Raw genomic sequence first — 57671 nt, 5'->3', positions numbered from 1 at the left:
AAATTTCGTACACGGTTTTGCAACCATTGCAACAAAAGTTCTTGCCGTCAAACAAAATTTCTTCTTCTTTTATAATATCTAACCCACAATGGAAACAGTTTTGTGTGTCCATATACTTTACTCATTTTACCTATAACAAAGGTCATGTAGTATATGTATTTAAAATATGATATTTGTCATATAAATTTGTAAATTTGTAAAACAATTAAATGTTAATTCGATGAGTAAATGTGAGCAATGCATTGTTAGACAGTTTAGTTCTCTAAAAACACTTAATAAAGCAGAACTTTTGCGTATGGCAGATAGTAAGACTTCCTATGTGATAAAAAAAGGAGCGCCTGTTTTTGAAGAGGGAGAAACTGTAAATGGGATTTTTTGCATTAAAGACGGTGTTTGCAAGCTTTCTAAATTAAGTTCTAATGGGAAAGACCAAATTGTAAAATTGGTAAAACCAGGCGAATTACTCGGGCAACGATCTATGATTAGCGATGAGGTTGCAAATTTAAGTGCTGTAGCCCTAGAGGATATGGAGGTTTGTTTTATTCCGAAAGCTGAAATACTTGGGTTTTTTAATCACAATAATGATTTCTCTATGGATGTCATGAAAAATATTTGTACAGATCTAAAAGATGCCGATGAGCACATGGTTTCTATGGCTCAAAAAACAGTAAAAGAGCGCTTGGCAGAAATACTATTATATCTAGAGGATACTTTTGGGAAAAACGAAGACCAAAGTTTGCGCATTCAGCTATCGAGGGAAGAACTTGCTGGTATGGTAGGAACTGCCACAGAGAGTTGTATAAGATTATTGTCTGAATTTAATAAAGATAATTTGATTCATATTATAGGTAAAAAGATTACAATTTTGCAAAGAAGCGCTTTGGTAAAATTGGCACAATAAAAAATGCTGTTATAAAACAGCATTTTTTAGTTAATCAAATTTATTTTTTATATAATATTTGCCATCTAAGTCATCATCAAACTCATCGATTTTAATTTGTTTTGGCTTTGGTTTGCCTGCATTGGCTTTCTTTTTCCAAATTTCAAATTTGTCTGCTGGCAACTTTTTTTTCATAATTTCAAGAACTTGTTTTTCTTCTATGCCAAGTTCTTTCTTGATGATTTCGAAAGGATTTCTTTCCTCATTTGCCAATGTAATTAATTTTTGAGTTTCTTCCCAACTCAATTCTATGCTTTTACCTTTTTTCATTATTTTAAAAACAATTCAGTTTATTTTTTTAAATGGTTACAAATTCTATTCCAATATTAATCAAAAAAAATTAAGATTCGAAAATTATTTTTACTTTTTTAATTTCGAATCAAATTTTTAACTTGATTTGAAAGGATTTTTCTATAATTAGAGGGTTTTTTGTGCTCCTTTGTGCTCCTTTGTGCTTATGTTTGTTTCTGTTTTGTAAGCGATTTTGTTTGTTTAATAGTTGAAAAAATCATGCGTTAAAATTTTAATCGACAGACAATCTGGTCATTATTGGAAGATGGTCTGAGTTTACAAAATCAGGAAAATTAGTAAAGTTTTTTACACGCATTTTACTGTTGGCAAAAATATAATCTATTCGTGCAGGGTAGTATTTAAAACTATAGGTTTGTCCGAAGCCTTTTCCTGCCTGTTCAAAACAGTCTTGCATATTTCCTTTTATGCTTCGGTACACGTAAGAAAATGCGCTGTTATTCATGTCGCCACAAATTATGATTGGATATTTGCATGACTTTTTGTGGTTCATAATTATTTCTCCTTGTTGCTGTTGTTTTTTGAAAGCTTCACTAATTCTATTAAAAATAATTTGAGATTTTTGCTTGTTAATTCCTTCTACATTTTCATTAATTTCTTTAACATCGGGCGAAATTTTTATCGATTGCAAATGAATATTGTAAACTCTCACTAGGTCTTTTCCTATTTTTATATCGGCAAAAATAGCATTGTTATTAGATTCTGGAAAAGCCAATTCTCCTTCGTTTACGATAGGGAATTTAGAGAATATAGCCTGTCCTGTTCTAATTTTTTTACCTTTCATAACAATAGAACTATAAGGATATATCTTTAAATCGATCTTTGCAGAAGTCGAATATTCCTGAATGCAAAGCAAATCTGGGTTATTTTCATTTACAAAATGTAAAATATCTTGTGCTACATTATCTCGGGGGATCCAATTAAAGAGATTGAGCAATCGAACGTTGTAGCTCATGACTACAAAATCTTTGTCTGAAGCTTCTAAGTCCTTTGCTGAAAATTTATAAAATTTATTAATAAAGGTGATTCCTAAAATAAGAACCAATCCAGACAATATCATTTGCCTTTTGAATTGTATAAACCAATACAAAAAAAACAAACCGTTAAGTATTAAAAATAAAGGCAGTATAAGTGTGAGTACAGATAGAAACGGAAACCAATTGGGGGCTAAAAATGGTAAAAAATAAGCAAGAAATGTTAGTATAGTTAAAACTATATTACAAAAAAAAGCCAATTTATTAAACCAGGAGAGGTTTTTCATTTTCTTGTTTTATTGAATTTCAGTACAAATAAACGATTTATATCTTTAATTGTCAAAAGTCTTAAAGTCAAATCTTAAAGTTAGAATTGTTATCACTTTTTATTTTATGCCTTTTTACTATTGCGATTTACCTACTTTAAACAAAAATTCTTTTTCATCGGCGGTTAAACTATCATAACCTGATTTGCTAATTTTGTCTAGGATTTCGTCTATTTGTTGTTGTGTTTTGTCTTTAGTTACAATTTTACTAGCTGTTTTTACGGTGCTTATAGGTTTTGGGTTGCGGTGTATTTTCTTAAATGGTGTTTCTTTTTTTGGTGAAAATAAATTGGCAAAACCATCAATAATTGCATTAAATTTGCTGGTTAAATCGGTACCGTTTTGCAAAAATTTTACCCAAATAAACCCAAAAAAAGCGCCACCAAGATGTGCAAGATGTCCACCAGTATTTTCTAAAGGCAACTGAATTAAATCGATAGCCAAATATAATATTGCAATATGCCACAATTTAATCGAACCAAATAACGCCAGTCGAATATTCATAAAAGGTTGGTAAGTCATTGTAGCAAAAAGAATTGCCATTATTGATGCTGAAGCACCTACTAATAGGGTGTTTTGATTAGATAATGATGGCAAGAAAGTATAACAAACTAAGTATATAATTCCCGCAAATATACCACCCAGAACATATAGTCCGAATAATTGTTTTTGTGTAAAAAATGTAATGAACAATCTACTCGCAAAATGTAGCATTATCATGTTGAAAAGCAGATGAAAAAAGCCGCTATGAAAAAACGAATACGAAACAATGGTCCAGGGTTGCCCTGCTAAATTACCAAAATGATTAGAGAGTGCCACATAATTAAAATAATTGATATTAATATGAAACAATTGCAGAACAGCAAATACAATTTCTGGAATAGTAAATAGCAATAGGTTCCAAAAAATTAATTTGGTCGCCATATCTCCATTTTTGTATTGTAGTTTTAAATCGTCTAAAATATTCATTTTACTTTTTTTCTGTTGATATTGCTTTTTAAAATTGTCATTGCGATTTTTAGTTCCAGCGTTTGTTATTGAAAGCGTTTTTCTTCCAATACCACATAATAATAAAACCTATTAATGCACCACCAACATGGGCAAAATGTGCCACGCCTCCGCCAAAAATCGAATACCCTGTTAAACCTGAAAACAAATCTATACCCACTAAAACGGGTACAAAATATTTAGCTTTTACAGGAACTGGGATAAACATTAATGCTAATTCTGCATTAGGAAACATAAAAGCAAAAGCAATTAACAAGCCATAAATAGCACCCGAAGCTCCAACTGCTGGTACTGAAAAGGAAGACATTAAATTGTCGAATTGTGAGGTAGATAATACTTCCTGCCACGAAGTGTTGTATTTTCCGTCGGCTAAAATTTTTAAAACATCTTGAGTCGTATTTCCATGTGCTGTTAAAATATTTAAACTATCATGAAAATAATAATAATTCATCCCCGAGTGTACTAAAGCAGCTCCTAATCCGCATGAAAAATAAAAAAACAAGAATTTTTTACCTCCCCAAATATTTTCTAGTAAACTCCCAAAAGAGACTAAGGCAAACATATTGAAGGCTATATGCATTAATCCGCCATGCATAAACATGTGGGTGACTAGTTGCCAAATCTTAAAGCTTGGGTTTTCAAAATAATATAATGCTAAAAGATGTTCGGCATTGGGTACAACGATACTTCCAAGAAAAAAGATAATATTAATTATCAGTAACTGCTTTACAGTTGGTGTCATATTGTTCATCATATACTAAATTTTTTGTCTAAATCTTCTACACTAAGTGTGATGAAGGTTGTTTTGTTAAAAGGCGAAACTGTTGCTTCTTTGCAAGCAAATAAGTTATTTACTAGGTTTACTTGTGCTTCTTCGGTAAGGTAAGTTCCTGTTTTTACAGCTAAACTTTTTGCCATACTTTTTGCCATGCTATCCATTTGGCTAAAACTACTATCAGGAACTTCTTGTTGTAAATCGCTTACTAATTGTTCTAAAACTATCGAAGCTTCACTTTCAGAAACCGTGACTGGTAATCCAGAAATAACAATCGAATCTTTATTTAGGGCTTCAAAAACAAATCCTGTACTTTCTAACGATTGCTTAATTTCTTGAATTAGTGCCATTTCATTACCTGAAAAATATAAAGTTACAGGAAATAGTAATTGCTGGCTATTGGCTTGGTGAATCGTGATATTGGTTAAAAATTGTTCATACAAAATGCGTTGGTGTGCTCTTTGCTGATCAATGATTAGCATGCCTGATTTTATAGGATTTACAATGTATTTTTTGTGAATTTGATACGTTGTTGTTGGTGCTTTTTCTACTTCGGAATCAGAAAATAAAGAGCTTGTAACCGTTTCCGATTCGAAACTCATTTCGTCAAGATCTATCGATTTTGTATCTAAGCCAACATATAAACTTTCCCAATGTGGTTGTTTTTCTGTTTTTGGTTTATAACTAAAATTAGATTGTTTTTTTTCTTCTTGAAATGGATTAAAATTGCTATCTACCTGAATTGTTGGTGTTTCTGCTTCTTTGTTTTGATAACTATAAGGCGTATCTAGATTAAAATCTCTTTCGAAATCTAAAACTGGCGCGACGTTAAATTGTCCCAAACTGTGTTTTGTTGCCGAGCGCAAAATGGCGTATAAAGCCTGCTCATCATCAAACTTAATTTCCGTTTTTGTGGGGTGAATATTAATATCAATAGTATGTGGTGGCACATCTAAATACAAAAAGTAACTTGGTTGCGCTCCGTCGCGAAGTAAGCCTTCGTATGCATTCATAATCGCATGATGCAAATAACCACTTTTTATAAATCGATCATTTACAAAAAAGAATTGTTCTCCTTTGCTTTTCTTTGCAAATTCTGGTTTCCCTATAAATCCTTGTATCGATAAAATATCGGTATTTTCCTGAATTGGAACCAGTTTTTCATTGGTTTTTCCTGAAAAAATATTAACAATTCGTTGTCTTACATTTGATTGTGGCAAATTAAATAATTCGCTTCCGTTATGATAAAAAGTAAAATGTATGTTATGATGTGCTAATGCTACCCGTTGAAACTCATCAATAATATGGCGCAACTCAACAATATCCGATTTTAAGAAATTACGTCTTGCTGGAATATTAAAAAATAAGTTTTTGACTAAAAACGAAGTTCCTTTAGGCAAAACAGCTACGTCTTGCGACACAAATTTACTACCTTCTATAATAATATGTGTGCCTAATTCTTCTTGGTCTTGTTTGGTTTTCATTTCTACATGCGCAATGGCAGCAATAGATGCTAAGGCTTCACCACGAAAACCTTTGGTGTGCAAATCGAATAAATCTTCTGCTTGGCGAATTTTTGAAGTGGCATGGCGCTCGAAACACAAGCGAGCATCTGTAACAGACATTCCTTTGCCGTTGTCTATTACTTGTATTAATACTTTTCCTGCTTCTTTGCAAATGAGCTTAATATCGGAAGCACCAGCATCGATAGCATTTTCTAGCAATTCTTTGACTACTGATGCTGGTCGCTGAACGACTTCGCCAGCGGCAATCTGGTTGGCAACATGATCAGGAAGTAATTGAATTATGCTTGACACTATTAGGGTTTAGGTTTTAGGTATTAGGATAAAAACTATCGCTTACAAATTTAAGAAAAAGGTTTCAGGTTTTGATATTAAAGGTTTCTTAAAAAAAGGAAAAACCTACTAACAATCTAGCAGGTTTTTCCTTTTTTATATGATTGTATAAATTATTTAGCAATATTTACGGCTCTAGTTTCTCTAATTACGGTAACTTTTACTTGACCAGGGTAAGTCATTTCTGTTTGAATTTTTTGCGAAATTTCGAATGATAAGTTAGAAGCATTATCGTCGCTTACTTTCTCGCTCTCTACTATAACACGTAGTTCACGACCTGCTTGTATGGCATAGGCACTTTTTACGCCATTAAATCCATAGGCAACTTCTTCTAAATCTTTTAGACGTTGTATGTATGAGTCTAAAACCTGACGACGCGCACCTGGTCTTGCTCCGGAAATAGCATCGCAAACCTGAACAATTGGAGATAATAGAGATTTCATTTCTATTTCGTCATGATGGGCACCAATGGCGTTACAAACTTCTTCTTTTTCTCCGTATTTTTCTGCCCATTGCATTCCTAAAAGTGCGTGAGGCAAATCGCTTTCTGCATCTGGAACTTTACCAATATCATGAAGTAATCCGGCTCTTTTGGCTAGTTTTACATTTAGACCTAATTCTGCTGCCATGATGCCACACAGTTTAGAAACCTCGCGCGAGTGTTGTAGTAAATTTTGTCCGTAAGAAGAACGGTATTTCATGCGTCCTACTACTTTTATTAATTCTGGGTGCAAACCGTGAATTCCTAAATCGATAACTGTACGTTTTCCAACTTCTATAATTTCGTCATCAATTTGCTTGGTTGTTTTTGCGACTACTTCTTCGATGCGTGCTGGGTGAATACGACCATCGGTTACTAATTTGTGTAATGCTAAACGGGCAATTTCTCTACGAACTGGATCAAAACAAGAAAGGATAATAGCCTCTGGTGTGTCGTCTACAATAATTTCTACGCCAGTTGCGGCTTCGATTGCACGAATGTTACGACCTTCTCGACCAATAATTCTACCTTTTACATCATCGGATTCGATATTAAAAACAGAGACACAATTTTCTACCGCTTCTTCAGTTCCTACACGTTGTATGGTGCTAATAATTATTTTTTTAGCTTCTTGTTGTGCAGTGAGTTTTGCTTCTTCAATAGTTTCTTGAATGTGAGCCATCGCTTGTGTTTTAGCTTCACTTTTCAAACCTTCAATTAATTGATTTTTTGCTTCTTCTGTAGATAAGCCTGAGATGACCTCTAGTTGTTGTAACTGGCTTTTGTGCATTTTTTCTACTTCAACTTGCTTTTTTTCTAGATTTTCAAGTTTAGTATTGTATTCGTTTGTTTTTGCTTCAAAATCGTCGTTTATCTTTTTTGCTTTAGATAATTCTCCTGAAACCTGCGATTCTTTATCACGTACTCTTTTTTCTACTTCTGCAACCTTGCGATCGCGAGTTAGAATTACTTGTTCGTGTTCAGATTTCAGTTCGATAAATTTCTCTTTTGCTTGTAGTATTTTATCTTTTTTTATGTTTTCTCCTTCTAAATTTGCATCTTTTAAGATAGAAGAAGCTTCTTTTTTTGCGTTTTTTATTAAATTAGAAACGCCACTTTTTTCTAAAAATTTTGAAATTCCAAATCCGCCGCCTATTCCAGCAATTACTGCTATTATTATTGTTATAATGTCCATATTTGTTTTTAAGTTATATATAAAAAAAACCTACATCAGCGGGTATTGTATAAACTCGGATTGACAAGTTTTGAGTTAACTCGTTGTTCAAGCTTCCAAACTAAATTGGCTTGCTATAGTAACGATGATTTGCTCATTTTAATTTGTTAGTGTTGAGTTTATCAAATAGGTACTAATGTAGGTAGTATTTAGTGTATGTAAAGAACGTGTTATTTATCTAAATATTTGCCTAATAATTCATTTAGTTTGCTAAGCTTTAGTATAGTATTTTGTTCTGTTGCTGACTTGTCAATTTGTTTTTGTTCTACTTGCGAAGCAAATTGTAAGGCACACATGGCTAAAACATCTTGTTTGTCACGTACTTCATAATTTTGTTCGAACTGTTTCATCATAGCATCAATTTTTTTAGAAGCACTACGCAGTCCTTCTTCCTGACTTACATCTACCGTTAGTGGGTAAATCCTGTCTGCAATCGATATTTTTATTTTTAGTTTTTCACTCATTATGCTTTCTAATCAGAAAGTTGTGCAATACAATAATCTATTTCCCTAATTAATGAATTTATCTTAAGCTTTGTATCTCTTTTGTATTCGTCACTACCAAGTAATGAATTTGTAATTTTTATCGAGTCGAAATTTGCTTTTATAGTTTTAATTTCTTGGTTTTGATTTAATATAAATCGCTCAGATTCGTCTAGTTTCATTGATAAAATTCGATTTGCATCTTCCAAATCTTCCATTTTTTTTAAAAACTTTTCAAACCTAATTTCAAGAGAATCAATAATTTCTCTAATATCACTCATTGCAATAAAAATTCATTACATAACTTGACAAAGTTAGTATTCCTAATCAATTATAACAATAGCTTTTATAAAAAAAATCATTTTTTATTGGTTTAATTTATAAAAGCTTTAAGATGTTGGTGTTATCAATATGTTTTTTGTGCAATTTTTATAAGATTATTTTGTTATATTAGCAAAAAAGTTTTTTTATGAGGATTATAGTTGTTTTTTTATTTGCTTTTAATGTTGTTTTTGCCCAGAATAATTATCCTAAAGATTATTTCAGATCTCCTTTAGATATCCCTCTTGCTATTGCTGGTTCTTTTGGAGAGTTAAGACCCAATCATTTTCATTCTGGTATCGATTTTAGAACCCAAAAAAAAGAAGGTTTCCCTGTTTATGCTACTGCCGATGGTTTTATTTCACGTATTAAAATTTCTACTGGCGGTTACGGGAAATCTATTTATATAGACCATCCTAATGGTTATACTACTGTTTACGGGCATTTGCAGAGCGCTGCACCAGCAATTCAGGGAATTTTAAATGCAGTGCATTATTCTAAAAAAAGCTACGAAATAGAAATTTTTCCCAAACCAAATGAAATTATTGTAAAGAAAGGAGATTTAATTGCTTATTCTGGAAATACAGGAAGTTCTGGAGGGCCACATTTGCATTTTGAAATTAGAGATACAAAAACCGAAAAAATTATAAATCCTTTATTTTTTGGTTTCGATTCTGGTTTTTTAGATACAAAATCGCCCCAAATTTCAGAACTTTTGGTCTATCCATTATCTGAAACATCACAAATAAATGGCTCTGAAAATCCAGTGGCCATTAGTCTTTCTCTGCAAAAAGACGGTTCTTATTTAGCCAGTAAAATTATTGCCAATGGCAAAATAGGATTTGGTATAAACGCATACGATATTTCAGAGGATAATTACGGCAAAAATGGCATTTACAAATTAGATACATATCTAAACGGAATACCTAATTTTGGTTATGAATTTGATTCTTTTTCTTTTGAAGAAACCAAGCATATTAACACATTTATAGATTTTTTTAGATATAAAACCCAGAAGCAACGCTTTCAGAAACTATTTGTAGGTTATATATATCCCAAAAATATTATAAAAATGATTAAAGATGACGGACTTGTAAATGTATCTTCAAATTTTACCATGAATTTTAAAATCGTTTTGCAAGATTTTCATAGCAATAAAACTATTGTAAATGTTCCTATTTCTTACGGAATTTTACCTATTACGCAGCAAAAAATAACCAAGGCAACACCATATTTGCTAAAATCACGTAATGATAATAATTATGTAAAAGATCAAATTTCAGTATTTATTCCAGCCAATACTTTTTATGATGATTTTTATTTGAAATTTGATGTAAAAAATAACGAACTCTTTCTTCATGACGATTCTGTTGCTGTGGCCGAAAATATGACGATTTCTTTCGATGCTACAAAAAATACAGTTTTAGAGCGAGAAAAGATGTTTATAGCCAATTTAAACGGAACCAGGACAGAGTATAACACAACATCAAAAAACGATAGTTTGTTTGTTATTAAAACTAAAAAATTAGGAAAATTCTTTTTATCGAAAGATACAATTGCACCACAAATTTATAATCCAAATTTTTCTGATGGTGCAAATTTAGACAAACAGCAAACATTAAAAATTTCTATTTCCGATGATTTGTCAGGAATTGCTTCCTACGATGCTTACCTAAACGGAGAATGGATTCTTATGGAATATGAAAATAAAATAAACCGACTCACACATAATTTATCCAATAATAAATATATAAACGGAAATAATAAATTTAAAATTATCGTAAAAGATAATGTAGGAAACGCTACTACTTTTGAGTCTAATTTTAATAAAACAAAATAAATAATTTTGAAGACTAAATTTACACTACTTCTATTCATTTTTACGCTGTATTCTTTTGCGCAAACAGCAAGAGTAAAAGGAATTGTTCTTGACGAAAATAACCAACCTATAGCGGGTGTAAATGTTATTTTTCAAGAAAATAGAACCACTACAAATACAAATGGATTTTATAGTTTGACTATGCCGTGCAATATAAAATCTAATTTAAAATTCTCTCATATCTCGCTAAAAGCGGCTGTAGTCTCATTGCAATTAAAAGCGAATGAAGATTACGAGTTTAATATCATTTTAAAAAATAATGTAGAACAAATAGGCGAAGTAATTATTACAAATACCAACCGAAAAAGGGTAGAAGGGATTACTACAATTTCGCCCAAAGCAGTGCGATTAATTCCTGGCGCAAATGCAGGTGTCGAAAATATTCTGAAGACATTGCCAGGCGTTTATTCTAACAACGAGTTAAGTACACAATATGTTGTTCGTGGTGGGAATTATGATGAAAATCTAGTTTATGTAAATGAAATAGAAGTATATCGTCCGTTTTTAGTTCGATCAGGTCAGCAAGAAGGTTTGAGTTTTACCAATGCCGATTTGATTCAGAATATCGATTTCTCCGCTGGAGGTTTTCAGGCAAAATATGGCGATAAACTATCATCTGTTTTAGATATAACCTATCGCACGCCTAAAAAATTTGGTGCATCACTCGAAGCTAGTTTTCTTGGCGGAAGTATTGCTGTAGAAACGGCTTCTAAAAATCAAAAATGGACAACCATAACTGGTGTTAGATACCGTGATAATGCTCTTTTAGTTAAAAGTCAGGAAACACAAACTAATTTTAGACCACGTTTTTTAGATGTACAATCGTATATCACATTTACCCCCAATGCAAAATGGCAATTTAGTTTTTTAGGCAATATTGCCCAAAATAAATACGATTACATTCCACTAACACGACAAACAAATTTTGGTTCAATTAGTGATCCAATTGCGCTTTTGGTTACTTATGAAGGTCAGGAGAAAGACAGGTATAATACACTTTTTGGTGCTTTTAAAACCAGTTATAAGGTAAACGAAAATTTTAATTTAAAGTTAATAACATCAGTATATCATACAACCGAACAGGAATATTTCGATATTTTGGCCCAATATCGTTTAGGCGAAATAGATTCTAATTTAGGATCTGAAACTTTTGGAAACGTTAATTTTTCCCGAGCAGTTGGTTCGCAGCTAACGCACGCTCGAAATGATTTAGATGCTTTAATTGTAAATACTGAGGTTAAGGGGTTTCATAAAAAAAACGAAGACCAAATAGAATGGGGGATTAAATACACCCGAGAAAGTATTCGTGACCGACTAATAGAATGGGAAGTAATAGATTCAGCAGGTTTTTCTATAAATCCGCCGAAAATAAATCCTAGAAATGAGCAACCATACAATCCTTATTACGGTCCCCTCTTGCCTTATCATAATGTGAGAGCCACAAATTATGCAAATATTTCTAGATTTTCAGGTTATGCACAATGGAACCGACGCACTAAATGGAAAAATAACGATGTTTTTACCAATATAGGCATTCGTGGCCAGGAGTGGCAGGTAAGTGGCGAAAATATTTCAGGCAAGAGCCAAATTACCCTTAGCCCGAGAGCGCAATTTGCTATAAAACCAGATTGGGATAAGGATATGTTATTCAGAATTTCGGGCGGATTGTATCATCAACCACCATTTTATAGAGAATTGCGAAACCAAGACGGGCAGGTTGTTCCTAATGTAAAAGCACAACAATCGGTGCATATTGTATTGGGAAATGATTATAGTTTTAAACTCTGGAATCGCCCCTTTAAGCTAGTCACCGAAGCATATTACAAATCATTAACCAATGTAAACCCCTATACATTAGACAATGTACGAATAAGATATGAAGCAAATAATAATGCGGTAGCTTATGCACAAGGGTTAGATTTAAGATTAAATGGAGAGTTTGTGCACGGCACAGAATCTTGGTTGAGTTTTGGATATTTAAAAACGGAAGAAAACAGTAACAATAAAGGTTATATAGCAAGACCAACAGACCAACGATTGAAGTTTGCAATCCTATTTCAGGATTATATACCTAATATTCCTACCTTCAAAATGTATCTGAATTTAGTTTATAATACAGGTTTGCCAGGTGGTTCGCCATCGTATGCAGACCCTTACAATTATCAGTTGCGTTTGCGTGATTATCGTCGTGCCGATTTAGGTTTCTCGTATGTATTTACAGATAGAGCTAGAGCCAAAGAAGAAGGACATTGGCTCAAAAAATTTAAAGATTTGTCTGTAGGATTAGAGGTTTTTAATCTTTTTAATAATCAAAATGCCATTACAAATACTTGGGTGCGAGATGTAGTTTCTAAAGATCAAAAAGGAGTGCCCAATTATTTAACAACTCGTGTGTTTAGTTTAAAACTGAATGTGAAGTTGTAATAAAAGGTAGAAAGTAGAATGTCATAAAGTNNNNACTTTATGACATTCTACTTTTCTAATTATAAATAATCTTATCTTTGATATAAAATTTTAAAATATGAAAAAGCTCTCAATATATATTCTTCCAATACTAATCCTGTTGGTAAGCTGCAAACAAGAATCTAAAAAACCAAAAGTAATTTATGAAGACGCAAAAGCCGTTGTAGCACCCGTAAAAAAGGACTCGACACAAATAAAAATTGCAGATTTACCCATTCAGATAGAAGGAACTAATTTCTTAATTCATCCTATGGGCGAATATAGTGTGACCGATGGAGTCTCTAAAGTTAATTCAGGTTCCGCATCATCATCTTATGACAAAGACGAAAGTTTTAAAGTGTCTAATTATAGTGAATACGAAATAACAGGTTATATAAGCAATTTTAAATTTCAGAAAACAGGTTCAGATTCACTACATTTATTAACAGAAAAACCAGTTCTAATAGAAACAGTAACTTACTTGAAAACCGTTTCAGATAAAGAAAAGCAACAAGTATTGGTTTATACATTAGCCGATATGGATACCAATAACGACGGCAAAATAAATTCTAGCGATATAAAAACTATTTATTTAAGTGACATTAGTGGAAGCAAATTTACCAAAATTGCTGCTGATTTTGAAGAGCTTATAGACTGGAATTTAATTGAATCTAACAGTCGTTTATATTTTAGAACTATAGAAGATATAAATAAAAACGGCGCTTTCGATAAGACTGATAAAGTACATTATCATTTTGTAAACTTTCAAAATAAAGATTGGAAAGTAGAAGAATATTCGGCAATACACTAAATCAAAATATCACTTTCTAAGTCTGATTTTTCAATTTCAAAATCGAAACCCAATTGAGTTACTAATTCGATGACTAACTTTTTGTACCAGTTTTCAGATTTAGGATGAATATATATTTTTTCGATTAACGCATTAATATTTACATTAATCTTAAGCCCGTCATTTATCGAAATATTTTGTTCTGTAACATCGGTAATAATCCTAACTTCACGTTCGTACTGAAAACTTTTTCGTTTAAATAAGAACGGAAAAAAATTATCATCAAACGGAATATATTCTTTTTTGTAATCGATATAATTTACTTCGCCTATATATTGTTTGCTTTTTTTTTCGAGTTGCAGCGCTTCTTTTAATCTCCCAATTGTCGATTGTATGGCTAAACCTTCTTGGTTTTTGGTAAAAATTTGCCACATTGCAAAACTTTCATATTCATTTGTGTGCCAACTGCTAATGGCAACTTTCTCGCGATGTGATTTGTAATAATATAAAAACTCAGGATTATTGGCTGCAATTTTTTTAATTTCTTCAAAAGTAGGTTCGCTAAATGTGCCCTCATATTGGTCTTCAAACTTATCCGAACGAGACATAAACATTTTTTGCGACAACAATAAATCTAAAAATTTAGACAAGTCTAAGTATTTCCAAACGATAGTATCTGGATTTTCTGGAAGACTAATATTGTGATGGTTTATGTACATTTTTTAATAGAAATATTTTAACGCAAATTTGGTTTTTTTAGCCCAAATTACACAAATTTTACTTTAAAGGGTTAAGAAATTCGTGTTATACCATTTAGTACTTGAATTTACTAGGATAAAAGAACACGCAGTTTGTCATTCTGACGAAGGAAGAATCTCATCAGAGACTATTATTTTGAGATTCTTCCTTCGTCAGAATGACAATATAGTCCATAAATATTCCAGTATTTTTAAAGATTAAGTGGTATTAAACTTTTTCAATTGTTTATGTTTACGAATTTTATTTTTTTTAATCTAAAAATCTAAGGCGTCTAACAATCTATTCGAAACTTTGCATGGTTACCAAGTTCGAATAAGTTCCGTTTAGCGCTAAAAGCTCTGTATGTGTTCCTTGTTCTACAATTTCTCCTTTTTTCATGACAATAATATTATCTGCTTTTTGAATAGTAGATAATCTATGGGCAATTACAATCGAAGTTCTGTTTTGCATCATGTTTTCTAATGCAATTTGAACAAATTTTTCGCTTTCGGTATCTAATGCTGACGTAGCTTCGTCTAAAATCATGATTGGAGGATTTTTGAGAACTGCACGAGCAATAGACAAACGTTGTTTTTGTCCGCCAGAGAGTTTGTTTCCGGCATCGCCAATATTGGTTTCAATTCCGTTTGGCAAATTCATGACAAACTCATAAGCATTTGCTATTTTTAGTGCTTCAATAACTTCTTCGTCAGTTGCATTTTCTTTGCCTAAAAGAATATTATTTTTTATAGTATCATTAAAAAGGATAGAATCTTGCGTAACTAATCCCATCAAACCACGAAGTGATTCGAGTTTCATGTCTTTTATATCAATACCATCAATAGTTATATTTCCTTCATTTACATCGTAAAAACGAGTTAATAAATTAGCAATGGTACTTTTTCCTGAACCCGATTGTCCAACCAAAGCGATAGTTTTCCCTTTAGGAACTGTAATGGTAAAGTTCTTCAATACATTTTCTTCCTCATAACGAAAATTAATGTTTTTGATTTCAATTTTGTCTTCAAAAGTATTTTTTTCAATAGCATTTTCTTTTGATTTGATTGGATTTTCGTGTTCTAAGATAACTAAAACTCTTTCGGCTGCAGCCATACCAGCTTTTACCGAATAAGAAGCTTTTGAAATTGCTTTTGCAGGAGTTAATATGTTGTATGCTAATGCCATATATACTATAAAAACCGCACCTTCTAAAGTGTGATCAACCAAAACCATTTTACCTCCATACCATAATAAAATGGCAATGGTTACAATTCCTAAAAATTCGCTTAATGGTGATGCTAAGTTGTTTTTATTTCCAATACTGGTAGATAATTTTATCATTCTCATTATCGAATCTGTAAATTTTTTGGTAAACGTATTTTCGGCATTATAGCTTTTTACGACTTTCATTCCGCCCAAAGTTTCTTCAAGAATAGATATAAAAAAACCTGATTCTGCCTGTGCTTTATTAGATTTGCTTTTTAAGTTTTTTCCTAATCTGGATATGATAAATCCTGAAATTGGGATAAAAAGAAAAACAAACAATGTCAATTTTACACTAATGTTAAACATGGCAATGATGGTAAACAATATAGTTAGAGGTTCTCTTACTATGAGTTCTAAAACCACAAAAAAAGTATTCTGAAACTGACCTACATCTCCTAACATTCTAGACATGACATCTCCTTTTCGTTGTTCGGAATAAAAGCCTATTGGTAAAGAAATAATTTTTTCAAAAAGCTGAATTCTCAAATCTTTCAACACATTGTTTTGCAAATGCATCATGTGGTAGGAGGCCAAATAATTAAAAATATTTTTAAAGAAAAAAGTAAAAATAATTAGAATGATAACTAAAATTAAAGCGTCTTTTTTGTCTAAAAGCGTAATATTATAGTACAATAATTCTTTGCCGTATTTTGTAATATCCCAAATATCAGTCCAGATTGGTTTTTTGTTTACTGCTTTTGTAGTTTCAAAAAGCACCTGCATCATTGGCATTAGTGCAATAAATGAAAGTGTACTAAATAAAGCGTAAAGAATATTATAGAAGATATTCCAAACAACATGATTTTTGTATGGCTTTACAAAAGGAAATATTTTTTTTATATTGTTATCCATTAGTTTAAGTTCATTGAAACAATGATGTTTTTTATTTTGTTATCTAAATAATTTTCAGCTTCGGTAACTTCCGAAATATTTTCTACGGTGCAATTTACGCTAAAATAAAATTTAATTTTAGGCTCGGTACCACTTGGGCGGGCACAAATTTTACTTCCGTCTTCAAGATAGTAAATTAATACATTTGATTTCGGAATGTTTAGCGTTTCTATCTCATTGGTAAATATATTTTTGGCGGTCAAATTCTGGTAATCTTCGATAAATACGACACGTTCGCCGTTTATTTCTTTCAAAGGATTTTCACGCAAATTTACCATCATTTGTTTAATTTCGTTGGCACCTTCAATTCCTTTTTTGGTAATAGAAATTAAATGTTCTTTATAAAAACCAAAATCTACATATAATTTTAGTAATTCTTCATATAGCGAACTACCGTTTTCTTTGGCTTGAGCCGCCATTTCGCAAACCAAAAGTGTGGCAGCCACAGCATCTTTGTCACGAACCGCATCGCCCACCATAAAGCCGAAACTTTCCTCGCCACCACCAATAAATTTCTGATTCGGAAAATCTTTAATAAACTTGGCAATCCATTTAAAACCAGTCAATCCCACTTTACATTCAATCCCGTAAGCCGATGCTAATTCGAGCATCATAGGGGTAGAAACTATCGTAGATCCTATAAATTCATTTCCAGTAATTTTGCCTTGTTTTTTCCATTGCTCTAGCAGGAAGTTTGTCATCACGACCATACTTTGGTTGCCGTTTAGCAAAACCATTTTACCTTGGGTATTTCTAACCGCAACCCCTACACGATCGGAATCAGGATCTGTGCCTATCACAATATCGGCATTGGTTTTATCAGCCAGAGCCATTGCCATTGTCAAAGCTTCAGGTTCTTCAGGATTAGGCGATTTTACCGTTGGGAAATTCCCGTCTGGAATCGCTTGTTCAGCAACAATTTCTACATTTTTGTATCCAGCTTTTTCTAAAACATCAGGAATTAGTTTTATCGAAGTTCCGTGCAAAGAGGTAAAAACAATTTTTAATTTTTCTTTGGCTCTTGCCAATGTTTTAAAACTTGCATTTTCAATAGTCGAATTTATAAAAGCATCATCCACTTTTACATCAATATATTCGATTAAGTTTTCGTTGGCATCAAACTTTATTTGATCATAATTTAGCGCATCAATCACCTGAATAATTTCCTTATCCTGTGGCGGAACCAGTTGTCCTCCGTCCTCCCAATACACTTTATAACCATTATATTCTGGCGGATTATGAGAAGCGGTGAGTACAATTCCGGCTTGGCACCCCAAATATTTTACCGCAAAAGACAATTCGGGCGTAGGTCGCATATCCGAAAACAAGAAAACCTTAATCCCATTTGCCGAAAAAACATCAGCAACCACTTTTGCCAACGAATCACTATTATGACGACAATCGTAAGCAATGGCCACTTTTATTTCCTGGTTTGGGAACGATTTGTGCAAATAATCAGACAAACCTTGCGTATTTTTGCCTAGCGTATATTTGTTAATTCTATTGGAGCCAACCCCCATAATGCCACGCATTCCGCCAGTACCAAATTCGAGATTTTTATAAAAACAATCTTCAAGTTCTTTAGGCGATGAGGTCATTATTTCCTTAATTTCGTCTTGCGTTTTACTATCAAACGTTGGCGTAAGCCAAACATTTACGGCATCTAATATATTTTGTGGTATATTCATTTTTTATTTTTTTTAGGAGCTATTTCCCGCTTTTCGTTACAAGTTTTTTCCTCTCGGTTACTTTTTTCTAAGCAAAAAAAGGAGCTCCTACCGTCGCTCTTTTTTAGCAAGAAAAAATGTAACGAGATTTCAAAAAGCTTTCCACTGCAATCGGGGCTAATAGTCGTATAATTAAACCTAAGTTTTTTTATTCTTGAATTTATTTTCAAGAATGTTCTTATAAGCTAAAAAATAATGTTTTGAATTGACTTCAAATCATTTCAAATTTTATTAATTCTCTTCCAAATATTTTTTTAAAACGTAGCCTTCTCTATTTTTATATTCAATTCTTGCCCAATTCTTATTCTCAAAATTATCGCCCCTACTTTTTAGTAAGTCAATCTCTGTGTTTTTTGGAATTGAAATTAATAAAGTTGAATATTTAGTAGGATGTGCTCTCATGTTCAATCCATTCGTAGTGTGTGCCGTGTTTATTTTATCATCTTGAAAGTCATCCTTTCTTAATTTTGTACTTATTAAATTTGTAACTAAGGGGAATAATCGTATTGCTATTATCACTAATATAACCAATATTATGATATTATTACGTCTGTTTTTATCATGCTCTCTTTTATCTATTTCCCAAGCGCAAGTTTCACAAACTAATCTTTTTCCGTAATATTTAGTAGAACCTTTCGATGCGTAACCGGTCATTACAGTCCTCCATACATTTGCGCCAGCTTTATTACACTCTATACAAACCGCCATATGTTATCCTTTATTAGTTAAATTAATTACTATGTTATAATCACTCTGATCTTGTATTGATTTATGATGAAAATATAAGTTTAAAGTTATTCGATATTTACAAATTTATCTCTTTCGAAACCTTATATCTTTCTTCATTATTCTTAGTTCTCAAAATAATTTCCCCCAGAAAACCTGCAAGAAAAAATTGCGTTCCAATAATCATCGTAGTTAGGGCAATATAAAACCAAGGATTATTGGTTACTAAAATAGTATCTTCATGTAAATAAAACAACTTGATTAGTTTAGAAATTCCAATATAACCTGCGCTCAAAAAACCAATTAGAAACATAATTGTGCCCAAAGCACCAAAAAGATGCATTGGTCTTTTGCCAAATTTAGACAAAAACCAAATGGTAATTAAATCCAGAAAACCATTTACAAAACGACTCATACCAAATTTAGATTCCCCATATTTTCTAGCTTGGTGAATTACGATTTTTTCGCCAATTTTACTAAAACCAGCATTTTTTGCCAAAACAGGAATGTAACGGTGCATTTCGCCCGAAACTTCTATGTTCTTTATAACAACATTCTTGTAAGCTTTCAAGCCGCAATTAAAATCATTAAGACGCACGCCCGAAGTTTTTCTAGCCGCAGCATTAAACAATTTTGACGGTAAATTTTTAGTAACCGCATTATCGTAACGCTTCTTTTTCCAACCAGAAACCAAGTCGTAATTGTCGCTAACAATCATATTGTACAATCCAGGAATTTCGTCAGGACTGTCTTGCAAATCGGCATCCATAGTGATAATAACATCGCCCTGAGCTTTTGCAAAACCAGCATGCAAAGCCTGAGATTTTCCGTAATTTCTAAAAAAACGGATACCTTTTATATTCGAATTTTTGCTAGATAATTGGCTTATAGTTTCCCAAGAAGCATCAGTACTACCATCATCTATAAAAATAACTTCGTATGCGAAATTATTTTCAAGCATGACTTTTTCAATCCATGAAGTTAATTCTGGCAACGATTCTTGCTCGTTTAGTAAAGGGATTATGATAGATATATTCACTATTTTGGGAATGATGATTTAGTTTTGAAAAAAGCAGCAAGAACAAGACCGAATAAAGCACTAAAAATAATACTAAATACAGATCCTTGTAATAATTTTAATGGAGCAAATTGGTCGTTTTCTTCTAATGATTTAATAGTTTCATTGATGACTTTTGCTGGCGTATCAAATTTCTGGAGCATTTCTACAGTATATTTCATTGTTAGCTCCTTAATGGTAGCCTTTGCAGAAGGATCAATATAATTAAATAAAATAATATTAAAAACAACCGAAATAAGAATTCCAATTACTGCCGAAACAAAATACGTAGTAAAAGCATCTTTAAAAGCCAAGCTTCCTTTAAAATCTTTTCTAGTTTTAGAAAGCAAAACAACACCAATAATGATATAAATAGCAATGCTTAAAAAACCGAGCCATGTTGAAGTAAATAATTTTAAATCAATAACATATATTAATGTTGTAGTAAGTACAGAAAGTACACCAGTTATTATTCCGTAATTTATTCCGTTCTTTTTGACTATTTCATTCATAGTAGTTTGAGTTTAAATTAATGTACAAATATAAGAATTATACAATACATTCAATCTTGAAAGTTATAAAGTCATAAGATCAAAAGCCATAAAGAGGCAAACTCACAAGATAATATGATTATTGGGAGTAAAAACCAAGTATAGTCAGGACTTTAGGATATTCTATTTTGTGACTTTTAAAAAAAAAGGTATATGATTGTTTGATTTTTTAAAAATTAGTTGTACATTTGCAACCTGAAATAAAAAAAAATATCAACAAAAAGTTGTGTTGTATTTATACCTTTTTTGTAAAAGCAGCAAAATAACACACAGCCATCAATAAAAAGAGTACCATGAAAAAAGGAGTTCACCCAGAAAATTACAGATTAGTTGCATTTAAAGACATGTCTAACGAAGACGTTTTTATCTCAAAATCTACAGTAGAAACTAAAGAAACAATTACACACGAAGGTGTTGAATATCCAGTATTTAAAATGGAGATTTCTAGAACTTCTCACCCTTTTTATACAGGTAAATCTAAACTTATTGATACTGCAGGACGTATCGACAAATTTAAAACTAAATACGCTAAACACGCTAAATAATAGCTTGTTTATTATTATACAAAAAAAACCTTCCACTTCGGAAGGTTTTTTTATTTTCATTCCTATTCAAATCTTTGTAACTTTGACAAAATATAATAAATGGTTTTAAGTTTTATTTTGGCTTGAAATCTGAAATCTGAAATCTGAAATGAACTACATACTTTTTGACGGAACCGTTCGCAATGCTTTATTACCATTTACTTTTACACGACCAGTTGCCGATATTCGTGTCGGAATTTTGACCATTCGAGAAAAATGGGAAAAATATTTAGGATCTACCACAACAACTTTAACCGAAGAATATTTGTCGGAAAAATTTCCAATGGTAGAATTAGAAGAAAACGTAATGATAAATGCTTCTTTTTTACCAAACGAAATCTTATCTGAAATGGTTTCTAATCTAGAGGCCAATCAAGCCATTTTTAGAGGAGAAGAAGTTATCGCTTTTTTTACAGAAGATAGTCAAGAAGAGATTGATTTTGATACTTATCAAATCATAGAATACCACGATGATTGTCTTACAATAGAGCATACTTGGGATATTTTTCAGAAAAACGATCTCGCTATTCGTGAAGATTTCGAATTAATTACCCAAGGAAGAATCTCACAACGAATTCCTAAAAGTGTCAATGTAATTTCGCCCGAAAACATATTTATAGAAGAAGGCGCAAAACTAGAATTTGTAACTCTAAACGCATCAACAGGACCAATTTATATAGGAAAAAATGCCGAAATCATGGAGGGTTCCGTAATTCGTGGACCATTTGCTTTGTGTGAAGAAGCACAAGTAAAATTAGCTACAAAAGTGTACGGTGCAACCACCGTTGGACCACATTGTCGTATTGGTGGCGAAGTAAATAATTCGGTATTGTTTGGTTATTCTAACAAAGGACACGACGGGTTTTTAGGAAACTCAGTGCTTGGAGAATGGTGTAACATTGGTGCAGACAGTAATAATTCTAACCTAAAAAACAACTACGAAGAAGTAAAATTGTGGAGTTACGAAACCGAAGGTTTTGCAAAGACGGGATTGCAGTTTTGCGGGCTGATGATGGGTGATCACAGCAAATGTGGTATAAACACGATGTTTAATACAGGAACGGTAGTTGGAGTTTCTGCAAATATTTTTGGTTCAGGATTTCCTCGCAATTTTGTACCCAGTTTTTCTTGGGGAGGCGCTTCAGGGTTTGCCACTTATATTACTAAAAAAGCTTTCGAAGTAGCTAAAGTAGTCATGTCACGCCGTCATGTAGATTTTACAGAAGAAGACGCAAGGATTTTAGAGTGCGTTTTTGAGCAAACAAAAAAATGGCGAAAAGAATAACTTAAAAATATTATTTTACCGAAAATTGGCAGATTGATATTAAATCTTCGCCTCTGCGGTTTATTTTTTCTAATATTTTTATTATCACAAAATTTGTGATTAAATTTGCATTCTCAATTTTTTGACAACGATTTCATTCATTGAGCTATCTTATGGAAAACAGAAAAAAAGTAGCCTTTTACACTTTAGGTTGTAAATTAAATTTCTCAGAAACATCAACCATTGCAAGAAATTTTCAAGACGAAGGTTTCGATCGTGTCGATTTTGAAGAAATTGCCGATATGTATGTCATTAATACCTGCTCGGTAACAGAAAATGCCGACAAACAATTTAAACAAATTGTAAAAAAAGCAATGAAGCTCAACGACAAAGCATTTGTTGCTGCCGTGGGTTGTTATGCTCAGTTGAAACCAGAAGAACTCGCCGCTGTTGATGGTGTAGATTTAGTTCTAGGTGCTACCGAAAAATTTAAAATCACCGATTATATAAACGATTTATCTAAAAACGATAGGAGCGAAGTGCATTCTTGCGAGATTGAAGAAGCTGATTTCTACGTAGGAAGTTACTCGATTGGCGACAGAACTCGTGCTTTCCTAAAAGTACAAGACGGTTGCGATTACAAATGTACCTATTGTACAATTCCTTTGGCTAGAGGAATTTCACGCAGTGATGCTTTAGAAAATGTTCTAAAAAATGCTTCCGATATTTCTAAGCAAGGCATTAAAGAAATTGTGCTAACAGGCGTAAATATTGGCGATTACGGAAAAGGCGAGTTTGGTAACAAAAAACACGAACACACTTTTCTAGATCTGGTACAAGCATTAGATAAGGTAAAAGGAATCGAAAGATTAAGAATTTCATCAATAGAACCCAATTTGCTAAAAAACGAAACTATCGATTTTGTTTCTAAAAGCAGAACATTTGTACCACATTTTCATATTCCGTTGCAATCAGGAAGTAACGAAATTCTAGGAAAAATGAAACGCCGTTACCAGCGAGAAGTATATACAGATAGGGTTGCTAATATTCGCCAAGTCATGCCACACGCTTGTATTGGTGTAGATATTATTGTTGGGTTTCCAGGCGAAACCGAGGCGCATTTTCTAGAAAGCTACAATTTCTTAAACGAAATGGATATTTCTTATTTGCACGTTTTTACCTATTCAGAAAGGGATAATACCGAAGCAGCTACTATGGATGGCGTTGTGCCAATGAATGTTAGAAACAAAAGAAGTAAAATGTTGCGAGGACTTTCAGTTAAGAAACGTCGTGCTTTTTACGAAAGCCAATTAGGGACTAACAGAACTGTTCTTTTTGAAAGTGAAAATAAAGAAGGCTACATTCACGGATTTACAGAAAATTACATTAAGGTAAAAGCCCCTTGGAATCCGGAATTGGTAAATACACTACAAGAAATAAATCTAACAAAAATAGATGAGGACGGAAGTGTTCGTGTCGAGTTTTTAGCTATAAGTGTTTAGGTAGTTTAGTATGTCGCTAATTTTAGGTAGTTGAAAAAAATGTTGTTTAATTTTCCAATAGTTGGTTGTTAGTACAAGAGATGAGATTTTTTTGTAAACGAATTTTACCAGATTTTAATTTACAATAAAACCAAGTGAACTATCTCTAACGCATAAAAAGGAGGTAATTAATAGAATTTAGCTCTTTTTAGAGTGTGTTTTTTACAAGAAAAATCCGTTAGATGTAGCTTAATTTATTTGTTTTTTGATAACATATTACCACATGTTTTATTGTGTTTGATCAAGATTTTTTACTTTCTTACAGTAAATATAGCTTTGTGAGCAAGAATTGGTTTGTCTAACTCTTTTTTTCTATGTATTTATCTGGTTTGTAATTTAAAACAATGGGTTCTTTATTAATTAGGCCCAACGGATAATAATAAAGAAGCTAGAATAAAAAACTTCAAAACAGAGCAGAAAGCAAAAAAACTACAGTTTTAATAATAAGATAGTCTGTTTTCTAAATTCCTTTCCAATTAAAAAGAGATAGGATAAAAAAACAAAGTTTAAATCATATTAAAAACAGTGTGATTTTTACTATTGCTATGCGTGCATAATAAATATTTTTACTACATTTGAAAATCAAAATAAAAAACTATGAATTTTTCAGAAAAAATGCTCCGTGATAATGCGCTTTCAGACAAAGTAATTGTAGTAACAGGTGGCGGAAGTGGTTTAGGCAAAGCCATGACAAAATATTTTCTAGAGTTAGGGGCAAAAGTAGCCATTACTTCTCGTGATTTAGAAAAACTGCAAAATACAGCCAAAGAATTAGAAACTGAAACAGGTGGAAAATGCTTGCCTTTGCAATGTGATGTGCGTCATTATGACCAAGTAGAAGCAATGTTGGCGGCAGTTTTAAAGGCTTTTGGTCGTGTAGATGTGTTGCTAAACAATGCTGCAGGAAACTTTATTTCTCCTACAGAAAGATTATCGGCAAATGCTTTCGATACTGTAATAGATATCGTTCTAAAAGGTTCAAAAAACTGTACATTGGCTTTCGGAAAACACTGGATAGAAGCAAAACAAACCAATTGTAATGTGCTAAACATTGTTACTACTTATGCTTGGACAGGTTCTGCTTATGTGGTGCCAAGTGCTACTGCAAAAGCAGGTGTTCTTGCCATGACTAGAAGTTTGGCCGTAGAATGGGCAAAATACGGAATCCGTATGAATGCTATTGCGCCAGGGCCTTTTCCTACAAAAGGCGCTTGGGATAGATTGTTGCCTGGTGATCTTGCCGAAAAATTTGATACTTCGAAGAGAGTTCCGTTGCGACGAAATGGCGAGCATCAAGAATTAGCTAATTTAGCGGCTTATTTAGTTTCTGATTTTTCGGCATACATTAATGGTGAAGTTGTAACGATAGATGGTGGCGAGTGGTTGCAAGGTGCTGGACAATTTAACGATTTGTCTGCAATACCAAAAGAAATGTGGGATATGTTAGAGATGATGATTAAAGCAAAAAAGAATAAATAAGATTAATATATTGGGTGTAATTCGTAAAAAAAAAACACATTGATTTGAAATACAATAGATGATTAGATGTTGTTAAAAACAGATAACTTGAATTATCTTTCAATGGGTTAAAATTACTGAAAAAGCATAGCGAGAATTAGAAAGAGATCATAAAAACGGTCTCTTTTTTTTAGCCCAGATAGTAATGAAAAGCCTTTTGAATTTTGTTGTATTTTTTTCTGGCAGAAAAAAGCGACTGAAAGAAGCTCTTTTTGTGGCTTGAAAAAAAACAACAGAAGAAAAAAGCTTGTAATGAATAGCTGGATTAGCTCCTGAAACAAGCAAACTTCAAAATTTTGAATTTTGTTAACAAATAACATTTCTTATACTCATAAAAAATTGTATTTTTACGATTCAAAATTTCAAAAATAAAATGGGTAAAATCATTGCAATTGCTAATCAAAAAGGTGGAGTAGGTAAAACCACAACCTCTATAAATTTAGCAGCATCTCTAGGTGTTTTAGAACAAAAAGTCTTATTAATTGATGCTGATCCGCAGGCAAACGCCAGTTCTGGGTTAGGAATTGATGTAGAAAATGTCGAGATTGGTACATACCAAATACTAGAACATAGTAATACGCCCGAAGAAGCTATTATAAAAAGTTCGTCGCCAAATGTAGATGTTATTCCTGCTCATATCGACTTGGTAGCTATTGAAATCGAGCTGGTAGATAAAGAAAATCGAGAATATATGCTTAAACAAGCATTGGCTTCTGTGAAAGATAAATATGATTATATCATTATAGATTGCGCACCATCATTGGGTTTGCTAACGCTAAATGCTTTAACATCGGCAGATTCTGTAGTAATTCCTATTCAGTGTGAGTATTTTGCATTGGAGGGTCTTGGAAAATTATTGAATACTATAAAAAGTGTTCAAAAAATACACAATCCTGAATTAGATATTGAAGGTTTGTTGCTTACCATGTATGATTCTCGTTTGCGTTTGTCTAATCAGGTGGTGGAAGAGGTGCAAAAACATTTTAATAATATGGTTTTTGATACTATTATTCAGAGAAATACCAAGTTGAGTGAGGCACCAAGTTACGGAGAAAGCATTATAAATTATGATGCAACAAGCAAAGGAGCTGCAAATTATTTAAGTTTAGCTCACGAAATTATTAAAAAAAATGCTAAATAATATATGGCACTAGCAAAAAAACAAGCAATGGGACGTGGTCTTTCTGCATTATTGAAAGATCCTGAAAATGAGATTACCTCGGTTAATGATAAAAATGCAGATAAAGTAGTTGGAAATATTATAGAGTTAGAATTAGAACTTATTGAAATAAATCCGTTTCAACCTAGGACTAATTTTAACGAAGATTCGTTGCAAGAATTAGCTACGTCTATTAGAGAATTAGGTGTAATACAGCCTATTACAGTTCGTAAGACTGAATTTAATAAATACCAGTTAATTTCTGGAGAGCGTCGTTTGCGTGCCTCTAAAATTGTAGGCTTAACCACCGTTCCTGCTTATATTCGTTTGGCTGATGATAACGAATCATTAACCATGGCTTTAGTTGAAAATATTCAACGTCATGATCTTGACCCAATAGAGATTGCTTTGTCATACCAACGATTAATAGATGAAATTCAGCTCACACAAGAACAAATGAGTGATCGTGTGGGAAAAAAACGTTCGACGGTTGCTAATTATTTGCGTTTGTTAAAATTAGACCCAATTATTCAAACAGGAATTCGAGACGGTTTTATTTCTATGGGGCATGGTCGTGCTATTATAAATGTTGAAAATCATGATGTTCAAACTGATATTTATCAAAAAATCGTGAGTCAGAACCTTTCTGTTCGTGAAACGGAAGCTTTGGTAAAAAACTACCAAGAAGGCTTTAAGCAAAAAACAGAATTGGTAACAAAAACATCTTCTTTTGATGTAAATGAAGACGAAAAAAAATCATTTAATGATTATTTTGGTACTAAAGTAGATGTAAAAGTAGCTGGAAACGGCAAAGGAAAAATAACGATTCCTTTTCATTCTGAAGAAGATTTTAATCGAATTATTAAACTAATAAAAGCTTAGTGAAAAACTGGTTTTACACAGTATTTGTTGTTGCTATTTTTGGGAATTTTTCTGGATTTAGTCAAAACGATTTAAGACGAATTGCTTTAGATACTACAACAACAAAAATTAACCCGTTAGCCCCCTCTAAAGCAGCATTTTATTCGGCGCTACTACCTGGATTAGGACAAGCATACAACAAAAAATATTGGAAAATACCATTGGTTTTTGCAGCAGTAGGCACAGGGATTTATTCTTACGTTTGGAACAAACAAAAGTACGACGAATACCGTGACGCCTACAAAGAACGATTGCTTTTGGGTGCACAAAGTACCGATGCGTTTAATAATAAAAATACTGGCGGGATATATTTAAGCGAAGCAAAACTGATTGATGCTCAGAAACAATTTGAGCGTCAAAAAGATTTGTCGTTACTTGTAACCGTTGCCTTGTATATTTTAAATATCGTTGACGCTAATGTTGATGGTCATTTGCATCAGTTTAATGTAAATGGTAAACTGACCGTTAGACCAGACATTTATCAAAACTATACAGATTATACTCAAAATTTAGGTGTAACTTTAAATTATAATTTTTAATGAAAATCGCATTACTAGGTTACGGTAAGATGGGCAAAGTCATAGAACGGATTGCTCTAGAACGTGGTCACGAAATTGTATTAAAAAAAGGACGCACTTCAAACTATGAAGGTCTAGAAAAAGCAGATGTTGCCATAGATTTTAGCATACCAGACAGCGCTGTTTGTAACATAAAGCAATGTTTTGATACTAATATACCAGTAGTATGTGGTACCACAGGTTGGTTGGAGCATTATGACGAAATGGTGTCGCTTTGCGCGTCGAAAAACGGAAGTTTTATATATGGTTCAAATTTTAGTTTGGGTGTAAATATCTTCTTCGAATTGAATAATTATTTGGCAAAAATGATGTCAAAATTTAATCAATATAAAGTTTCGATGGAAGAAATTCATCACACTCAAAAACTAGATGCACCAAGCGGAACAGCAATTTCTTTAGCAAAAGGTATTATTGAAAATTCTGATTATCTTAATTGGACTTTAGAAAATCCTGCTAAAAATGAAGTTCATATTGATGCCAAACGAGTAGAAAATGTACCAGGAACACACAGCGTTTTTTATGATTCTGATGTAGATCAAATAGAAATAAAACATACCGCTCACAACCGTGAAGGTTTTGCCTTGGGAGCTGTTATCGCTGCCGAATGGCTTGCAAATAAAAAAGGTGTTTTTACAATGAAAGACGTCCTTTCGTTAAATGACAAATAACAAAAACATAAACTAAAATTTGAATTTTAGTTTCAATAGAAATCTAAAATCTAACCCGAGCGTCAGCGAACTGACGAAGCAAATCTAAAGTCTAAAATTATGTCTATATTACAATGGTTTATATTTTTCCTAATACTTCAAATAGTACATTATTTAGGAACATGGAAATTATATGAAAAAGCAGGTAGAAAATCATGGGAAGCTGCCATTCCTGTGTATAACGCCATCGTTTTAATGAAAATAATAAATCGTCCAACATGGTGGACAGCTTTATTATTTGTACCCATCGTAAACTTAATTATGTTTATTGTTGTTTGGGTAGAAACTTTAAGAAGTTTTGGTAAAAACACGACTAAAGACACCATTCTTGGTGTAGTTACACTAGGTTTATATATTTATTATATCAATTATTTTGAAGAGGTAACTTACAAACGCGATAGAAGTTTAGTTGCAACAACAAAAACTGGAGATACTGTAAGTTCTTTATTGTTTGCTATAGTTGTGGCAACAATGGTACACAGTTATGTGTTACAACCGTTTAATATTCCTTCGGCATCGCTAGAAAAATCTTTATTAATTGGTGATTTCTTATTTGTAAGCAAATTTCATTACGGTGCAAGAACACCTAAAACTGCGATTGCCTTACCCATGGTACACGATAGTATTCCTGTTGTTGGAATGAAATCATACCTTAGTTGGCCACAATTGCCTTCGTTTAGATTTCCAGGATTACAAGCCATAAAGCGAAATGATATTGTTGTTTTCAACTGGCCAAATGATACGGTATATAGATTTTTTGACACCTCAAAAAGACATGCAGACAAGCCTTTAGACAAAAGAACAAATTATGTAAAACGTTGCCAAGGGATTCCAGGCGATAATCTTTCGATAAAAAATGGAGATGTTTACATTAATAACAAACGATTAATTCTTCCAGAGAGAGCAAAAATTCAATATTCTTATACAGTGGTTACCGATGGATCTGTTCTTGATGGAAAATACATCATGCAAGATCTACAAATTACAGATGGCGTATATGCCATAGGCGAAAACACCTATTTGTTTAGAGCTGTAACCGATGAAGCAGCGGCTAAAGTAAGACAAATACCTGGAGTAAAATCTGTAATAAAATTAATTAATACAAAACCAGATTTAGCTGTATTTCCGCATACTCAAAACTGGAATATCGACAATTATGGTCCAATATATATACCAGAAGCAGGAAAAACCGTCGCATTAAACAAAGAAACTTTACCTTTTTACAGAAGATTAATTACTGTTTATGAAGGAAATAAATTAGAAGAAAAAGGGGGTCAAATATTTATAAATGACAAACCCGCAATAAATTATACTTTTCAGCAAGATTATTATTGGATGATGGGAGACAACAGACCAAATTCCGAAGACAGTCGTTATTGGGGATTTGTACCGTTTGATCACGTGGTAGGAAAACCAGTTTTTATTTGGTTTAGTGTAGATCCTAATTTACCATGGTCGCAAGCCATCGACAAAATTCGTTGGGACAGATTGTTTTGTACTGTGGGCGGTGACGGACAACCAACTTCTTACTTCAAATATTTCTTAATACTTTTAGTAGTCTGGTTCGGGTTTGATTATTTTAGAAAAAAGAAAAAAGGGTAATTCGGTTATTTGTTAATTAGTCGTAAAAAATCATGTTTACCTATTCATTTGAAAAATTAGAAGTTTGGGTTGAATCTAAAAATTTCTCAAAATCAATCTATTTGGTAACTTCCAAGTTTCCAGATAATGAAAAGTATGGATTAATATCTCAATTACGAAGAGCATCAATTTCAATTTGTTCTAACATTGCTGAAGGTTCTGCAAGGAACAGTTTTAAAGATAAAGCCCATTTTACCACAATGGCATTTAGTTCAGCTGTTGAAGTTCTTAATCAATTAATAATTTGTTTTGAAATTGAATTTATCTCCGAAAATGAATATTTTAAGTTACGTGGAGATTTAGAAAGGATTACAATAAATTAAATGCCCTTAGAACCTATCAAGTAAATAAATCGACGGAAGCCAGCAAATAACCAAATCCACAAATAACCGAATGAATATTTTACTGCACCCAACCTATTTTCCTTCTATAAGTCATTTTGTAGCCATGGCAAAAGCCACTACTGTTACTCTTGAGATGGAAGATAACTTCCAGAAGCAAACCAACAGAAACAGAATGTATTTGTATAGTCCAAATGGCATTTTCATGCTAAATATTCCTGTAAAAAACTCGAATAGCAAGCAAATGACTAAAGATGTAAAGTTAGAAACGTCATTCGATTGGCAAAAACAGCATTTTAAAACCTTAGAAGCATCATACAGAAATTCTCCTTTTTTTGAATATTATGAAGACGCATTGATGCCCATTTTTACAAAAAAACATACTTTCTTGATGGATTTAAATATCGAAACCATCGAAATTGTATCAAAATGTTTGAAGCTTGATTTTACACCACAAAAAACTATTGAATATTTTCATGAAGTAAATGGTTTAGATGATTTTAGAGTTTTAGCAAACGGCAAAAAAGACACCAATACTTTTAGCTCTTACACACAAGTATTTCAGGAGAAACAGGGTTTTATAAACAATTTGAGTATTCTAGACTTGTTGTTTAACGAAGGAAGATTTGCATTAGATTATTTAAAAAAAGAAATGTTAATTGCACTTTAATATCATTTTTTCTAATTATCTAAGTTAATATTTTCGAAAGATGTTTTTCTCTAACGGAACCAAAATTCTCAAAAACATTTCTGAAAAATTATTTTTTACAGTTCTAAATAGAATACTTTACTTAATCTATAAGGATTTGTATCACAAACTGCATTTGAAAAATATTTTTGTATGTGTTTTTGAACATAGTGACGATAAAATAATTTACAGCATCTAAAGCCATGCAAGTTACCCGACCGATAGCGAAAGGCGAAGTAACCAAAAATGTAATTATTGTCATCACTTCGCTTTTCGATATTCTAGGTGTATGCTTCGAATATTTTCTAAGTGTCAAATCTTTATAAAGTTATCATAATTATTACAAGAATCATTGCAGGACAAAAGATATCAGTACTTTTGACGAAGTATATAATAGGGTAATTCTTGGTTAAACATCTGAAATAAATAAATTAAGCATATAGTCTTTTTTGCCTGTAAAATAGTAATCGAAATCAACTTAAGATATATTTTTTTAAGACCTGTAATAGGAATTGGTGTAATTCTGACAACTTTTTTTAAACGTGGTATTATTAGTTGCAATAGCTAGTAAAATATTATTTTTAATCGATTAGTAAAATTTCTAAAATGCTAATTGCAGCTTCACTAATTTTAGTTCCAGGACCAAAAACAGCAACGGCACCAGCATCAAACAAATATTGGTAATCTTGTGCGGGAATTACGCCACCCACAATTACCATGATGTCTTCACGACCATATTTTTTAAGCTCTTCAATAACTTGAGGAACTAGTGTTTTGTGTCCAGCGGCAAGTGAAGAAACGCCAAGAATATGTACGTCGTTTTCTACGGCTTGTTTGGCTGCTTCGGCAGGAGTCTGAAATAATGGGCCTATATCTACATCGAAACCCACATCGGCATAACCTGTTGCGACTACTTTTGCACCACGATCGTGTCCGTCTTGTCCCATTTTTGCAATCATAATTCTAGGGCGGCGACCTTCTTTTTTTGAGAATTTGTCGGCTAGCTGTTTTGCTTTTTCAAAACTTTTGTCGTCTTTTATTTCTTTGCTATACACGCCACTAAATGTTTTAATTTGTGCTTTGTATCGTCCGAAAACGGTTTCTAATGCGTCCGAAATTTCGCCTAAAGTCGTTCTGTTTCTAGCTGCTTCGACTGCTATTTCCAGCAGATTACCTTTGCCAGTTTGCGCACAAAGTGTTAGTTTTTTGAGTGAATCTTCAACTTTTTTTGTATTTCTATTTGCTTTTATTTTATCTAATTGTTCGAGTTGTTGTTTTCGGACCATCTGATTGTCTACATCGAGAATATGCAATGGGTCTTCTTTTTCTAATCGGTATTTGTTTACACCAACAATGATATCTTGGCTAGAATCTATACGAGCTTGCTTTCTGGCTGCTGCTTCTTCAATGCGCAATTTAGGAATTCCAGCTTCTATGGCTTTTGTCATGCCACCTAATTCTTCGACTTCTTCTATGAGTGCCCAAGCTTTGTTGGCAATTTCTGTGGTTAAACTTTCTACATAAAAACTCCCTGCCCAAGGATCGACAGTTTTACAAATTTTAGTTTCTTCTTGTATATATATTTGTGTGTTTCTGGCAATTCGTGCCGAAAAATCTGTTGGTAATGCAATAGCCTCATCTAGTGCATTGGTGTGTAATGATTGTGTTCCGCCAAATGCTGCGGCCATAGCTTCTACGGTGGTTCTCGCTACATTGTTAAACGGGTCTTGTTCGGTCAAACTCCAACCTGAGGTTTGGCAATGTGTTCTTAAAGCTAATGATTTATCGTCTTTTGGTTCAAATTGTTTGACTAGTTTTGCCCAAATCATTCTTCCTGCTCGCATTTTGGCAATTTCCATAAAATGATTCATTCCTATTGCCCAGAAAAAAGATAGGCGAGGAGCAAATTCATCTATTTTCATTCCTGTGGCTAGTCCTGTTCTAATGTATTCTAAACCGTCGGCAAGGGTATATGCTAACTCAATATCGGCAGTTGCTCCCGCTTCTTGCATGTGATAACCTGAAATAGAGATAGAGTTAAATTTTGGCATTTTCTTGCTCGTAAATTCAAAAATATCGGCAATGATTTTCATGGAAGGCGTTGGCGGATAGATATAAGTATTTCGTACCATAAATTCCTTTAGAATATCATTTTGAATTGTTCCCGAAAGCAATGCTGGTTTTACACCTTGCTCTTCGGCAGCCACAATATAAAATGCCATGATTGGTAAAACAGCACCGTTCATGGTCATAGAAACCGACATTTCGTCTAGCGGAATCTGGTCAAATAATACTTTCATATCTTCTACAGAATCTATGGCAACACCTGCTTTTCCTACATCACCCACAACACGTTCGTGGTCGGAATCGTAACCTCTGTGTGTTGGTAAATCGAAGGCTATCGACAATCCTTTTTGTCCTGCAGCTAAATTTCGACGGTAAAAAGCGTTACTTTCTTCGGCTGTAGAAAATCCTGCATATTGGCGAATTGTCCAAGGTCGGCGCACGTACATAGTGGCGTAGGGTCCGCGTAAATTTGGTGCAAAGCCAGCTCCAAAATCAAGATGTTTGAGATTTTCGATGTCTTGTTCGGAATAATCAGATTTTACTTCAATTCCTTCGGCTGTTAGGTAGCTTTTACCTTTTGCTTCTTGGCTCTTGGTTTCTGCCTTTTCTAATGTGATATGTTGAACGTTTTTACGCATTACTTTATTCAATTATTTTGAATGTGCTTCGTTGTTTAATATAAGTTTTGTTTCCACCAATGAGTCCGCCAGCAATTGTTGTTCCAGCTCCTGCGGCAAATAATGAAAAGGCATTTCCGTTGCCAAAGGCTGCTGCAATACCAGATCCAGCTACTAATCCTAGTCCAGTTCCTAAAATAATATTTTTTAGGACTGCTCCTTTTTTAGGGAAATATTTAATACTATTAATGTTGTTTATTGGTATAGGCATACCATTTATAGTAATGCTTTCGGGATTTTCGAATGTTAGTGTTCCTACGAGTTGCTCTCTTTTTGTAGTAGTTACTTTTACACGTTGTGCTTCTTGAAAAAATATAGATTTTCCTGATTGGTTATCAGTTACTTCTAGTTTTTTTGTTTGCGAAAAGGTGTTTATTGATATAAATAGAACTATAAATGATAAGATAGTTTTCATAATTTTTAATTATTTTTTTCTTGTTCCAATCGTTCTTGTTCCATTTTTTCTGCCAATCTTTTTTGAATAATGGGTGTGATTAAGGTTTTTCTTGGTTTTATTTTCACAAAAGGAAATAACTCTAAATCATGACTCATTTTGTCATTTTTATTCGGATATTTATTTGTTCCCAAAAGAATTTCTTTGCCAGAATCGAATAATTCTTGTTCTTTTTGCGCACTTTCTTGTATTTTTTTCTGAATATTACCTTCGTTTAGTTGTTTTAAAAATCCGCCATTGGCTTCAATTTCTTTAAATAAAAGTAAGGCTTTTTCTGCAAGTTGTGCTGTTAAATTTTCTATATAATACGTTCCGTCGGCTGGGTTGTTTACAATATCAAAATAGCTTTCCTTCTTTAATATTAACAATTGGTTGCGTGAAATTCTATCGCCAAATTCGTTGTCTTTGTGATAAATAGCGTCGTAGGCTAAATTTGCAACGGCGTTTGCACCACCCAGAATAGCACTCATACATTCTGTCGTGGTACGCAACATATTGGTGTTGTAATCGTATAAAGTTTTGTTACGTTTTGTTGGTGTTGCAATGATATGGCAATCGAAATCGTGGTTGTATTCTTTTGCTAAGGTGTTAAAGAGTAGGCGTAGGGCTCTTATTTTTGCTATTTCGAAGAAATAATTTGTTCCTACCGAAACTTCGATCGTTATGGGGTGGTGGTGGTTTTGAATATGATTAAAATATTCGTTTGTATGTGCTAATGTATATGCTAATTGTTGCACCATATTTGCACCAGCATTTTGATATAATGTTGCATTTATATTAATAAAAGAAATATTTTTACAGTCTTTGGAGACTGTGTTTAATACTCCAAAATTGTCTTTTGTTTCTGTTTCGAACCAGTTTCCATCTGAAGCCAATTGATGAATTGGATCTATCAAGCAGTGAATTATTGTGTTTTTAGACACCGCAATTTCGTTTGTTTTCTTGATGAAATTTGCCGACAGAAATTTTAAATTTAGATAAACTGGAATTTTATCGATGGCAATTTGAGATAATAATTTTGTGAGGTCTATATCCTCGTTTTCGATGGTAAATCGAATGCTTTCTGCACCACGAGCAATCGAATCATTTGCTTTGCGAATAGATTTTTCGATATCGAAGACAAAAATATTTTGCACTATTTTTACTTTTGATGCTTCGGTAGTAATTGCTGTTTTTTTGTAATCTTCGTCTTTGTGATAAAATGGTTTAACCTTAATACCTTCTGCACTTTCCCAAACTAGGGTTTCGTTATAATCTGCACCTTTTAGTTCAAATTGAATTTGTTGTTTCCATTGTTTTGAGGAAAGGGAATCGAAATCGTTGAATAAATTGGTTTCCAAAATGTTATTGTTTAGGGTTGTAAGATTATCTTTTCTCTAAAGTGTCTCCTTCAAATTCGATGATGTATATGTCTTCGCTATCCTTTTTCATATAGTATTTTTCGCGGGCATATTTTTCTATTTGGGCAGGATTTTTTAGTTTTTTTATTTGGTCTATGTCTTTTTTTATTTCTTCTTGGTAATATATTTTATTGTCTTCAAGTTCGTTTATTTCGCTGTTTAGAGCACAATGGTCTAGGTAGGAATAATTGTCTAAGAATAGGATCCAAATTACAAAAAAAAAGCATACAATAACATACTTGTTGAGTAGCGTTTTGTAGGGAATGTTATTTTTGAATGGATTGTTCATTTTTATTGGTTTTTAGCCCCGATAGCAGTGAGAATTCTTTTTTTTTTGCTTCTTAGCAAGCAAAAGATTACTTCACTTAGCGTTTGTTTTACTTAGCGTTCAGCGCACTTTGGGCTATTACAGATAGCAGGAAATAGCCCCTAAAAGTACTAATTTTTTATGAAATACGTTGGTTTATTACTGCTCGAACAACATCAATTGCTACTGTGTTGTATTTGTCATTTGGGATTATAATATCGGCAAAGGCTTTTGTTGGCTCGATAAATTGCTGGTGCATTGGTTTTAGTGTGGTTTGGTAACGGTTTAAAACCTCTTCCATATCACGACCACGTTCTGCAATGTCTCGTTTGAGACGACGGATTAGTCGTTCGTCTGAATCGGCATGAACAAATATTTTGATGTCGAATAGTTCACGTAATTCGGGATTTGTGAGTATTAATATTCCTTCAACAATCATTACTTTGCGAGGGTGCGTGGTAATGGTGTCGTCTGTCCTGTTGTGTTTTACAAAGGAATATACGGGCTGGTTTATTATTTTTCCCGCTTTTAAGTCTTTGAGGTGTTGTACTAATAATTCGAAATCGATAGCTCGTGGATGGTCGAAATTTATTTGTGAACGTTCTTCGTAGCTTAAGTTTTGGGTTTCTTTGTAGTAAGAATCTTGAGATATAATACCTACTTCAGTATCTGGTAACTCGTTCATGATTTGGTGAACTACGGTTGTTTTTCCTGATCCTGTTCCGCCTGCAATTCCTATAATGAGCATAAAAATGTGGTGTTATGTTTTATGCAAAAGTAGTTTTTTTGTATTAAATATCCGCAATTTATATTATCAAATTGAGGTGGTTAGCTTAATGTGTTTAGGGCCCCAAAAACTAGTATTACTAGCGTTAGGATCATTATGAGGTTGGCATTTCGTAGCAACGGTTTTTTATTATTATGAAGGATTAAGGCTTCGATTAATAAAAAAATTATCCATAGTAAAAGGAACGAACCCATGATGTAAAATAATGCTAAAAAGCCGTACATTCCTAAATCGCAACGGTCTAAATACAAGACGATTATTAATAGACTAAGTACTGCTACTCCAGCTCTAATTAGTACGTGTTTTACGATGTTTTGATTTTTTTGGTTTATTCTCTTTTCGGGATTTATCTCTAACAAATCATTAATATCGTTATTTATCATCTTCTGGTTTGTTGTTTTGTTTGTTGTACAAAACATAAAAAAAATTAAAAATAGCAATTGATGCTGTCAAATCTAGTATTTCGGTTACTATATTAAAATTAGATGAATATGTAAGAATATTAAAAGAAATTATAATATAAAATAGTCGAATTAAGGATTAGTATTCCTGCGCCAATCATAGCAAATAGTGTTGGTTGTTTCATGATTAAGATTTGTTATTCATGTCTTTTACTAAACTGATTACAAAGTAGGTAATGGCAATTCCAGCTAAGGAAATACAAAGCCACATGAACCAGGATTGTTGCCAAAATGTTTTGTTTGCCGCTGTTTTACAACTGTTTTTAATTTGTTTTGTTTCTGTAATTTGGGCTTCTGGTAGATTTGTAGTTATACTATTTTTAAAATTTTCTAAATCGTATTGTGGTGTATCTAAGTCTTTGTTTCCTGTTGTAATGGTATAATTTTCGTTGTTTTTTAAATCGGTAATGATATAAAATGGAGTTTGAAAAAGTTCTATCTTAGAAATAGTTAACGGCTGATTGTCTTTGTTTTCTATTGCTATAAAAAGTTCTTTTTCGAAAATTTGTGCTATATTAAATGTGTTGTTTGTGTCAGAATTTAGTTCGAAATTAGCAATTTGTTCTTCATAGTTTTCAAATTTATGTTTTACTTTTCGAGTTGCTTTTTTATATACAGATATGTTTCGTTTGTAAAATTTTGGATTTGAAATTGTAAATGAAATTTGGTTTATAATTTGAGGATTGTTAAAATTAATTTGAATTTTTGTCTTTTTTTTGTCTTTAATTTCGGTTACCAATTTTGATTTGTAAGGAACGGTAAGTAATGTCGTTTTTGACATTTTATGATTAATAGAACCAATATTTAAGATGTTTATAGGTAGCGTTTTTTTGTCATTGAAATCTATTTTTAAATACTTATAAAAACAAGGAGGAATAGGAATTGTATAAAATCCAGACGAAGTTTCCTCAGAATAAATAGGAGATAAAGAATCCTTATTTACTAATCCGAACCATTTTTCGTTATCCATACTTCCGCTAATGCTATAGGATTTTGTAATGTTCGAATTGGCAATTTCTAATGTTGCTTTGCTTATAGTCGTTTTTGGATTTTCGAAAATTAAAACTGTATTTTTGTTTGTAATAGCTGTTTTAGAAATAATTTTGTAAGCTACAAATAAATTGTTATAAGATTGATTATTTTTGGTTTCAAAATAATAAGGAACTTCATTTTTTTTGCTATCAAAAATTCTAAAATCACTCAAATCATCATTCGAAAACGACCGAAGTTCTGTTGGCAAAACTAGTTTATGGAAACCTTCTTTTCCGTCATATTTTATTTTTGCTGTTGCAATTCTGTTTTGCGCAAACGATAAATTTGCTATAAATAATAGGATAAAAAATTTATTCATTCTCATTAATTTTGTTTATTTCTTTATGTTCTTCTGTCTTTGTATCATCAATAACCAAGATTTTTAGTTTTTGATATACAAATGATATTATCAAAATTAAAACGCCTAACAATATAAATGCAATGATTTTTCCAGTTTCGGAAACATTACTAATATCGTACACAAATAATTTTACAACCGTTAGTCCAAGTAACGATAATGCAATTATTCGTATGGTTTTGTTTTGTTTTTTTATGCCAATGATCAAGAAGATGAAGGCTAAAAACCCCCATAAAATTGGGAAAGCAGCTTTCCATATTCGAGTTCTTGTCTCTGAAATGAAATTATCAGAAATCAGAATGCGCAAATATTTAGGATCATTTTTATAGTCGGCATACATAGTACTACTTTTTATATCTTGTAGAGTAACAGGCGAATTTGTAATAACTAATCCGTGAAGCATTATTTCGCTACTGGCTAAAAATATAATGAAGAAGGCCGCAATCCAGATAGAAATATTTGTATTAAAGAACTCTGGAATAACTTTTTCTTTCTCCATTTTGTATAATTGGTATGCAAAATAAATAATGATTAAAAGTGAAACGTAATGTAAATAAAAAGCAAATCGTTGGTAAATTCCCGTGCTAATATAATGTTCGTGCTCGACAAAAGCATAATTTGAAAACCAAAATGTAAATAAGAATATATTTGCAACTGCAATAATTGTGGCAAAATCATATCCGAATTGCGTTTTTTTCTTTACGATGATATAGGATAATGTAGCAAAAAACAACAAGTGGTACACTATAGGGAATGAAATAGTCGAATCTGGACTCTGAATATAATCGTTTGCTTGGTAGCTAACTTCGATAATTCCTACAAAATAGCTAAGAATAATACCTGTTAAAAAAGCAAATTTTCTGTAGCTTTCTGGATTAAAAGCAAACCCAAACTGCTCATAACTTTTGGTTTCATTTTTTAATAGGTAATAAATAGCAAATAACGAAGCAATAGCAAATAATCCAGTTATAAAAATTGGATTAATTATAATGTTGAGAACGCTATTGCCACCATAAATTTTGTTCCAATCCATGATTAAGCTAATAAGCATTAAAAAATGCACAATTACCGAAGCAAAACGATAACTGTTAATTTCAGATTTTTGTGCTAGCCAAATAAGTAAAACAGCTTCTGCCGCCCAAAATAAAGTAATATAATGCCCGTTAAACTGAATAGGAATTGCTAGTGTTACAAATGTTAGTGTAAGGCCAATTAGTAAATAAACAGCTTTTTTGTCTAATCCAAATTTTTTATACAAGAACCACGCATAGGTTAGGTTTAATAGCGCAATAAATGTAGTAAATAAGCCTCTTAATTCAGGATGATAATTAGATAAAATTACCATTCCAGCAGTATAAAACAAGAAAGTATTTGTTGTTAAAAGCGATAATTGTATTTTAGTAAAAACGCCTATTGTTTTTATGTTGTTTATAATATTTATTAGGATAAATATAAAATAAAAGACAAATCCAAAAAGTAAAGCGCCAAGATAATGAGGTTTAGGTTCATTTATTTCTGCGGATAACCAACCACCATAAAGAAGTATTGTAAAAACGAAGGCTAGGGTATTTACTAAACTCCATTTTTTGTGATAGGCTAATGCTAAAATACCTACATTTAAGATAATAATATAGCTAAATAACACAATATAGTTTCCGTTGCCAGTGCTAACCATAAGGGGTACTGCAAAGCCACCAATTAAGGAGAGTACAGCAAGTTCTATTCTGTTATAGGAATAGGAAATAAACACACTAAAACCAGTAATAGCTACCATGATTATAAAGGCAACGGTTTGGTTAAATAAATGGTATTCGTGGAAAGCTATTGCTATGGTAAAATAAAAAATGGCAATAGCTCCAGCCACAAAAACAGAACTAAATGCAGCATATTGTTGTTTTAGCTTGTGCGCTATTCCCATAACTAAAACACCACTAAGGACTCCAATTCCTACACGAGCAGGTTCGTTTATCCAATTTTTATCGATCGCATATTTTACAAAGTAGCTAATTCCTAGAACAAGAATTAAAATCCCTAATTTACTAATTAGATTTTCACCAATAAATTTTTCTAAATCTGGATTTTTGTCTTTAAAATTTTCCCAAAACGATTTTTCGGGAGCCAAAGGAGTATGAGGTTTTTGTTTTTGTTCAGGTTTTTCTGCTTTTGAGATGTTTAGGTTTTCTAAAGGAGTAAAAAACATTTCTTTGTGTTCTTCTGAAATAAATTCTTCAATTATAGGTGTAATTATAGTTTGCTCTTCTTCTTTTGGAATACTTAGGTTTTTTAGCGGAGTAAAAAACAGTTCTTTTTCTTCTTCTGAAATTTCTTCTTCAATTATAGGCTTACTGATGGTTTGTTTTTCTTCATCAGAAGCTATAATTGGTTTTTTATTCTCCGTTGAAGGTATAAATTGTGCTGTTTTTTCTTCTGCTTTTACCTGATCTATAAATTTGTTTAGCGCAATAAATTTCTTGTCTATAGTATCAAACCGCAATTTTATAGTATTAGAAATATAAAATAAAAAAATGAGAACCAGAATAAGTAAGAGTATTTCCATAGTACAGTTGTAAAAAACATTATGATTTGTAAATATAACAACATTTATGTATTTCACTCTTTTGAAACAAACTTTTTTCTTTTTTTTTATAAAAAAAAAGTCTTTTCAAGTAAATGAAAAGACTTTAGTCGGGGTGGCAGGATTCGAACCTGCGGCCTCCTGCTCCCAAAGCAGGCGCGATAACCGGGCTACGCTACACCCCGTGTAAGCGTGTGCAAATATAAGGTTTATTTTTAGTTTTCAAAGCAAATTAAATAAAAATAAAAAAATATTTATTTTCATTAATTTATTTGATCCAAATTTTGATCGTATATTTTTATATTTTTCATTCATTAAAACTATTATCTTTGGAATTAAAAAATCATAATGCAACTTAATAAGTCATTTTTTATATTAGTAATCCTCATTTCATTTTCTGTGAAAGCAAATTTTATTTTGCTTCCTATGGATGAAACGTCTCAAAAAAACCACCTAAAAGCTTACGGGATAACTTATTGGGCTTTAGAAAAACAATACAAAGCCAGTTGGTTATTAAACTATCGTGGCGGTTCTTTTCTTTTGCCAGATGTTTCAGATATTAGAAAAGAATGCCAAATACGAGGCGTGAGTTTTGAAGTGCTTTCTGACAATCAAACCAATAATATATTGGCAGATATTTCTTCTCCTTCGCAAAATATGGAGGTGGTTGTTTTAGAAAAAGCGCCTAAAGTAGCAGTTTATTCTCCTCCAGGTAAGCAACCTTGGGATGATGCGGTGACTATGGTTTTAACTTATGCCGAAATACCATTTACGACCATTTATGACCAAGAAGTGTTAAGCGATCAGTTAATTTTATACGACTGGTTGCATTTGCATCACGAAGATTTTACAGGACAATACGGTAAGTTTTTTGGGGCTTATAGGACTGCACCATGGTATATTCAGCAAAAACAAGATGCCGAGGCATTGGCAAAAAAGCTAGGCTACAATAAAGTTTCGCAAGAAAAAGGCGCTGTTGCCAGAAAAATTAGAGATTTCGTTATTGGCGGCGGCTTTATGTTTGCCATGTGTTCTGCAACCGATAGTTTCGATATTGCATTAGCTGCCGAAGGGATAGATATTTGTGAGTCTATGTTTGATGGTGATGAGAGTGAGGCTAATTATCAATCGAAAATAAATTATTCGAAGACCTTTGCTTTTAAAGATTTTATTTTAGACCGAAAGCCAGAGCATTACGAGTTTTCGGATATTGATATGACCGAGAAAAGAAGGATTCCTTTCGAGAAAGATTATTTTACACTGATGGAATTCTCTGCAAAATGGGACGTAATTCCAACCATGTTATGTCAAAATCATACCTCATTAGTAAAAGGATTTATGGGGCAAACCACTTCGTTCGAGAGGCAACTAATAAAAACAAATGTTCTTGTTTTAGGAGAAAATCAAATTAATGAAGAAGCACGGTATATTCATGGGCAAAAAGGAAAAGGCTTTTTTACTTTTTATGGCGGACATGATCCTGAGGATTTTCAGCATCGAGTAGGCGATGAGCCTACGGTTTTAGACTTGCACCCCAATTCTCCAGGTTTCAGATTAATTCTTAACAATATATTGTTTCCTGCTGCAAGAAAGAAAAAACAAAAAACGTAGCTTTAGGTTTTGTTTTAAAAAGATATGCCAAAACAGAAAATCTATAGTTTAAATATTCTAATAAAAAAATGCCAATCGTAAGTAACCGATTGGCATTTTTTGTAAGCTATTTGTTGTTTTCGATGATATAATCTAAAACTTTCTTCATCAAATGTACTCTGTCTTTTCCTTGTACATTGTGTTTGTGCATTGGATAAGGGAAGAAATCTACTTGCTTTTCGGCTTCTATAAATTTCTTGATTAATCCTAAATTGTTTTGCATGACTACAACATCGTCGCTTGTTCCGTGAATGAGTAATAATTTTCCTTTCAGGTTTTTTGCATAATTTAAAACATTGGCTTCATCAAAACCTTTCTGATTTTCTGCTGGCGTGTCCATGTAACGTTCGCCATACATGATTTCGTACCATTTCCAGTCGGTTACTGGTCCGCCTGCAACACCAACTTTAAAAGTGTCTGGTTTTCGGAGCATCAATGAGGTTGTCATGAAACCTCCGAAACTCCAACCGTGAACAGCCAATCTGTTTTCATCTACATAAGGTAGCGATTTCAGGTAATCGACCCCTTTTATTTGGTCTTCCATTTCATTTACACCTAATCGTTGGTGAATAACACTTTCGAAAGCTACGCCACGATTATCAGACCCACGATTGTCTACAGTAAAGACTAAATAACCTTGTTCTGCCATCCAGTGCATCCATAAATTTGCGCCATCTAGATAGGAATTTGTAATCATTTGCGCATGAGGACCTCCGTAAACGTAAATTAAAACGGGGTATTTTTTTGAGGCATCAAAATTGCTTGGTTTAATTAATCTGGTAAATAAATTAGTAATTCCGTCAGCAGATTTTATGGTTTTAATTTCGGTTGTTCCCATCACGTAACCGTCATATTTGTTCTTGCTTTCTAATACTATTGTGGGCTTTAAATTTTTGTCGTAAATTAATGATTTACTTGGTGTTGTGTGGTTTGAGTATTCGTCGAAAATGAAACTTCCATCAAAATTTGGAATGACTGTATGTACGCCAAATTCTTTGGTTATTAAGGTTTGTTTTCCTTTCAGGTCTACTTTGTAGGCTAGCATGTTTGTTGCGTTTTCTCCAGTAGCTTTAAAATAAATTTCGGTTCCAGCGGTATTGGTACTAATGATTTCTCTAACGGGAAATAGATTGCTTGTTAGTTTTTTAATTAGCTTTCCTTCGATAGTATAATAGTATAAATTATTGAATCCGTCTTTTTCAGATATCCAAACAAAATTATTGGATTTGCTATTTGGAAAAAAGGCAGCATTTTCTGGTTCTACCCATTTGTTGCTCTTTTCGTTTAAAATGGTGCGTACAAAAGTACCAGAATTGGCATCATATACATTCAAATTCATGTCGTTTTGAGCACGATTTACTTCGGCAATTAAAATATATTTTTCGTCTGGTGACCAAGAAAGATTTGTTAGGTAATCTTCAGGATTGCCTTTCGGCAAAATAAAAACAGTTTTGCTAGTGGCTAGATTGTAAACACCAACTCTTGGTTTTTCTGATTTCTGACCAATCATTGGGTATTTGATGCTTTCTAATTTCCCTGGAGTTTGGGTAATATCTAATAAAGGATAGTCTGCTACATTGGTTTCGTCTTTTTGGTAAAAAGCCAAATAAGTAGATTTTGGAGACCAAAAAATTCCGCCCGATATTCCGAATTCGCTTCTAGCAATTGTTTGTCCAGAAACTATATTTTTATCGGAGTTGTTAGTAACTGTAATTTTTTCTTTATTTTTATTAAAGAAAAATAAGTTGTTTTGTTCTGTAAAAGCTAAGTTCTCATTAGTATTGTCAAAAGTCTTATTCTCTGCAAATTCTAATGTTTCTTGTGTGGTTTTTCCTATTTTTGTTGCAATTTGATAGGAATAAAATTTTGTTCCATTTGAAATGGTTAGTATGTTTTCATTTTTCCATTGGTAGCCAAAAAAGGAATTTAACTTTGTGTTTAAAGATTTGTTTAAATCATCTAGGTTAAGTATAAGTGCTAATTTATTATCAGTTGCATTGGCAAGCATTAGTTTTGTTCCGTTTTCTACATAATAGGTGTATTTATTAGTGTTAGGGATCCATTGAAAGCCGGCTAATTTATCTGCCCTAAAAAGCCTGTTTTGTTGTAAAACTGATTCTTCGAGTGTAATTTTTTTGTTTTGTGCCGAGGCAAAAACTGTAATAAAGAGGCTTAATAAAAGGAGTATTCTGTTGTTCATAATGATTTTTTTGATTGCGTAAATGTATAAAAAAAGGACAGTGTTTTGAAATTTTATGAATCTCTTAACACTGTCCTTGATTATTTACGGAAAACGAAAATTAAATATTTCCTTCCTCATTTTCTTTGTCTAAATATTCTTGAACGATATCTATAGCATTAGTAACAACATCGCTTAAAGCAGTAATAAAGCTTCCTACTTCTGCGTTATCTATAGCGTGTTTGATGGCTTCTATTTCTTTAGGGATAATTTCGTGTGTTACTTCTCTGCCAGATTCGGCAATACCTTCTAGGATTAAATCGATGATTTCTTCTTCGGTTCGTCCGCGTAAATATTTTTCTTGGCGAATAATAATATGGTCAAACATTCGACCAGCAATTAATCCGCATTCTTTAATATCTTCGTCTCTGCGGTCACCAACACCTGCAATAATTCCAATTTTTTTGATTGCATCAATATTTTCTAAATAACCTTCAATACCACGATAGCCTGCAGGATTGTGGGCAAAATCTACTAAAACTTTAAATTTTTTGAATTCAAAAATATTCATTCTTCCGGGAGTTTGTGCTACACTTGGAATAAATGTTTGCAATGACAAACTAATATCTTCTGTTTTGAAGCCATATAAATAACTGGCTAAAGTGGCTGCTAGAACGTTTGCGATCATAAACTTGGCTTTTCCTCCCAAAGTTAAAGGAACGTGCGTGGCTCTTTCTACACGTATTTTCCATTCTCCTTTTTTGATGGTGATGTAACCGTTCTCATAAACAGCTACCGTTTTGCCTTCTTTGCACATTTTTTTGATTACTGCATTGTCTTCAGTTAAACTAAAATAAGCTACATTACAACTTAGTTCTTTAGCAATTTTTATGCAATAATCATCTTCGGCATTTAAAATTGCCCAGCCCTCTTTTTTTACACTTCGTACTACGGTTGCTTTTACACGGGCTAAATCGTCTAGGGTATAAATATCGCTAAGTCCTAAATGATCTTCTTGAATATTTGTTACAATGGCAATATCGCAACGACTGAAGCCAAGTCCTGAACGAAGTATGCCGCCACGGGCTGTTTCGAGAACTGCAAATTCGACCGTTGGGTCTTTTAGAATATATTCGGCAGAAACAGGTCCTGTTGTGTCGCCTTTTTCCATCATGTGGTTTTGTACATAAATTCCATCCGAAGTTGTAAATCCAACTTTATAACCATTATTTTTTACAATATGTGCCAAAAGTCTAGTTGTCGTTGTTTTTCCGTTTGTTCCAGTAACTGCGATAATTGGAATTCGGCTTGGTTTTCCTGGCGGATATAACATATCTATTACAGGTGAAGCAACGTTTCTAGGCAAACCTTCAGATGGTGCTAAGTGCATGCGAAATCCTGGCGCAGCATTTACTTCGAGGATACAACCGCCATTTTCTTTGAGTGGTTGTGTGAGGTTTTCTGCCATAATATCGACACCACAAATATCAAGTCCAATTACTCGAGATATTCTCTCGCAAAGGAAAATATTCTCAGGATGCATCATATCGGTAACATCTACAGAGGTTCCTCCAGTGCTGAGGTTTGCAGTCGATTTTAAATAAACAACTTCATCTTTTTTTGCAATGGTATGTATCGTGTATTTTAGTTTTTCTAATAAATCTTCGGTATCACGGTCTATTATAATTTCGGTTAATACATTTTCGTGACCGTAACCACGACGAGGGTCTTTATTAGTTTCTTCGATAAGTGTTGCAATAGAATCTTTTCCGTTTCCTATTACATGTGCAGGGACACGTTTTGCGGCAGCTACTAGTTTGTTGTCTATAATAAGGACACGAAAATCGTAACCAGTAATAAATTTTTCGACAATAACTCGATTGCTGTATTTTTTTGCATATTCTAACCCTGCTTTGGCATCTTGCCAGTTTGTTACATTTATAGAAGCTCCTTTTCCGTGGTTTCCGTCTAATGGTTTGAGTACGATTGGATAGCCTATTTTTGTAATAACATGGGTTAAATCTTCTTCATTTACACAAATTCCTCCGCCAGCAACTGGTATAGAGGCAGCATCGAGCATTTTTTTTGTTTGTTCTTTGTTGCAAGCAATATCTACCGCAATACTGCTGGTTTTGCAAGTTATGGTTGCTTGAAAACGCATTTGGTTTATACCGTAACCTAATTGTACTAAGGAATTTGTGCCTAATCTAATCCAGGGGATATCACGGGCAACGGCTTCTTCGACAATGCTTCCTGTGCTTGGTCCGAGGCGAACTTTGTCACGAATAACACGCATTTGTTGTATGTCGGCTTCTAAATCATATTTTGTTCCTGCGATTAATGCTTCTGCAATATTTACAGCGCTTTGTGCAGCAAAGATTCCTACATTTTCTTCGGTGTAACTAAAAACAACGTTGTATATTCCTGGGGTTTTGGTTTCTCGAGTACGACCAAAACCTGTTTCCATTCCGGCTAGAGTTTGTATTTCGAGTGCAATATGTTCTATAACATGTCCCATCCAGGTGCCTCGTTCTATGCGTGAGAAAAAACCGCCACGGCAACCTTCGGAACAGCGATGTTCTATCATGGTTGGAAACATGGCTTCTATTCGTTCTCGAAAACCGTCTATTTTATTGGTTGGAAATTGTTCTATTTCCTCTAAATCTAAACGCATTTGGATTAATTTTTTACGTTGGATACTCCAAATATTTGGTCCACGAAGCGCTTGAATTTTGTCGATTTTCATTTTTGATAAGTTGTTTTTGTTAAAAATAGGTAATATTTGTTTTATAAAAGCCTTTTTATTATTAGAAATATTTAAAATAGGTTTTTATTTTTTTGTTTTCGGTTTTTTATGAATGCTGATAGTAGTTGTTTTTATGAATTTTAGCCCTGATCGAAATGTAAATCTCCCGCTTTTTTTAGCGGGAATTGAAATGTAGAGCAGGAAATATGTTGATAAATACCTTAATGTTTTGCTCCTAAAAAAGAAAATAGATTTGCATTATTTTAAATTTTGGTTATTTTTACAAAATGAATATACAAGGAAAATTAGTCATTATAGGTGGTGCGGTTGACAAAGGAAGTTTTACAGAAACCAATTTGGATGATAATTCGAGTAATAATTTGAATTTTTTTGAAGAAGGGATTTTGAAGAGAATTATTGATGAATCTAAGCATAAAACACAATCTAGGATAGAAGTGATTACTACGGCTTCGAAAATTCCTAAAGAAATAGGCCCTGAATATGTGAAAGCTTTGAATTATTTAGGGGCTAATAATGTTGATATTTTAAATATTGAACGTCGTGAAGAAGCGATGGATCCTGTAATTGTGGCTCGATTGAAGGCTGCCGATGTGGTGATGTTTACTGGTGGCGATCAGTTACGATTGACATCTATTCTTGGCGGAACTCTGTTTCACGATTTGTTGTTAGAGAAATATCATAAGGAAGATTTTATTTATGCAGGAACTTCGGCAGGTGCTGCTGCGGCTTCTAATAATATGATTTATCAGGGAAGTAGTTCGGAAGCTTTATTGAAAGGGGAGGTAAAAATTACTTCTGGTTTAGGACTTATAGATGGTGTTATTATAGACACACATTTTGTGCAACGTGGTCGAATTGGACGGCTTTTTCAGTCGGTTGTAGGAAATCCGAAAGTTTTTGGGATTGGTCTTGGCGAAGATACAGGATTGCTTATTACTAATGGAAAACAAATGGAGGCTATTGGGTCTGGGCTTGTAATTTTAGTAGATGGTCGTGAGATAAAAGATACAAATTTAACGGAAATAGAATTAGGGCAACCTATTTCGATTTCTCATTTAGTTACCCATGTAATGAGTAAATTTGATACTTTTAATCTGGGTACTTTTAAAATGACGATTCAATCGTCTCAATATGTTTAGCTTATATTACACATTATAAAATATTTTTTCGAAATATAGATTGAATAATTTTTTTAAAAAGTATTCAGTATATTATATCTGTGTTCTTTTAATTTAAGATACTATGAAAATAATAATTCACGGCGGGTTTTTCTCGGAATCATCTACTAATCACCAAACGAAAGTAGCAAAGCAAAACGCTTTAGAGCGCATTGTAAAATCATCGTATGAGTTTATGAAAACACATTCAGCCCTTGAAACGGTGGTTTTTGCAGTTTCTCTTTTGGAAGACGATGCGCTGTTTAATGCAGGAACAGGTTCTCAGATACAAAGCGACGGAAAGATAAGAATGAGCGCCGCTATTATGGATGGCGAAACTCAGAAAATGAGCGGTGTTATAAATATTGAAGAAGTTAAAAATCCTATTCGTGTAGCTCAAGTATTAATGGGTGAAGAGGATAGGGTTCTTGGCGGAAGTGGTGCCACAAATTATGCAAGGCAGAACGGTTTTGAAGCTTTTTCGACCGAAATTGCACAGCGAAAAGCAGAATATGAAGCCAAACTAAAATCCTTGGGAACAGGAACTGTAGGTTGTGTAGCTTTAGATAACGATAATAAACTTGCCGTAGCTACTTCTACTGGAGGAAAAGGGTTTGAATTGGTTGGGCGAATATCAGATTCTGCAACTGTGGCTGGAAATTATGCTAACAAATTTTGTGGCGTGAGCTTAACAGGAGTAGGTGAGGATATAGTGAGTAATGCAACGGCTGCTAAAATCGTAACTCGTGTTACAGATGGTTTTACTTTAGAGAAAGCATTCGAAAAAACTTTTGAAGAATTAAAACCTTACGATGGTTTTGCGGGTGCCATTGGGATAGATAACAAAGGAAATATATTTCACCAAGATTCGCATCCCAGTATGGTTTTTGCCAGTTATGATGGTGCGATTTTTGCCGTTTTTGATTAAGATTTTATTGTGTTTAGTTTTAAAAACGCATAAAAAAAACCCCGAAATTATTGCTAATACAGGGTTTTTAATAAACAAACCAAACCAAATTTATATGTAACTAGCATATAAACTTTCTTTTATCCTTCTCTTCTATCATTTGCTGAAATTTCTATTTTTGATTTCGTACCATCAGTTTTGTAATAGTAGTAATCATCATTAGAATTTGAAGATTGGTTATTATAATTATTTTGACTCTCATTTTGATCGTATTCGGGGTAATTATAATCATTATAATATCTAGAATTGTAACCTTTTACAGTTCCGAAAACATTTATAATTTGACCTCTTCTGTTGTAAATAATTTTTAAACCACCTACTTGGGAAAGCGCAAAACTATTATATCGCATATACACAGTGCCAATTCTAGTTACACGATTATTGTAGTCGTAATTAATAAAAGTGTTTCCAATTCTTCTTATTCTACCAAAATCGTCATGCTCGATGCGAACTGCGTAATTTTCGGGTCTTTTATTTATTTCTCTTTTTTTACCAGTTTTGTAGTAATAATCAGCTTGCGAATTTTGTGGTCTTGTGTTAAAATCGAATTCGCCATTTGGGAATACATAAAACCCGATGCCACGTTCTGTAAAAGTTATTGGTTCGTCGAAATTGAATCTCGAAATTATTGTATTGTTAGAAAAAAAAAGGTTTTCAGACGCATTTCCCATATTTCCCAGTAATAAAAAGCAGGCTACTAAAAGAGTGATTTTTTTCATGATACAATAAATTTAATAGTTTTTTGCTTCTCTTACGATTTTTAGCTTTCTCGAAAAAATAAGACTTATGGTAATAGGATATTCAATTTGCGTGCCAAAAATTAAAAAACATAGACTTAATTTATGATATGTAGTGTTTTTTAACTTTTTAATACCAGTTACAGCAAATAAATGTTATATCATTTTAGCATTAAATTTACGGGAATAATAAAGACAGGGTTTGCTATTGTGAGGCATGAGAAATCTTATCAAGTAATACCAATTTAGCTTTAAAAACACTGGAATGTTTATTGAGGATGTTGTCATTCCGAGGAACGAGGAATCTCATAATTTGAATAACTTGATGAGATTTCTCATGCCTCGGAATGACAAAACCTGTATGTTTTTTTATCCCAGTAAATTTTAACTTTAAATGGTATAATTCAGATTATGAGATTTCTCGTTGCTGGTAATGACAATATACGCACCAAAGATTACAGTGTTTTTAAAATTAAAATGGTGTTATAAGTTTTACAACCTCAATTTATGGGAAATTATAAATACTATTTACAAGAAAATTATGTTTAAAAAACAGGAGTGCTAAGGGTATTTACAACTTCTCCTTCAAATATTTTCCAGTAATCGATTTTTTGTTTTTTACAATATCTTCTGGAGTTCCTTCGGCAAGGATTTGACCGCCGTTTTCGCCACCTTCAGGACCCAAATCGATAACCCAATCGGCACATTTTATCATGTCTAAATTGTGCTCTATCACAATAATAGAATGTCCTTTTTCGATTAAAGCATTAAACGATTTGAGTAATTTTTGAATGTCATGAAAATGCAATCCCGTTGTTGGTTCATCAAAAACAAACAAAGCTTTTTCTTTAGTTGCACCTTTTACTAAAAAAGTAGCGAGTTTTATGCGTTGTGCTTCGCCACCAGAAAGTGTCGATGAGGATTGTCCTAACTGTACATATCCCAAACCAACATCTTGTAGGGGTTGTAGTTTTTGCGATATTTTAGTTTGTTTTGTATTAATAAAAAAGGTTAACGCGTCGTCGATAGTCATTGTTAGAATATCATCGATGTTTTTTCCTTCAAAAGTAATTTCGAGTACTTCTTTTTTGAAACGTTTGCCATTGCAAGTTTCACAAGGCAAGGAAACATCGGCCATAAAGACCATTTCTACATTTATAGTACCTTCTCCTTTGCAGGTTTCGCAACGACCGCCATCTACATTAAAAGAAAAATGTTTCGCCTGATAGCCACGATTTTTAGATAGTTTTTCTTTGGTATACAACTCCCGAATATCGTCGTAAGCCTTAATGTAAGTTACTGGATTAGAGCGTGAACTTCTCCCTATTGGGTTCTGATCTACATATTCGATATGGTGAATTTTATCATAAGAGCCTCTCATTTCAGTATATTGACCTGCTTTTTCACCCACGCCATCAATCTTTTTTTGCATCGCTGGAAAAAGAATTTTCTTCACCAAAGTACTTTTTCCTGAACCCGAAACGCCTGTAATTACGGTAAGCATTTCTAACGGAAACTTAACATCTACATTTTGTAAGTTATTCTCACGGGCACCTAATATTTCTATATAAGTAGAAGATTTTCGTCTGGTTTTGGGTACCGAAATTTCTAAATCTCCGTTTAAATATTTTGCGGTTAATGAGGTTGATTTTAATATTTCATTAAAAGTTCCTTGAGCGACTAGTTCACCACCAAAAGTTCCTGCTTCTGGACCAATATCTATAATCATATCGGCGGCTTTCATAATATCTTCGTCGTGTTCGACTACAATTACTGTATTTCCCAAATCACGAAGAGAAATAAGCACTTGAATTAATTTTTCGGTGTCTTTTGGATGCAAGCCAATACTTGGTTCGTCGAGGATATACATAGAGCCAACAAGAGAACTTCCTAGTGATGTGGCAAGGTTTATTCGTTGAGATTCGCCACCAGATAGTGTTGCAGAATTTCTGTTTAATGTTAAATAATCTAATCCAACTTCCTGAAGAAATGACAATCGGTTGTTAATTTCTATGAGTAATCGTTTGGCAACTTTAGTATCATAATCCGACAGTTTTAAGTCTTTGAAGAACAAGACGGTATTTTTTATAGATAAATCGACCAAATCAGGCAATGTTTTTCCGCCTACTTTTATATTGTAAACCTCTTGTCTGAGTCTTTTTCCTTTGCAGGCATGACATTTTGTTTTGCCTCGATAGCGAGAAAGCATGACTCGATTCTGAATTTTGTAATTTTTTTCTTCCAGTTCTTTGAAAAAATCATTCAAACCCTGAAAATATTTATTACCACTCCAAATTAAGTCTTTCTGGGTATCTGATAGCTCAAAATAAGGTTTGTGAATAGGGAAGTCGAATTTATGACTGTGGTTTACCAATTCGTCACGAAACCAACTCATGGTTTCGCCACGCCAAGGGAAAATGGCATTTTCGTATATAGACAAAGCGGTGTTTGGGATCACCAATTCCTGATCGATACCAATAACATGACCATAGCCATCGCAAACAGGGCAAGCACCGTAGGGATTATTGAAGCTAAACAAATGCACATTTGGTTCTAAAAAAGACAATCCGTCTAACTCGAAATTGGCACTATAGCTATGTTTTTTATCAGAATTTACTTCTTGTAGATAACAAATTCCTTTGCCTTCATAGAAAGCTGTTTGTACAGAATCTGCCAATCTATTAAAGAAATCCTCATCATCTTTAAGAACAATTCTATCAATAATAAGTAAAATGTCTTTGTGATTTAATTTGTGTTGGTCTATTTCATCTAAACGAATCATTTGGTTTTTAACTAAAATACGGGCAAAACCTTGCTGCAAAAGCACTTTTAGTTTGTCTTCTAGTTTTCGTCCTTCTTCCAGGTGAATAGGAGCAAGGAGCAACCATTTAGAGTTAATTTCGAATTTTTTTACGTCATTTATAACATCAGAAACCGTATTTTTTTTTACTTCAAGTCCAGAAATTGGCGAAATAGTTTTACCAATTCTTGCGTATAATAATTTGAGATAATCATAAATTTCGGTCGAAGTTCCCACCGTAGAACGGGCATTTGTGGTATTTACTTTCTGCTCGATAGCAATAGCAGGTGCAATTCCTTTTATATATTCGACCTTTGGCTTGTCTAATCTTCCTAAAAATTGTCGGGCATAACTAGACAAACTTTCTACATAACGGCGTTGTCCTTCGGCATACAAAGTATCGAAAGCCAATGAAGACTTGCCAGAGCCTGAAAGCCCTGTAATTACTACTAATTTATTACGTGGAATAGCAACATCTAGGTTTTTCAAATTGTGAATTTGAGCGCCTTTGATGATAATATTTTTCTTAGGTTCTAGTTTCGAAATATCTTGATGAATCATTTGAAAAGTCAGTTTTTACAAAGATAATCAATTCTGCTTTTTTATTGTAATTTGTATGTACTCTCTTTTGGTTTTTGATTAATTGCAACTAATTTTTTCAAATTTTATTTCAAATGCGTTGTTAAATTATTTAACAAATATTGTTAATATTAAATAATTTACATTAAATTTGAATTCTAATTAATACTAAAACAAGGCTTATACTAAAAAAATACTTTAGAAAAAGAGACAAACTCTTAATACAAACCCACTCTAAAAGTATTCTTATGGCTACTATACAACTACCAGACGGATTATTGGTAAGGCATTACATCTCTGGCGATGAAAACGCATTATCTATATTAGTAAAAAGACATGAGTCTAAAATTTTTGGTTTTATATATTCAAAAGTTTTAGATCGAGATGTTGCTAATGATATATTTCAAGATACATTTATCAAAGTAATAAAAACGTTAAAAGGAAATTCGTACAACGAAGAAGGTAAATTTTTGCCATGGGTAATGCGAATTGCACATAATTTGGTGATAGACCATTTTCGAAAAGCCAAAAAAATGCCTATGTTTCGCGAGACCGAAGAGTTTTCTGTTTTTTCTATGATGAGTGATAATTCCCAAGATATTGAAAGTAAGATTATTACCAATCAAGTCGAAAAAGACTTAATTAAGCTCTTGAAAGAATTGCCAGATGACCAGCGAGAAGTGGTCGAAATGCGAATTTATCAGGATTTAAGTTTCAAAGAAATTTCTGAATCTACAGGGGTTAGTATTAATACAGCTTTAGGAAGAATGCGTTATGCTTTGATAAATTTGAGAAGAATAATAGATAAAAACCAGGTTATATTGATAAATTGAACAATATATTTGATAGTTTTCGTTATACTATAAAAACTAAAAAATAGTATGGCAAAAAAATACTTTAAAAAGAAAAATATAATACCTAATCTGTTACCCAAAAACGAGACACTTAATTTTATATTCAACTACTCGAAAGCATTGCGAATAAATAAAATTGGTAAAGAAACTTTCGAAACAATCTTAAATTAATAAAAAAAGCATTCGGTAATTTGAATGCTTTTTTTATTTAGCATAACTTCCTTATTTACTTATGGTTACAAAAAATAGTGTGTATTGCTAATAGCTTTATGGCTTTAATTGTAGGAATTTATTTTATATTTGTGGCTAAATTACTTAACCTAAATCTAAGTCATGAGTCAAGAAATAAATTTTGTAAAGCCTACTCCTATCGAAAAAGAAGTGGCATGGGACAAAACGAGAACCATTATGAGTAAAACCGATCTGTACGGAACGATCGAATTTGTAAATGAAGTTTTTACAGATGTTTCAGGATACGAAGATTACGAACTAATTGCAAAACCACATAATATAATTAGACATCCAGATATGCCTCAAATTATTTTTAAAATACTTTGGGATAATATAAAGCAAGGAAACCAGTTTCATGGTATTGTAAAAAACTTAGCGAAATCAGGAAGATATTATTGGGCTATTACTGATTTTGAGTATGTTCTAGACGAAAACGAAAAGATTACAAAATATATTGCCAGACGAAAAGCAGTTCCCCAAGATGTAATTACAAAACATATCGAGCCATTGTATAGAAAATTATTGCAAATAGAACAAGTTAGTGGGGTCGATGCAAGTGAAAATTACCTAATAGGTTTTTTAGAAGAAGCAGGCGTTAGTTATGTAGATCTAATTACTAATTTAATGTTAGAAGATGACAAAGCGGAACAATTGCGAGAAATGAAAGAAAAAGGCCTAGAGGCCAACGGAGAAGAAATAAAAGAAAAAAGACAAGGGTTTTTTAGTAGATTTTTCTCAAGAGATTAATATTAGAATCAGGACTAAATTTATTTGATTAAGTTTTGATTCTAAAAAAAAAAAACATACACAACCCAAGGAAAGGTTATGATTTTTATTTTTTTATAACCATCATTATGAAGCTTTTGTTTTCATGTTTTGTATCAGAATAAATAAAAACCTTTTAAAACTATTTTAAGTATCAATAATATTGGTAAAGATAGTTTTTAAAACATTCTTAAATTAATTAGAAAACGCTTAATAATTTGAGCGTTTTTTTATTTTAATATAACCTTTTCATTTCCTATGTGTTAGAACAAATACAATTATTTATGATATTTTTTATGACTTTTATCATGAAAAATCATTTATATTTGCTTTATCAATATTTAATCTAAATAAAAAAAAATGAATCAAGAAATAGAATTTATAAAGCCTATTCCTATAGAAAAAGAAGTGGCGTGGGATAAAACAAAAATAATTATGAGCAAAACCGATCTGTACGGAACGATCGAGTATGTAAATGAAGTTTTTACAGATGTTTCAGGGTACGAAGATTGTGAGCTAATTTCAAAACCGCATAATATAATTAGGCATCCAGATATGCCTCAAATTATTTATAAAATACTTTGGGATAATATAAAACAAGGAAACCAGTTTCATGGAATTATAAAAAACTTAGCAAAATCAGGAAGATATTATTGGGCTATTACTGATTTTGAGTATGTTATGGATGAGAATAATAATGTCATAAAATATATTGCCAGACGAAAAGCAGTACCTCAAGATGTAATAACAAAACATATCGAACCATTATACAGAAGATTATTGCAAATAGAGCAAGTTAGTGGGGTAGATGCTAGTGAAAATTATCTAATAGGTTTTCTAGAGGAATCTGGCGTTAATTATGTAGATCTAATTACTAATCTGATGATTGATGACGACAAAGCAGGACAATTGCAAGGAATGAAAGGGAAAGGATTAGAAGCTAATGGCGAAGATTCGAAAGAAAAAAGACAAGGGTTTTTTAGTAAATTTTTCTCGAAAAACTAATTAATATTTTTTAGAATCAAAACCGAATTAAGTTGGTTTTGATTCTAAAAAAATGTTACAAATTATATTATTTATTCTTTAATTTTGTTGAAATAATAATATAAAAACAAATTAGTATGTTTTTATATCACTAGTGTCCACTAAAAA

Annotated in this window: 49 protein-coding genes and 1 tRNA gene (1 of these 50 running past the window's edge); 21 read left to right on the top strand and 29 right to left on the bottom strand. The window is 32.7% G+C overall.

The features are described 5' to 3' along the window. Positions 1–112, bottom strand: partial view of a heavy metal translocating P-type ATPase metal-binding domain-containing protein gene (locus tag B0A57_RS06890; protein WP_011963291.1) — the start only. It extends 2267 nt beyond the left edge of the window; only the first 112 of its 2379 coding nucleotides appear in the window; it begins with the start codon at positions 110–112; its stop codon lies beyond the left edge, outside the window. Between the two features lie 108 nt (positions 113–220). Here B0A57_RS06890 and B0A57_RS06885 point away from each other — a divergent pair, with 108 nt between their 5' ends. Continuing rightward, positions 221–901, top strand: a complete 681-nt coding sequence (locus tag B0A57_RS06885; protein ID WP_011963290.1) for a Crp/Fnr family transcriptional regulator — start codon at positions 221–223, stop codon at positions 899–901. Positions 902–931: 30 nt separating this feature from the next. On the opposite strand, the gene B0A57_RS06880 is transcribed toward B0A57_RS06885, so the two are convergent. The 8 genes from B0A57_RS06880 to B0A57_RS06840 form a co-directional block, all read right to left on the bottom strand. Then, positions 932–1210, bottom strand: a complete 279-nt coding sequence (locus tag B0A57_RS06880; protein ID WP_011963289.1) for a DUF2805 domain-containing protein — start codon at positions 1208–1210, stop codon at positions 932–934. Positions 1211–1463: 253 nt separating this feature from the next. Beyond that, the gene (locus B0A57_RS06875) at positions 1464–2510 is read right to left on the bottom strand and encodes an endonuclease/exonuclease/phosphatase family protein (protein ID WP_011963288.1); all 1047 of its coding nucleotides are present in this window, start codon (positions 2508–2510) and stop codon (positions 1464–1466) included. A 117-nt stretch (positions 2511–2627) separates the two neighbouring features. Continuing rightward, positions 2628–3518 (bottom strand): rhomboid family intramembrane serine protease, encoded by an 891-nt coding sequence (locus tag B0A57_RS06870; protein ID WP_034097510.1) that lies wholly within the window; start codon positions 3516–3518, stop codon positions 2628–2630. A 49-nt stretch (positions 3519–3567) separates the two neighbouring features. Further along, positions 3568–4308, bottom strand: a complete 741-nt coding sequence (locus B0A57_RS06865) for a rhomboid family intramembrane serine protease (RefSeq protein ID WP_034097513.1) — start codon at positions 4306–4308, stop codon at positions 3568–3570. Continuing rightward, positions 4308–6149: a DNA mismatch repair endonuclease MutL gene (mutL, locus tag B0A57_RS06860; RefSeq protein WP_011963285.1), complete on the bottom strand. Its 1842-nt coding sequence runs from the start codon at positions 6147–6149 to the stop codon at positions 4308–4310. The genes B0A57_RS06865 and mutL overlap by 1 nt, the downstream gene beginning before the upstream one ends. 152 nt (positions 6150–6301) lie before the next feature. Next, entirely contained in the window at positions 6302–7864 is a 1563-nt protein-coding gene (gene rny / locus B0A57_RS06855) for a ribonuclease Y (RefSeq protein ID WP_011963284.1), read from the bottom strand. A 209-nt stretch (positions 7865–8073) separates the two neighbouring features. After that, complete coding sequence (locus B0A57_RS06845) at positions 8074–8367, bottom strand: cell division protein ZapA (protein WP_011963283.1); 294 nt, start codon at positions 8365–8367, stop codon at positions 8074–8076. 8 nt (positions 8368–8375) lie between these two features. Next, positions 8376–8666 carry a hypothetical protein gene (locus tag B0A57_RS06840; RefSeq protein ID WP_011963282.1) on the bottom strand — a complete coding sequence of 97 codons (291 nt, stop codon included), beginning with the start codon at positions 8664–8666 and terminating at the stop codon, positions 8376–8378. Positions 8667–8854: 188 nt separating this feature from the next. Here B0A57_RS06840 and B0A57_RS06835 point away from each other — a divergent pair, with 188 nt between their 5' ends. The 3 genes from B0A57_RS06835 (at position 8855) to B0A57_RS06825 (ending at position 13838) form a co-directional block, all read left to right on the top strand. Continuing rightward, on the top strand, positions 8855–10546 hold the full coding sequence (locus tag B0A57_RS06835) for a M23 family metallopeptidase (RefSeq protein WP_034097516.1): 1692 nt from the start codon (positions 8855–8857) through the stop codon (positions 10544–10546). 6 nt (positions 10547–10552) lie between these two features. Then, the gene (locus B0A57_RS06830) at positions 10553–13009 is read left to right on the top strand and encodes a TonB-dependent receptor (RefSeq protein WP_011963280.1); all 2457 of its coding nucleotides are present in this window, start codon (positions 10553–10555) and stop codon (positions 13007–13009) included. 97 nt (positions 13010–13106) lie between these two features. Next, on the top strand, positions 13107–13838 hold the full coding sequence (locus B0A57_RS06825; RefSeq protein ID WP_011963279.1) for a hypothetical protein: 732 nt from the start codon (positions 13107–13109) through the stop codon (positions 13836–13838). Here B0A57_RS06825 and B0A57_RS06820 read toward each other — a convergent pair. The 6 genes from B0A57_RS06820 to B0A57_RS06795 form a co-directional block, all read right to left on the bottom strand. Next, positions 13835–14536 (bottom strand): hypothetical protein, encoded by a 702-nt coding sequence (locus B0A57_RS06820; protein ID WP_011963278.1) that lies wholly within the window; start codon positions 14534–14536, stop codon positions 13835–13837. The genes B0A57_RS06825 and B0A57_RS06820 overlap by 4 nt on opposite strands. Positions 14537–14855: 319 nt before the next feature. Further along, on the bottom strand, positions 14856–16673 hold the full coding sequence (locus tag B0A57_RS06815; RefSeq protein ID WP_034097518.1) for an ABC transporter ATP-binding protein: 1818 nt from the start codon (positions 16671–16673) through the stop codon (positions 14856–14858). After that, complete coding sequence (locus B0A57_RS06810; protein ID WP_034097520.1) at positions 16673–18400, bottom strand: phospho-sugar mutase; 1728 nt, start codon at positions 18398–18400, stop codon at positions 16673–16675. Before B0A57_RS06810 ends, B0A57_RS06815 begins: the two co-directional genes overlap by 1 nt. 270 nt (positions 18401–18670) lie before the next feature. Then, the gene (locus tag B0A57_RS06805) at positions 18671–19147 is read right to left on the bottom strand and encodes an SH3 domain-containing protein (RefSeq protein ID WP_038466184.1); all 477 of its coding nucleotides are present in this window, start codon (positions 19145–19147) and stop codon (positions 18671–18673) included. A 97-nt stretch (positions 19148–19244) separates the two neighbouring features. Further along, on the bottom strand, positions 19245–20204 hold the full coding sequence (locus B0A57_RS06800; RefSeq protein ID WP_034097522.1) for a glycosyltransferase family 2 protein: 960 nt from the start codon (positions 20202–20204) through the stop codon (positions 19245–19247). Beyond that, the gene (locus tag B0A57_RS06795) at positions 20204–20734 is read right to left on the bottom strand and encodes a DUF4199 domain-containing protein (protein ID WP_011963274.1); all 531 of its coding nucleotides are present in this window, start codon (positions 20732–20734) and stop codon (positions 20204–20206) included. The genes B0A57_RS06800 and B0A57_RS06795 overlap by 1 nt, the downstream gene beginning before the upstream one ends. Before the next feature lie 332 nt (positions 20735–21066). Between B0A57_RS06795 and B0A57_RS06790 the strand changes: the two genes are divergently transcribed. From B0A57_RS06790 to B0A57_RS06740, 11 genes are all read left to right on the top strand, one after another. After that, entirely contained in the window at positions 21067–21318 is a 252-nt protein-coding gene (locus tag B0A57_RS06790; RefSeq protein ID WP_011963273.1) for a type B 50S ribosomal protein L31, read from the top strand. Between the two features lie 148 nt (positions 21319–21466). After that, positions 21467–22642 (top strand): GlmU family protein, encoded by a 1176-nt coding sequence (locus tag B0A57_RS06785; RefSeq protein ID WP_011963272.1) that lies wholly within the window; start codon positions 21467–21469, stop codon positions 22640–22642. 152 nt (positions 22643–22794) lie between these two features. Next, positions 22795–24123: a tRNA (N(6)-L-threonylcarbamoyladenosine(37)-C(2))-methylthiotransferase MtaB gene (gene mtaB / locus B0A57_RS06780; RefSeq protein WP_034097524.1), complete on the top strand. Its 1329-nt coding sequence runs from the start codon at positions 22795–22797 to the stop codon at positions 24121–24123. 636 nt (positions 24124–24759) lie between these two features. Further along, positions 24760–25641, top strand: a complete 882-nt coding sequence (locus tag B0A57_RS06775) for an SDR family oxidoreductase (RefSeq protein WP_034097527.1) — start codon at positions 24760–24762, stop codon at positions 25639–25641. Positions 25642–26053: 412 nt separating this feature from the next. Next, complete coding sequence (locus tag B0A57_RS06770) at positions 26054–26821, top strand: ParA family protein (protein WP_011963269.1); 768 nt, start codon at positions 26054–26056, stop codon at positions 26819–26821. 3 nt (positions 26822–26824) lie between these two features. After that, on the top strand, positions 26825–27721 hold the full coding sequence (locus tag B0A57_RS06765; protein WP_011963268.1) for a ParB/RepB/Spo0J family partition protein: 897 nt from the start codon (positions 26825–26827) through the stop codon (positions 27719–27721). Beyond that, positions 27721–28299 (top strand): DUF5683 domain-containing protein, encoded by a 579-nt coding sequence (locus B0A57_RS06760; RefSeq protein ID WP_034097531.1) that lies wholly within the window; start codon positions 27721–27723, stop codon positions 28297–28299. The genes B0A57_RS06765 and B0A57_RS06760 overlap by 1 nt, the downstream gene beginning before the upstream one ends. Beyond that, entirely contained in the window at positions 28299–29006 is a 708-nt protein-coding gene (gene dapB, locus B0A57_RS06755) for a 4-hydroxy-tetrahydrodipicolinate reductase (RefSeq protein WP_011963266.1), read from the top strand. The genes B0A57_RS06760 and dapB overlap by 1 nt, the downstream gene beginning before the upstream one ends. A 99-nt stretch (positions 29007–29105) precedes the next feature. After that, a complete protein-coding gene (gene lepB / locus B0A57_RS06750; RefSeq protein ID WP_011963265.1) occupies positions 29106–30647 on the top strand; it encodes a signal peptidase I in 1542 nt (513 codons plus the stop codon). Positions 30648–30679: 32 nt separating this feature from the next. Next, complete coding sequence (locus B0A57_RS06745; protein ID WP_034097533.1) at positions 30680–31009, top strand: four helix bundle protein; 330 nt, start codon at positions 30680–30682, stop codon at positions 31007–31009. Positions 31010–31079: 70 nt separating this feature from the next. Further along, positions 31080–31697 (top strand): WbqC family protein, encoded by a 618-nt coding sequence (locus tag B0A57_RS06740; RefSeq protein WP_011963263.1) that lies wholly within the window; start codon positions 31080–31082, stop codon positions 31695–31697. 121 nt (positions 31698–31818) lie between these two features. On the opposite strand, the gene B0A57_RS12225 is transcribed toward B0A57_RS06740, so the two are convergent. The 10 genes from B0A57_RS12225 to B0A57_RS06695 form a co-directional block, all read right to left on the bottom strand. Then, positions 31819–31977, bottom strand: coding sequence for a hypothetical protein (locus B0A57_RS12225; protein ID WP_162180611.1), 159 nt, complete (start codon positions 31975–31977; stop codon positions 31819–31821). A 319-nt stretch (positions 31978–32296) separates the two neighbouring features. Beyond that, the gene (scpA, locus tag B0A57_RS06735; RefSeq protein ID WP_011963261.1) at positions 32297–34420 is read right to left on the bottom strand and encodes a methylmalonyl-CoA mutase; all 2124 of its coding nucleotides are present in this window, start codon (positions 34418–34420) and stop codon (positions 32297–32299) included. A gap of 4 nt (positions 34421–34424) precedes the next feature. Beyond that, the gene (locus B0A57_RS06730; protein ID WP_034097536.1) at positions 34425–34874 is read right to left on the bottom strand and encodes a glycine zipper family protein; all 450 of its coding nucleotides are present in this window, start codon (positions 34872–34874) and stop codon (positions 34425–34427) included. Positions 34875–34879: 5 nt separating this feature from the next. Further along, positions 34880–36253 (bottom strand): methylmalonyl-CoA mutase subunit beta, encoded by a 1374-nt coding sequence (locus tag B0A57_RS06725; protein WP_038466191.1) that lies wholly within the window; start codon positions 36251–36253, stop codon positions 34880–34882. A gap of 25 nt (positions 36254–36278) precedes the next feature. Continuing rightward, on the bottom strand, positions 36279–36602 hold the full coding sequence (locus B0A57_RS06720; RefSeq protein ID WP_074460296.1) for an FtsB family cell division protein: 324 nt from the start codon (positions 36600–36602) through the stop codon (positions 36279–36281). Positions 36603–36759: 157 nt separating this feature from the next. Beyond that, the gene (udk, locus tag B0A57_RS06715; RefSeq protein ID WP_011963257.1) at positions 36760–37368 is read right to left on the bottom strand and encodes a uridine kinase; all 609 of its coding nucleotides are present in this window, start codon (positions 37366–37368) and stop codon (positions 36760–36762) included. 80 nt (positions 37369–37448) lie between these two features. Then, positions 37449–37790 carry a hypothetical protein gene (locus B0A57_RS06710; protein ID WP_034097540.1) on the bottom strand — a complete coding sequence of 114 codons (342 nt, stop codon included), beginning with the start codon at positions 37788–37790 and terminating at the stop codon, positions 37449–37451. Between the two features lie 205 nt (positions 37791–37995). Then, positions 37996–39219: a hypothetical protein gene (locus B0A57_RS06705; RefSeq protein WP_034097541.1), complete on the bottom strand. Its 1224-nt coding sequence runs from the start codon at positions 39217–39219 to the stop codon at positions 37996–37998. Further along, positions 39212–41815, bottom strand: coding sequence for a DUF2339 domain-containing protein (locus tag B0A57_RS06700; RefSeq protein WP_034097544.1), 2604 nt, complete (start codon positions 41813–41815; stop codon positions 39212–39214). Before B0A57_RS06700 ends, B0A57_RS06705 begins: the two co-directional genes overlap by 8 nt. Positions 41816–41943: 128 nt before the next feature. Further along, positions 41944–42018: transfer RNA gene (locus B0A57_RS06695), tRNA-Pro, on the bottom strand. Between the two features lie 163 nt (positions 42019–42181). Here B0A57_RS06695 and B0A57_RS06690 point away from each other — a divergent pair. Then, entirely contained in the window at positions 42182–43444 is a 1263-nt protein-coding gene (locus B0A57_RS06690) for a hypothetical protein (RefSeq protein WP_011963252.1), read from the top strand. Positions 43445–43550: 106 nt separating this feature from the next. Here B0A57_RS06690 and B0A57_RS06685 read toward each other — a convergent pair whose 3' ends face one another. After that, on the bottom strand, positions 43551–45683 hold the full coding sequence (locus B0A57_RS06685) for a S9 family peptidase (protein ID WP_034097546.1): 2133 nt from the start codon (positions 45681–45683) through the stop codon (positions 43551–43553). A gap of 100 nt (positions 45684–45783) precedes the next feature. Then, positions 45784–48408 carry a cyanophycin synthetase gene (gene cphA, locus B0A57_RS06680; protein WP_011963250.1) on the bottom strand — a complete coding sequence of 875 codons (2625 nt, stop codon included), beginning with the start codon at positions 48406–48408 and terminating at the stop codon, positions 45784–45786. Positions 48409–48695: 287 nt separating this feature from the next. On the opposite strand from cphA, the gene B0A57_RS06675 reads away from it, so the two are divergent. Both B0A57_RS06675 and B0A57_RS06670 read left to right on the top strand, forming a co-directional pair. Continuing rightward, entirely contained in the window at positions 48696–49568 is an 873-nt protein-coding gene (locus tag B0A57_RS06675) for a cyanophycinase (RefSeq protein WP_034097548.1), read from the top strand. Between the two features lie 103 nt (positions 49569–49671). Beyond that, positions 49672–50514 carry an isoaspartyl peptidase/L-asparaginase gene (locus B0A57_RS06670; RefSeq protein ID WP_011963248.1) on the top strand — a complete coding sequence of 281 codons (843 nt, stop codon included), beginning with the start codon at positions 49672–49674 and terminating at the stop codon, positions 50512–50514. 119 nt (positions 50515–50633) lie between these two features. Here B0A57_RS06670 and B0A57_RS06665 read toward each other — a convergent pair whose 3' ends face one another. Further along, positions 50634–51272: a hypothetical protein gene (locus B0A57_RS06665; protein ID WP_034097550.1), complete on the bottom strand. Its 639-nt coding sequence runs from the start codon at positions 51270–51272 to the stop codon at positions 50634–50636. Positions 51273–51861: 589 nt separating this feature from the next. Beyond that, on the bottom strand, positions 51862–54651 hold the full coding sequence (gene uvrA / locus B0A57_RS06660) for an excinuclease ABC subunit UvrA (RefSeq protein ID WP_034097552.1): 2790 nt from the start codon (positions 54649–54651) through the stop codon (positions 51862–51864). 266 nt (positions 54652–54917) lie between these two features. Between uvrA and B0A57_RS06655 the strand changes: the two genes are divergently transcribed. The 3 genes from B0A57_RS06655 (at position 54918) to B0A57_RS06645 (ending at position 57524) form a co-directional block, all read left to right on the top strand. Continuing rightward, positions 54918–55502 (top strand): RNA polymerase sigma factor, encoded by a 585-nt coding sequence (locus B0A57_RS06655; RefSeq protein ID WP_011963245.1) that lies wholly within the window; start codon positions 54918–54920, stop codon positions 55500–55502. Positions 55503–55856: 354 nt separating this feature from the next. After that, positions 55857–56501 (top strand): PAS domain-containing protein, encoded by a 645-nt coding sequence (locus B0A57_RS06650; RefSeq protein WP_011963244.1) that lies wholly within the window; start codon positions 55857–55859, stop codon positions 56499–56501. A 378-nt stretch (positions 56502–56879) separates the two neighbouring features. Further along, complete coding sequence (locus B0A57_RS06645) at positions 56880–57524, top strand: PAS domain-containing protein (RefSeq protein WP_011963243.1); 645 nt, start codon at positions 56880–56882, stop codon at positions 57522–57524. Positions 57525–57671: the final 147 nt, after the last annotated feature.

It is taken from the genome of Flavobacterium psychrophilum DSM 3660 = ATCC 49418, assembly GCF_002217405.1.
GTDB classification, from domain to species: Bacteria; Bacteroidota; Bacteroidia; order Flavobacteriales; family Flavobacteriaceae; genus Flavobacterium; species Flavobacterium psychrophilum.
The sequence above is the reverse complement of the archived record's forward strand: the minus strand, read 5'-3'. Positions and strand labels throughout refer to the sequence as shown.

What these genes read in the sequence shown, in the direction of transcription:
- B0A57_RS06885 (WP_011963290.1), top strand. Translation starts at nt 221, where the DNA reads ATGAGTAAATGTGAGCAATGCATTGTTAGACAGTTTAGTTCTCTAAAA.
- B0A57_RS06880 (WP_011963289.1), bottom strand. Translation starts at nt 1,210, where the DNA reads ATGAAAAAAGGTAAAAGCATAGAATTGAGTTGGGAAGAAACTCAAAAA.
- B0A57_RS06875 (WP_011963288.1), bottom strand. Translation starts at nt 2,510, where the DNA reads ATGAAAAACCTCTCCTGGTTTAATAAATTGGCTTTTTTTTGTAATATA.
- B0A57_RS06870 (WP_034097510.1), bottom strand. Translation starts at nt 3,518, where the DNA reads ATGAATATTTTAGACGATTTAAAACTACAATACAAAAATGGAGATATG.
- B0A57_RS06865 (WP_034097513.1), bottom strand. Translation starts at nt 4,308, where the DNA reads ATGAACAATATGACACCAACTGTAAAGCAGTTACTGATAATTAATATT.
- rny (WP_011963284.1), bottom strand. Translation starts at nt 7,864, where the DNA reads ATGGACATTATAACAATAATAATAGCAGTAATTGCTGGAATAGGCGGC.
- B0A57_RS06845 (WP_011963283.1), bottom strand. Translation starts at nt 8,367, where the DNA reads ATGAGTGAAAAACTAAAAATAAAAATATCGATTGCAGACAGGATTTAC.
- B0A57_RS06840 (WP_011963282.1), bottom strand. Translation starts at nt 8,666, where the DNA reads ATGAGTGATATTAGAGAAATTATTGATTCTCTTGAAATTAGGTTTGAA.
- B0A57_RS06835 (WP_034097516.1), top strand. Translation starts at nt 8,855, where the DNA reads ATGAGGATTATAGTTGTTTTTTTATTTGCTTTTAATGTTGTTTTTGCC.
- B0A57_RS06825 (WP_011963279.1), top strand. Translation starts at nt 13,107, where the DNA reads ATGAAAAAGCTCTCAATATATATTCTTCCAATACTAATCCTGTTGGTA.
- B0A57_RS06820 (WP_011963278.1), bottom strand. Translation starts at nt 14,536, where the DNA reads ATGTACATAAACCATCACAATATTAGTCTTCCAGAAAATCCAGATACT.
- B0A57_RS06815 (WP_034097518.1), bottom strand. Translation starts at nt 16,673, where the DNA reads ATGGATAACAATATAAAAAAAATATTTCCTTTTGTAAAGCCATACAAA.
- B0A57_RS06810 (WP_034097520.1), bottom strand. Translation starts at nt 18,400, where the DNA reads ATGAATATACCACAAAATATATTAGATGCCGTAAATGTTTGGCTTACG.
- B0A57_RS06805 (WP_038466184.1), bottom strand. Translation starts at nt 19,147, where the DNA reads ATGGCGGTTTGTATAGAGTGTAATAAAGCTGGCGCAAATGTATGGAGG.
- B0A57_RS06795 (WP_011963274.1), bottom strand. Translation starts at nt 20,734, where the DNA reads ATGAATGAAATAGTCAAAAAGAACGGAATAAATTACGGAATAATAACT.
- B0A57_RS06790 (WP_011963273.1), top strand. Translation starts at nt 21,067, where the DNA reads ATGAAAAAAGGAGTTCACCCAGAAAATTACAGATTAGTTGCATTTAAA.
- B0A57_RS06785 (WP_011963272.1), top strand. Translation starts at nt 21,467, where the DNA reads ATGAACTACATACTTTTTGACGGAACCGTTCGCAATGCTTTATTACCA.
- mtaB (WP_034097524.1), top strand. Translation starts at nt 22,795, where the DNA reads ATGGAAAACAGAAAAAAAGTAGCCTTTTACACTTTAGGTTGTAAATTA.
- B0A57_RS06775 (WP_034097527.1), top strand. Translation starts at nt 24,760, where the DNA reads ATGAATTTTTCAGAAAAAATGCTCCGTGATAATGCGCTTTCAGACAAA.
- B0A57_RS06770 (WP_011963269.1), top strand. Translation starts at nt 26,054, where the DNA reads ATGGGTAAAATCATTGCAATTGCTAATCAAAAAGGTGGAGTAGGTAAA.
- B0A57_RS06765 (WP_011963268.1), top strand. Translation starts at nt 26,825, where the DNA reads ATGGCACTAGCAAAAAAACAAGCAATGGGACGTGGTCTTTCTGCATTA.
- dapB (WP_011963266.1), top strand. Translation starts at nt 28,299, where the DNA reads ATGAAAATCGCATTACTAGGTTACGGTAAGATGGGCAAAGTCATAGAA.
- lepB (WP_011963265.1), top strand. Translation starts at nt 29,106, where the DNA reads ATGTCTATATTACAATGGTTTATATTTTTCCTAATACTTCAAATAGTA.
- B0A57_RS06745 (WP_034097533.1), top strand. Translation starts at nt 30,680, where the DNA reads ATGTTTACCTATTCATTTGAAAAATTAGAAGTTTGGGTTGAATCTAAA.
- B0A57_RS06740 (WP_011963263.1), top strand. Translation starts at nt 31,080, where the DNA reads ATGAATATTTTACTGCACCCAACCTATTTTCCTTCTATAAGTCATTTT.
- B0A57_RS12225 (WP_162180611.1), bottom strand. Translation starts at nt 31,977, where the DNA reads ATGACAATAATTACATTTTTGGTTACTTCGCCTTTCGCTATCGGTCGG.
- scpA (WP_011963261.1), bottom strand. Translation starts at nt 34,420, where the DNA reads ATGCGTAAAAACGTTCAACATATCACATTAGAAAAGGCAGAAACCAAG.
- B0A57_RS06730 (WP_034097536.1), bottom strand. Translation starts at nt 34,874, where the DNA reads ATGAAAACTATCTTATCATTTATAGTTCTATTTATATCAATAAACACC.
- B0A57_RS06720 (WP_074460296.1), bottom strand. Translation starts at nt 36,602, where the DNA reads ATGAACAATCCATTCAAAAATAACATTCCCTACAAAACGCTACTCAAC.
- udk (WP_011963257.1), bottom strand. Translation starts at nt 37,368, where the DNA reads ATGCTCATTATAGGAATTGCAGGCGGAACAGGATCAGGAAAAACAACC.
- B0A57_RS06710 (WP_034097540.1), bottom strand. Translation starts at nt 37,790, where the DNA reads ATGATAAATAACGATATTAATGATTTGTTAGAGATAAATCCCGAAAAG.
- B0A57_RS06705 (WP_034097541.1), bottom strand. Translation starts at nt 39,219, where the DNA reads ATGAATAAATTTTTTATCCTATTATTTATAGCAAATTTATCGTTTGCG.
- B0A57_RS06700 (WP_034097544.1), bottom strand. Translation starts at nt 41,815, where the DNA reads ATGGAAATACTCTTACTTATTCTGGTTCTCATTTTTTTATTTTATATT.
- B0A57_RS06690 (WP_011963252.1), top strand. Translation starts at nt 42,182, where the DNA reads ATGCAACTTAATAAGTCATTTTTTATATTAGTAATCCTCATTTCATTT.
- B0A57_RS06685 (WP_034097546.1), bottom strand. Translation starts at nt 45,683, where the DNA reads ATGAACAACAGAATACTCCTTTTATTAAGCCTCTTTATTACAGTTTTT.
- cphA (WP_011963250.1), bottom strand. Translation starts at nt 48,408, where the DNA reads ATGAAAATCGACAAAATTCAAGCGCTTCGTGGACCAAATATTTGGAGT.
- B0A57_RS06675 (WP_034097548.1), top strand. Translation starts at nt 48,696, where the DNA reads ATGAATATACAAGGAAAATTAGTCATTATAGGTGGTGCGGTTGACAAA.
- B0A57_RS06670 (WP_011963248.1), top strand. Translation starts at nt 49,672, where the DNA reads ATGAAAATAATAATTCACGGCGGGTTTTTCTCGGAATCATCTACTAAT.
- B0A57_RS06665 (WP_034097550.1), bottom strand. Translation starts at nt 51,272, where the DNA reads ATGAAAAAAATCACTCTTTTAGTAGCCTGCTTTTTATTACTGGGAAAT.
- uvrA (WP_034097552.1), bottom strand. Translation starts at nt 54,651, where the DNA reads ATGATTCATCAAGATATTTCGAAACTAGAACCTAAGAAAAATATTATC.
- B0A57_RS06655 (WP_011963245.1), top strand. Translation starts at nt 54,918, where the DNA reads ATGGCTACTATACAACTACCAGACGGATTATTGGTAAGGCATTACATC.
- B0A57_RS06650 (WP_011963244.1), top strand. Translation starts at nt 55,857, where the DNA reads ATGAGTCAAGAAATAAATTTTGTAAAGCCTACTCCTATCGAAAAAGAA.
- B0A57_RS06645 (WP_011963243.1), top strand. Translation starts at nt 56,880, where the DNA reads ATGAATCAAGAAATAGAATTTATAAAGCCTATTCCTATAGAAAAAGAA.